The organism is Pseudomonas sp. MWU318 (assembly GCF_016756945.1).
GTDB lineage: Bacteria > Pseudomonadota > Gammaproteobacteria > Pseudomonadales > Pseudomonadaceae > Aquipseudomonas > Aquipseudomonas putida_A.
The window spans coordinates 864262-918926 of record NZ_JAESJL010000001.1 but is presented as its reverse complement, the minus strand read 5'-3'; the positions used below and the strand labels follow the sequence as shown (position 1 = coordinate 918926).

Annotated in this window: 59 protein-coding genes (2 of these 59 only partly in view); 22 read left to right on the top strand and 37 right to left on the bottom strand. The window is 61.2% G+C overall.

The features are described from left to right. Both JN524_RS03885 and JN524_RS03880 read right to left on the bottom strand, forming a co-directional pair. On the bottom strand, positions 1 to 1426 hold the 5' end (the start) of the coding sequence (locus JN524_RS03885; RefSeq protein ID WP_115985005.1) for a monovalent cation/H+ antiporter subunit A. The gene continues 1493 nt to the left of window position 1, outside the view; only the first 1426 of its 2919 coding nucleotides appear in the window; its start codon is at positions 1424 to 1426; its stop codon lies beyond the left edge, outside the window. A 212-nt stretch (positions 1427 to 1638) separates the two neighbouring features. Next, entirely contained in the window at positions 1639 to 2577 is a 939-nt protein-coding gene (locus JN524_RS03880) for a DMT family transporter (protein WP_202368539.1), read from the bottom strand. An 85-nt stretch (positions 2578 to 2662) separates the two neighbouring features. On the opposite strand from JN524_RS03880, the gene JN524_RS03875 reads away from it, so the two are divergent. The 3 genes from JN524_RS03875 (at position 2663) to JN524_RS03865 (ending at position 5333) form a co-directional block, all read left to right on the top strand. Further along, entirely contained in the window at positions 2663 to 3226 is a 564-nt protein-coding gene (locus JN524_RS03875; RefSeq protein ID WP_047598262.1) for a helix-turn-helix domain-containing protein, read from the top strand. Positions 3227 to 3402: 176 nt separating this feature from the next. Beyond that, entirely contained in the window at positions 3403 to 3732 is a 330-nt protein-coding gene (locus JN524_RS03870) for a hypothetical protein (RefSeq protein WP_202368538.1), read from the top strand. A 173-nt stretch (positions 3733 to 3905) separates the two neighbouring features. Beyond that, a complete protein-coding gene (locus JN524_RS03865; protein WP_202368537.1) occupies positions 3906 to 5333 on the top strand; it encodes an FAD/NAD(P)-binding protein in 1428 nt (475 codons plus the stop codon). 201 nt (positions 5334 to 5534) lie between these two features. Here the strand turns inward: JN524_RS03865 and JN524_RS03860 are convergent, their stop codons facing one another. Together JN524_RS03860 and ppnN are read right to left on the bottom strand one after the other, a co-directional pair. Next, a complete protein-coding gene (locus JN524_RS03860; RefSeq protein WP_202368536.1) occupies positions 5535 to 6269 on the bottom strand; it encodes a substrate-binding periplasmic protein in 735 nt (244 codons plus the stop codon). Positions 6270 to 6484: 215 nt separating this feature from the next. Then, a complete protein-coding gene (gene ppnN / locus JN524_RS03855) occupies positions 6485 to 7858 on the bottom strand; it encodes a nucleotide 5'-monophosphate nucleosidase PpnN (RefSeq protein WP_202368535.1) in 1374 nt (457 codons plus the stop codon). 223 nt (positions 7859 to 8081) lie between these two features. On the opposite strand from ppnN, the gene JN524_RS03850 reads away from it, so the two are divergent. Beyond that, complete coding sequence (locus tag JN524_RS03850) at positions 8082 to 8609, top strand: DUF3087 domain-containing protein (protein WP_202368534.1); 528 nt, start codon at positions 8082 to 8084, stop codon at positions 8607 to 8609. Here the strand turns inward: JN524_RS03850 and JN524_RS03845 are convergent. Then, the gene (locus JN524_RS03845) at positions 8606 to 8992 is read right to left on the bottom strand and encodes a DUF2784 domain-containing protein (RefSeq protein WP_027612976.1); all 387 of its coding nucleotides are present in this window, start codon (positions 8990 to 8992) and stop codon (positions 8606 to 8608) included. The two genes, JN524_RS03850 and JN524_RS03845, sit on opposite strands and share 4 nt — an antisense overlap. 153 nt (positions 8993 to 9145) lie before the next feature. On the opposite strand from JN524_RS03845, the gene JN524_RS03840 reads away from it, so the two are divergent. From JN524_RS03840 to JN524_RS03830, 3 genes are all read left to right on the top strand, one after another. Further along, complete coding sequence (locus tag JN524_RS03840; RefSeq protein ID WP_202368533.1) at positions 9146 to 9844, top strand: AzlC family ABC transporter permease; 699 nt, start codon at positions 9146 to 9148, stop codon at positions 9842 to 9844. Continuing rightward, positions 9844 to 10155, top strand: a complete 312-nt coding sequence (locus JN524_RS03835; protein ID WP_171061873.1) for an AzlD domain-containing protein — start codon at positions 9844 to 9846, stop codon at positions 10153 to 10155. Before JN524_RS03840 ends, JN524_RS03835 begins: the two co-directional genes overlap by 1 nt. A 62-nt stretch (positions 10156 to 10217) precedes the next feature. Next, positions 10218 to 10373: a hypothetical protein gene (locus tag JN524_RS03830; RefSeq protein WP_202368532.1), complete on the top strand. Its 156-nt coding sequence runs from the start codon at positions 10218 to 10220 to the stop codon at positions 10371 to 10373. A 44-nt stretch (positions 10374 to 10417) separates the two neighbouring features. Here the strand turns inward: JN524_RS03830 and JN524_RS03825 are convergent, their stop codons facing one another. The 4 genes from JN524_RS03825 to JN524_RS03810 all read right to left on the bottom strand — a co-directional run bounded on the left by JN524_RS03825 (position 10418) and on the right by JN524_RS03810 (position 13661). Beyond that, a complete protein-coding gene (locus JN524_RS03825; RefSeq protein ID WP_027612979.1) occupies positions 10418 to 10690 on the bottom strand; it encodes a hypothetical protein in 273 nt (90 codons plus the stop codon). 349 nt (positions 10691 to 11039) lie between these two features. After that, positions 11040 to 11720: an SOS response-associated peptidase gene (locus JN524_RS03820; protein WP_202368531.1), complete on the bottom strand. Its 681-nt coding sequence runs from the start codon at positions 11718 to 11720 to the stop codon at positions 11040 to 11042. A 48-nt stretch (positions 11721 to 11768) separates the two neighbouring features. Beyond that, positions 11769 to 12614 carry an ABC transporter permease gene (locus JN524_RS03815; RefSeq protein ID WP_202368530.1) on the bottom strand — a complete coding sequence of 282 codons (846 nt, stop codon included), beginning with the start codon at positions 12612 to 12614 and terminating at the stop codon, positions 11769 to 11771. 60 nt (positions 12615 to 12674) lie between these two features. Then, positions 12675 to 13661 carry an aliphatic sulfonate ABC transporter substrate-binding protein gene (locus tag JN524_RS03810; RefSeq protein ID WP_202368529.1) on the bottom strand — a complete coding sequence of 329 codons (987 nt, stop codon included), beginning with the start codon at positions 13659 to 13661 and terminating at the stop codon, positions 12675 to 12677. A 292-nt stretch (positions 13662 to 13953) separates the two neighbouring features. Between JN524_RS03810 and JN524_RS03805 the strand changes: the two genes are divergently transcribed. From JN524_RS03805 to JN524_RS03795, 3 genes are all read left to right on the top strand, one after another. After that, positions 13954 to 14901 carry an ABC transporter substrate-binding protein gene (locus JN524_RS03805; protein WP_202368528.1) on the top strand — a complete coding sequence of 316 codons (948 nt, stop codon included), beginning with the start codon at positions 13954 to 13956 and terminating at the stop codon, positions 14899 to 14901. 131 nt (positions 14902 to 15032) lie between these two features. Next, complete coding sequence (locus JN524_RS03800; protein WP_202368527.1) at positions 15033 to 15932, top strand: polysaccharide deacetylase family protein; 900 nt, start codon at positions 15033 to 15035, stop codon at positions 15930 to 15932. Between the two features lie 109 nt (positions 15933 to 16041). Next, a complete protein-coding gene (locus JN524_RS03795) occupies positions 16042 to 16284 on the top strand; it encodes a DUF1652 domain-containing protein (protein ID WP_003225919.1) in 243 nt (80 codons plus the stop codon). A 4-nt stretch (positions 16285 to 16288) separates the two neighbouring features. Here JN524_RS03795 and JN524_RS03790 read toward each other — a convergent pair whose 3' ends face one another. Further along, on the bottom strand, positions 16289 to 16651 hold the full coding sequence (locus JN524_RS03790; RefSeq protein WP_007966809.1) for an NUDIX hydrolase: 363 nt from the start codon (positions 16649 to 16651) through the stop codon (positions 16289 to 16291). Between the two features lie 222 nt (positions 16652 to 16873). Between JN524_RS03790 and JN524_RS03785 the strand changes: the two genes are divergently transcribed. After that, on the top strand, positions 16874 to 17071 hold the full coding sequence (locus JN524_RS03785; RefSeq protein ID WP_096796397.1) for a DUF2188 domain-containing protein: 198 nt from the start codon (positions 16874 to 16876) through the stop codon (positions 17069 to 17071). A 61-nt stretch (positions 17072 to 17132) separates the two neighbouring features. On the opposite strand, the gene JN524_RS03780 is transcribed toward JN524_RS03785, so the two are convergent. After that, the gene (locus JN524_RS03780) at positions 17133 to 17372 is read right to left on the bottom strand and encodes a hypothetical protein (protein ID WP_047598284.1); all 240 of its coding nucleotides are present in this window, start codon (positions 17370 to 17372) and stop codon (positions 17133 to 17135) included. Positions 17373 to 17555: 183 nt separating this feature from the next. Between JN524_RS03780 and JN524_RS03775 the strand changes: the two genes are divergently transcribed. Together JN524_RS03775 and JN524_RS03770 are read left to right on the top strand one after the other, a co-directional pair. Beyond that, positions 17556 to 17891 (top strand): hypothetical protein, encoded by a 336-nt coding sequence (locus tag JN524_RS03775; RefSeq protein WP_003225912.1) that lies wholly within the window; start codon positions 17556 to 17558, stop codon positions 17889 to 17891. Between the two features lie 183 nt (positions 17892 to 18074). Next, on the top strand, positions 18075 to 18680 hold the full coding sequence (locus JN524_RS03770; RefSeq protein WP_097090321.1) for a DUF6338 family protein: 606 nt from the start codon (positions 18075 to 18077) through the stop codon (positions 18678 to 18680). Positions 18681 to 18871: 191 nt separating this feature from the next. Here JN524_RS03770 and JN524_RS03765 read toward each other — a convergent pair whose 3' ends face one another. Then, positions 18872 to 19756, bottom strand: coding sequence for a LysR substrate-binding domain-containing protein (locus tag JN524_RS03765; protein WP_139054746.1), 885 nt, complete (start codon positions 19754 to 19756; stop codon positions 18872 to 18874). A gap of 159 nt (positions 19757 to 19915) precedes the next feature. Between JN524_RS03765 and ydiJ the strand changes: the two genes are divergently transcribed. Beyond that, positions 19916 to 22942, top strand: a complete 3027-nt coding sequence (gene ydiJ / locus JN524_RS03760; RefSeq protein WP_202368582.1) for a D-2-hydroxyglutarate dehydrogenase YdiJ — start codon at positions 19916 to 19918, stop codon at positions 22940 to 22942. Here the strand turns inward: ydiJ and JN524_RS03755 are convergent. Together JN524_RS03755 and JN524_RS03750 are read right to left on the bottom strand one after the other, a co-directional pair. Continuing rightward, a complete protein-coding gene (locus JN524_RS03755; RefSeq protein ID WP_202368526.1) occupies positions 22875 to 23564 on the bottom strand; it encodes a paraquat-inducible protein A in 690 nt (229 codons plus the stop codon). The two genes, ydiJ and JN524_RS03755, sit on opposite strands and share 68 nt — an antisense overlap. After that, the gene (locus tag JN524_RS03750; protein ID WP_003225887.1) at positions 23561 to 24157 is read right to left on the bottom strand and encodes a paraquat-inducible protein A; all 597 of its coding nucleotides are present in this window, start codon (positions 24155 to 24157) and stop codon (positions 23561 to 23563) included. Before JN524_RS03750 ends, JN524_RS03755 begins: the two co-directional genes overlap by 4 nt. Before the next feature lie 181 nt (positions 24158 to 24338). Here JN524_RS03750 and JN524_RS03745 point away from each other — a divergent pair, with 181 nt between their 5' ends. After that, the gene (locus tag JN524_RS03745; RefSeq protein ID WP_202368525.1) at positions 24339 to 25508 is read left to right on the top strand and encodes a DUF1624 domain-containing protein; all 1170 of its coding nucleotides are present in this window, start codon (positions 24339 to 24341) and stop codon (positions 25506 to 25508) included. Positions 25509 to 25658: 150 nt separating this feature from the next. Here the strand turns inward: JN524_RS03745 and JN524_RS03740 are convergent, their stop codons facing one another. After that, the gene (locus JN524_RS03740; protein WP_202368524.1) at positions 25659 to 27050 is read right to left on the bottom strand and encodes an aldehyde dehydrogenase family protein; all 1392 of its coding nucleotides are present in this window, start codon (positions 27048 to 27050) and stop codon (positions 25659 to 25661) included. A 103-nt stretch (positions 27051 to 27153) separates the two neighbouring features. Here JN524_RS03740 and ptrR point away from each other — a divergent pair, with 103 nt between their 5' ends. Next, positions 27154 to 28032, top strand: coding sequence for a putrescine utilization regulator PtrR (gene ptrR, locus JN524_RS03735; protein WP_202368581.1), 879 nt, complete (start codon positions 27154 to 27156; stop codon positions 28030 to 28032). Positions 28033 to 28079: 47 nt separating this feature from the next. Here the strand turns inward: ptrR and JN524_RS03730 are convergent, their stop codons facing one another. Then, on the bottom strand, positions 28080 to 28703 hold the full coding sequence (locus tag JN524_RS03730) for a glutathione S-transferase family protein (RefSeq protein ID WP_202368523.1): 624 nt from the start codon (positions 28701 to 28703) through the stop codon (positions 28080 to 28082). 104 nt (positions 28704 to 28807) lie between these two features. Continuing rightward, positions 28808 to 30223 carry a purine-cytosine permease family protein gene (locus JN524_RS03725; RefSeq protein WP_086790892.1) on the bottom strand — a complete coding sequence of 472 codons (1416 nt, stop codon included), beginning with the start codon at positions 30221 to 30223 and terminating at the stop codon, positions 28808 to 28810. Between the two features lie 396 nt (positions 30224 to 30619). Between JN524_RS03725 and JN524_RS03720 the strand changes: the two genes are divergently transcribed. Then, positions 30620 to 31531, top strand: a complete 912-nt coding sequence (locus JN524_RS03720) for a LysR family transcriptional regulator (RefSeq protein ID WP_202368522.1) — start codon at positions 30620 to 30622, stop codon at positions 31529 to 31531. Between the two features lie 24 nt (positions 31532 to 31555). Here JN524_RS03720 and argE read toward each other — a convergent pair whose 3' ends face one another. From argE to JN524_RS03675, 9 genes are all read right to left on the bottom strand, one after another. Continuing rightward, positions 31556 to 32704 (bottom strand): acetylornithine deacetylase, encoded by a 1149-nt coding sequence (argE, locus tag JN524_RS03715; protein ID WP_202368521.1) that lies wholly within the window; start codon positions 32702 to 32704, stop codon positions 31556 to 31558. After that, positions 32701 to 33378 carry a DUF1028 domain-containing protein gene (locus tag JN524_RS03710; RefSeq protein ID WP_202368520.1) on the bottom strand — a complete coding sequence of 226 codons (678 nt, stop codon included), beginning with the start codon at positions 33376 to 33378 and terminating at the stop codon, positions 32701 to 32703. The genes argE and JN524_RS03710 overlap by 4 nt, the downstream gene beginning before the upstream one ends. 118 nt (positions 33379 to 33496) lie before the next feature. Continuing rightward, positions 33497 to 33913: a RidA family protein gene (locus JN524_RS03705; protein WP_003225869.1), complete on the bottom strand. Its 417-nt coding sequence runs from the start codon at positions 33911 to 33913 to the stop codon at positions 33497 to 33499. A 58-nt stretch (positions 33914 to 33971) separates the two neighbouring features. Next, positions 33972 to 35291, bottom strand: a complete 1320-nt coding sequence (locus JN524_RS03700; RefSeq protein ID WP_202368519.1) for a flavin-containing monooxygenase — start codon at positions 35289 to 35291, stop codon at positions 33972 to 33974. A 247-nt stretch (positions 35292 to 35538) separates the two neighbouring features. Continuing rightward, the gene (locus tag JN524_RS03695; protein WP_202368518.1) at positions 35539 to 37002 is read right to left on the bottom strand and encodes a GDL motif peptide-associated radical SAM/SPASM maturase; all 1464 of its coding nucleotides are present in this window, start codon (positions 37000 to 37002) and stop codon (positions 35539 to 35541) included. A gap of 102 nt (positions 37003 to 37104) precedes the next feature. Then, positions 37105 to 37683 carry a DUF1842 domain-containing protein gene (locus JN524_RS03690; RefSeq protein WP_202368517.1) on the bottom strand — a complete coding sequence of 193 codons (579 nt, stop codon included), beginning with the start codon at positions 37681 to 37683 and terminating at the stop codon, positions 37105 to 37107. A 41-nt stretch (positions 37684 to 37724) separates the two neighbouring features. Continuing rightward, positions 37725 to 38342, bottom strand: coding sequence for a DUF1842 domain-containing protein (locus tag JN524_RS03685; RefSeq protein ID WP_202368516.1), 618 nt, complete (start codon positions 38340 to 38342; stop codon positions 37725 to 37727). Positions 38343 to 38376: 34 nt separating this feature from the next. Continuing rightward, entirely contained in the window at positions 38377 to 38562 is a 186-nt protein-coding gene (locus JN524_RS03680; protein ID WP_007969208.1) for a DUF1843 domain-containing protein, read from the bottom strand. Positions 38563 to 39255: 693 nt separating this feature from the next. Further along, positions 39256 to 39486 carry a hypothetical protein gene (locus JN524_RS03675; RefSeq protein WP_027613005.1) on the bottom strand — a complete coding sequence of 77 codons (231 nt, stop codon included), beginning with the start codon at positions 39484 to 39486 and terminating at the stop codon, positions 39256 to 39258. 40 nt (positions 39487 to 39526) lie between these two features. Between JN524_RS03675 and JN524_RS03670 the strand changes: the two genes are divergently transcribed. Together JN524_RS03670 and JN524_RS03665 are read left to right on the top strand one after the other, a co-directional pair. Then, positions 39527 to 39895: a lysozyme inhibitor LprI family protein gene (locus tag JN524_RS03670; protein ID WP_202368515.1), complete on the top strand. Its 369-nt coding sequence runs from the start codon at positions 39527 to 39529 to the stop codon at positions 39893 to 39895. A gap of 74 nt (positions 39896 to 39969) precedes the next feature. Beyond that, positions 39970 to 40266, top strand: coding sequence for a DUF7660 family protein (locus JN524_RS03665; RefSeq protein WP_202368514.1), 297 nt, complete (start codon positions 39970 to 39972; stop codon positions 40264 to 40266). 16 nt (positions 40267 to 40282) lie between these two features. Here the strand turns inward: JN524_RS03665 and JN524_RS03660 are convergent, their stop codons facing one another. The 6 genes from JN524_RS03660 to JN524_RS03635 all read right to left on the bottom strand — a co-directional run bounded on the left by JN524_RS03660 (position 40283) and on the right by JN524_RS03635 (position 46841). Continuing rightward, a complete protein-coding gene (locus JN524_RS03660) occupies positions 40283 to 40600 on the bottom strand; it encodes a DUF6966 domain-containing protein (protein ID WP_202368513.1) in 318 nt (105 codons plus the stop codon). A 60-nt stretch (positions 40601 to 40660) separates the two neighbouring features. After that, entirely contained in the window at positions 40661 to 42790 is a 2130-nt protein-coding gene (locus tag JN524_RS03655) for a TonB-dependent receptor family protein (RefSeq protein WP_202368512.1), read from the bottom strand. A 203-nt stretch (positions 42791 to 42993) separates the two neighbouring features. Further along, complete coding sequence (locus tag JN524_RS03650) at positions 42994 to 44538, bottom strand: class I SAM-dependent methyltransferase (protein WP_202368511.1); 1545 nt, start codon at positions 44536 to 44538, stop codon at positions 42994 to 42996. A gap of 290 nt (positions 44539 to 44828) precedes the next feature. Next, positions 44829 to 45323, bottom strand: coding sequence for a PaaI family thioesterase (locus JN524_RS03645; protein WP_202368510.1), 495 nt, complete (start codon positions 45321 to 45323; stop codon positions 44829 to 44831). Between the two features lie 8 nt (positions 45324 to 45331). Next, positions 45332 to 46489 (bottom strand): GGDEF domain-containing protein, encoded by a 1158-nt coding sequence (locus JN524_RS03640; protein WP_202368509.1) that lies wholly within the window; start codon positions 46487 to 46489, stop codon positions 45332 to 45334. A 103-nt stretch (positions 46490 to 46592) separates the two neighbouring features. Continuing rightward, positions 46593 to 46841 (bottom strand): hypothetical protein, encoded by a 249-nt coding sequence (locus JN524_RS03635; RefSeq protein ID WP_027613011.1) that lies wholly within the window; start codon positions 46839 to 46841, stop codon positions 46593 to 46595. Positions 46842 to 47011: 170 nt separating this feature from the next. Here JN524_RS03635 and JN524_RS03630 point away from each other — a divergent pair, with 170 nt between their 5' ends. The 3 genes from JN524_RS03630 to JN524_RS03620 all read left to right on the top strand — a co-directional run bounded on the left by JN524_RS03630 (position 47012) and on the right by JN524_RS03620 (position 49256). Beyond that, positions 47012 to 47656 carry an ATPase gene (locus tag JN524_RS03630; RefSeq protein ID WP_202368508.1) on the top strand — a complete coding sequence of 215 codons (645 nt, stop codon included), beginning with the start codon at positions 47012 to 47014 and terminating at the stop codon, positions 47654 to 47656. A gap of 86 nt (positions 47657 to 47742) precedes the next feature. Next, positions 47743 to 48084 carry a hypothetical protein gene (locus JN524_RS03625; RefSeq protein ID WP_202368507.1) on the top strand — a complete coding sequence of 114 codons (342 nt, stop codon included), beginning with the start codon at positions 47743 to 47745 and terminating at the stop codon, positions 48082 to 48084. A 218-nt stretch (positions 48085 to 48302) separates the two neighbouring features. Then, positions 48303 to 49256 (top strand): bifunctional helix-turn-helix transcriptional regulator/GNAT family N-acetyltransferase, encoded by a 954-nt coding sequence (locus JN524_RS03620; RefSeq protein WP_202368506.1) that lies wholly within the window; start codon positions 48303 to 48305, stop codon positions 49254 to 49256. Positions 49257 to 49301: 45 nt separating this feature from the next. Here JN524_RS03620 and JN524_RS03615 read toward each other — a convergent pair whose 3' ends face one another. From JN524_RS03615 to JN524_RS03595, 5 genes are all read right to left on the bottom strand, one after another. Continuing rightward, positions 49302 to 50306, bottom strand: a complete 1005-nt coding sequence (locus JN524_RS03615) for an XdhC family protein (RefSeq protein ID WP_202368505.1) — start codon at positions 50304 to 50306, stop codon at positions 49302 to 49304. Between the two features lie 11 nt (positions 50307 to 50317). Further along, positions 50318 to 51670 carry a c-type cytochrome gene (locus tag JN524_RS03610; protein WP_202368504.1) on the bottom strand — a complete coding sequence of 451 codons (1353 nt, stop codon included), beginning with the start codon at positions 51668 to 51670 and terminating at the stop codon, positions 50318 to 50320. Between the two features lie 17 nt (positions 51671 to 51687). Further along, positions 51688 to 53940, bottom strand: coding sequence for a xanthine dehydrogenase family protein molybdopterin-binding subunit (locus JN524_RS03605; RefSeq protein ID WP_202368503.1), 2253 nt, complete (start codon positions 53938 to 53940; stop codon positions 51688 to 51690). Next, positions 53940 to 54395, bottom strand: a complete 456-nt coding sequence (locus JN524_RS03600; protein ID WP_011333895.1) for a (2Fe-2S)-binding protein — start codon at positions 54393 to 54395, stop codon at positions 53940 to 53942. The genes JN524_RS03605 and JN524_RS03600 overlap by 1 nt, the downstream gene beginning before the upstream one ends. Positions 54396 to 54483: 88 nt before the next feature. Then, positions 54484 to 54665 carry the 3' portion of an AraC family transcriptional regulator gene (locus JN524_RS03595; protein ID WP_202368502.1) on the bottom strand. The gene runs 751 nt beyond the window's last position, so the window shows 182 of its 933 coding nt (coding positions 752-933); the start codon falls outside the window, past its right edge; the stop codon is at positions 54484 to 54486.

Below are 54665 nucleotides of genomic sequence, written 5' to 3'. Positions count from 1 at the left end.
CGACCACTTGGGCCGGGAAGATCCCGACGACCAGACAGGTGAACACCAGCAGCTCGACCGGTGCACGCATCCAGCGCGGTGGTTCGTGCGGGGTGTGCGGCAGATCGGTAGCGGTCGGGCCGAAGAACACGTCGACGGTGAAGCGCAGCGAGTAGGCGACGCTGAAGGTCCCGGCGATGGTCGCGACAATCGGCAGTGCTGCTTCGACCCACGCGGTGGCGTTGATGAACACGGTTTCGGCGAAGAACATTTCTTTCGACAGGAAGCCGTTGAGCAGCGGCACGCCAGCCATCGACGCACTGGCGACCATGGCCAATGTGGCGGTGAACGGAATCAGTTTGATCAGGCCGCTGAGTTTGCGGATGTCACGGGTACCGCTCTCGTGGTCGATGATCCCGGCGGCCATGAACAGCGAAGCCTTGAAGGTCGCGTGGTTGAGAATGTGGAACACCGCGGCAACCGCCGCCAGCGGACTGTTCAGACCCAGCAGCAGGGTGATCAGGCCCAGATGGCTGATGGTCGAGTAGGCCAGCAGGCCCTTGAGGTCGTTCTGGAACATTGCGCAGTAGGCGCCGAGCAACAACGTACACGCACCGGCGCCGCTGACGATGTAGAACCATTCTTCACTGCCGGACAGCGACGGCCACAGGCGCGCAAGCAGGAACACCCCGGCCTTGACCATGGTCGCCGAGTGCAGATAAGCCGAAACCGGAGTGGGCGCCGCCATCGCGTGCGGTAGCCAGAAATGAAAGGGGAACTGGGCGCTTTTACTGAGCGCGCCAATGAGGATGAGAGGAAGCAGAACAGGGTAGAGAGCATGTGCGCGAATCTGATCGCCGGCGGCCAGGACCTTGTCCAGGTCATAGCTGCCGACGACATGGCCGAGGATCATGACCCCCGCCAGCAGGCACAATCCTCCCGCACCAGTGACCATCAGCGCCATGTAGGCGCCACGCCGGGCATCGGAGCGGTGGTGCCAGTAGCCGATCAGCAGGAACGAGAAGAGGCTGGTCAGCTCCCAGAAGAACACGATCTGGATCAGGTTGCCGGAGATCACCAGCCCGAGCATGGCGCCCATGAACGCCAGGAAAAAGGCGAAGAAGCGCGGCACCGGGTCGTCCGGCGACATGTAATAACGCGCATATAAAGAGACCAGGGCGCCGATGCCCAGCACCAGCAGCGAGAACAGCCAGGCAAAGCCGTCCATGCGCAGGACGAAGTTCAAACCGAGGCTGGGCAGCCACATGAATTCTTCGCGGATCACCCCGCCGTGGGCGATTTGCGGGTACAACAGCGCGACCTGCACGGTGCCGATCAGAGCGACCAGACCTGCCAACAGGGATTCGGTATTGCGCGCGTTGTGTGGCAGCACCGCTGCCAGACAGCTGCCAATGAATGGCAGAAGCAGTAGAACTATCAGGGACATAGGCTTCTAATCTGCGGAAGTTTGTGAAGCATCATACGTGCCAGCTCCCTGATTACCAAACGCCAGGATGTCTCAGAATCCTACAAAGTAGTCTGAAAAAATTGGTTTGGCTTTGTTTCAAGGGGAAAAAGATCGCAGCCTGCGGCAGCTCCTACAGGGATATGCATTCCGTGTAGGAGCTGCCGCAGGCTGCGACCTTTTGATCTTCGCTTTCAATTACCGCTGTCGTTCTCCAAGGCACCTTCAACTGCTTCGACAACCTTACCCTTGGTCTTCAATTCACTGACAATTACCGCCGCGACAATCAACCCTGCACCCACCAAGGCAATTGCCGGCAGACGCTCCCCGGCGATCCGCCCGACGATCCCGGCCCACACCGGTTCACCGGCGTAGATCAAGGTTGCCCGGGTCGGCGAAACGCTTTTCTGCGCCCAGTTCATCGCCACCTGAATCGCCGCACTCGCCGCGCCGAGACCCAGCGCGGTCACCAGCAAGGTCCAGGAAAAATCCGGAAGCGCTTCGCCGGTCGGCACCACCAGCAGGAACGACAGCACCGACGTCATCGCCAATTGCACCACGGTCACCCGGCGCACATCGACTTGACCGGCATAGGTGCTGATCAAAATGATCTCGGCGGCTATCGCGATGGCGCTGATCAGCGTAGCGATTTCGCCGGGGCTGAAATTCAACGACGCCCCGGACGGTCCGGACAACAGCATCAAACCGGTAAACGCCAGCATGATGCCGATGCTTGGCATCAACCCCGGACGACGGCCCAGCACCAGCCATTGCAGCAACGGCACAAAGGGCACGTACAGCGCGGTGATGAATGCCGACTGGCTGCTCGGGATCGTTTGCAGGCCAACCGTCTGCAAGCCGTAACCAAGCATGATCGCCACGCCGATGAAGGCGCCGGCCTTGAGCTCGAACAGGGTCAGTTCACGCAAGTGGCGCCAGGAGAACAGCGCAACAATGGCGGCCGCAGCGGCAAAGCGCAGGCCGACAAAGAACATCGGGCCACTCACGGTCATGGCGTGCTGCACCAGCAGGAACGTGCCGCCCCAGACCATGGTGATCAGCACCAGCACGCACTCGGCCTTGCTGAAGCGGGAGAAGCGAAGAGGCGTGGGGGAGCTGTTCACTGACGTCATGACCTTGCGCACTATAAAAGGCAGGACGCACAATGCGTCCAACGTTGCGCAGTATACTGCCCAACCCTACCGAGTGAGCAATATAGTGCACAAAGATTCCAGTCAACGGGCGTCCGTCCTGCAACACGTCAGCCACAACGTCCGGCGCCTGCGCCACGCTGCCGACATGAGCCAGACTGCGCTGGCGGAAAAGTCCGGCGTCAGTCGGCGCATGCTGGTGGCGATCGAGGCCGGGGAAAAGAACGTCAGCCTGACTACCCTCGACCGGGTTGCCGAAGCGCTAGACGTGGCCTTCAGCGACCTGATCCAGGCCCCCGACGCACGCGATACCAGCCGCATCAACGAGGTGGCCTGGGCCGGAGTCATTCCGGGAAGTAAGGCGGTGCTGCTGTCCAAGGCCACCGCCACCCGTGAAGTCGAGCAGTGGGAATGGTGCCTGCAACCGGGTGAGGTCTATCCGTCGCAACCGGATGCCGATGGCTGGAGCGAACAGATCTACGTGTTCGAAGGTTGCCTGACGTTAACGGTGGGTGAGGTGACCAATACCATTGCGACCGGCGAGTTTTTCATGTTTGCCAGCAACCAGCCCCACGGCTATCGCAATGACGGGCCGGTAGCGGTGCGCTTTGTGCGTAATGTGGTGATTTGATTGTTTCCGGCCGTTCGTCGGGAATGCGTCTCGACCTGTAATTTCTGACAGTAGACCGATCCCGGTGGCTGAGTTGAGATGGCGCTTATCGGAGGGACTGATTGACAGCCTCTGGAAACGCTCGCATCTCATCGCGATGATGCGGCCTCATTGAAAGCTACCGAAGGTGAATTCAAATGACTGCGCTCGCTGCTTTGCAAATTGAACAGGCTGTAGGTGAGGTAATCAAGTTAACTGACGTTCCTCCGGATGGAGCGACAGCGCTCATTCCGAAACTCTTGAACTCTGATCCCGAAAATAAGATTTCCATTTTTATTGCGGATCATGAGGTCGTGGGTGGCGTGCATTTAGGTGATTTGGTTGAAGGATCCTATCGGCACAATATAAAGAAGGAGCACCTGCTGCATTACTTGGGGCCAGACAGAGTTTTCCGCTACATCATTTATGACTATGCGGGGAATGAAGACCATTCTCAGATCGTAAAGTACACCATTAAGCATTCATGAGCATTTAGCCGACCACAACAAATGCTCGCCTGGCTTTGCCGGTCGAGCAATTGTTGAATGAGCCGCTGAAAGAAACCGGATTGCCTCCCCTCCTCACGTTTTATGTCTACCTGTTCATTCGTCAAAACCGTAATCTGGTGTGATCGATCAGGCAGCAGCGAGCAGAGAGTGGCATGGGCGGAACTACTGACGCACCGGTGGATTGTGTACCCCTTCAAGCAGACATCCTGATCATCGGCGGTGGCCTTAGCGGCACGATGCTGGCCGTGCAGTTATTGCGACTGCCCGGCCAACGCCGGATCCTGATCATCGAACCACGTGCCGAACTCGGCCGTGGCGAAGCCTACAGCGCCGTCGAACTGGGCCACACGCTCAATGGCAATGCGGCGCGCATGAGTGTCGACCCGGACAACCCTGATGACCTGACTCAATGGCTGACCGCGCACGTCGCTGCCGGTGGCTGGCCGGAATCTGCCGAGCAGAATGTGCCGATCAGTGAGCTGTTCCCGCCGCGCGGGCTGTTTGGCGTTTATGTGCAGCAGCGCCTGACCGAGGCACGAGTCGTAGGTGCGCAGCACGGTTCGACCGTCGAGCATGTTTGCGCCGAAGTCGTCGATCTGCAAACCGATACCGATTCGGTGCAAGTGAGTTTGAACAATGGGCAGACTCTGCGTGGTGCCTATGCCGTGCTCGCCACGGGCATGTTCCCCGCCGCACGCACGCCGCAGAAAGAGTCCAGCGGCCTGAATGCCGCAGCGCTTGATCCGTGGGATGTCGCCGCCATGCGTCAGCTCGATCCGCAGTCAACCGTGCTGATCATCGGTTCCGGCCTGACCATGGTCGATGCAGTGGTTTCGCTGGAACAAGCCGGGCATCGCGGGCCGATCGAAGTGTTTTCCCGCCACGGACTGTTACCCCATGTGCGGCGCCAACCGCCGACGTGGGTGGATTTTCTTGCGCAAGATCCGAGCATCCGCACACCGCGACAGTTGTTGCGCGAATTGCGCAGGCATTGCCGCGAGGCGATCGCTCAGGGCATTGATTGGCAGGCGCCGCTGGACACGGTGCGGGCTCATATCGGACGGCTTTGGAGTCAGGCGACTGACGTGCAGCGTCGACAATTCGTACGCCATGTACGGCCGTGGTGGGAGAGTCATCATCACCGTTCGCCGCCGTTGAGTGCGACGTTGGTGGAGCGCTTGCACAAGGAGGGGCGGTTGCGGATTCAGGCGGCGTCGTTCAAGGGGCTTGAGCCGGCGGTGGGCGAGGGAGTGAGCATTCGTATTCGGCGTCGTGGCGAGGCAGAAACCTGCGTGGTGCATGGCGCAGCGCTGATCAATTCCAGTGGTATCGAGTACGACTGGCGCCGCGTCGCGCGACCGCTGCCGCAGCAGTTGCTGGCGCGCGGGCTGGTGCGTCCGGGGCCGTTGGCGTTGGGGATTGCGGCGGCGGTGGACGGAGCGGTGCTGGACGCTGAAGGGCAGGCCGGCAGCCGATTGTTCGCGATGGGGCCACCGTTGCGCGGGATGTGGTGGGAGAGCACGGCGGTGACGGATGTGGCGTTGCAGGCCAAGGCGTTGGCGGCGCGGCTGGTGGATTGATGTTGTTCTTGCTGGCCCCATCGCTGGCAAGCCAGCTCCCACAGGGTTTTGCATGGATCACAAAATCTGTGAACAACACAGAAAACTGGGGTAGCTGGCAAGCCAGCCCCAATAGGGTTTTGCATGGATCACAAAGTCTGTGAACAACACAAACCACTGTGGGAGCTGGCTTGCCAGCGATGGGGCCAGTTCAGCCAATGATTATCTCGGCAGTGCATTCATCAGCCAGCGCTGGCGAATCTGCTCCAGGCGCCCGTCGGCGCGCAAGGTTTCCAGCGCCTGTTGCCAGCGTTTGACCTGACCCGGATCGGTCTGCAGCGAAAAGGCGATGTAGGTGTCCTGTTTCATCAACGACATCTGATACTGCAAGCGTCCCGGTTCCATTCCTTGGGTGCGGGCCAATGCGGCGGTGGACAGGGTGTCGGAGACCACGAAGTCGGTTCGGCCCAGACTGAACAGGCGCATCATCTGTTCCGGCGTTTCGACACCGTCGAGGTTCTTCAGGTTTTGTCGTTGCAGGTAGCTGTAGACCAGCCATTTGCGCGGCACGCTGATGCGACCTGCCTGATCCGCCTGCTGCAGGGTTTTCACCGGCGGCTGGTTGTTGGCATGGGCGTAGAGCGCGGTTTCGACTTCGAGCAGCGGCCCGACCCATTGATAGCGGTCGTCGCGCTCATCAGTACGCAGTACGGTAAATACGCCGGTGTTGGCTGTTTCGCTGGCGGTGCGCAAGGCACGCAGCAACGGCACCTGCTGCAGGTCGATCCGGTCGCCGGTCTGTTCCGCCAGCGCGCGCACTACGTCCACGCCATAACCCACCAGATGATCGCCTTGCTGAAAATGCAGGGGCGGGTGGTTGTCGGTGAGCAGTTGCAGATCGGCCGCATCGGCCGCCAGGGCCAGGAGTGACAGCAGACACGCGGCAATCCGTTTCATAAAGCGTCCCTGAAAAATTGATCGCGAAGCTTAGTACGGGCCGAGGGTGGCTGTCGTGAGGAATGTACGGGGCTTTTGCGTCAGAAAACAGGACGGATCGGTTAGGTGGGATGGATACAAACTGTGGGAGTGAGCCTGCTCGCGATGGCGGCGTATCAGTCAACACTGATGGTGATTGATAGACCGCCATCGCGAGCAGGCTCACTCCTACGGGGTTATGCCACGACTTGGTAGCACGGCACATACGCCGCGCCGCCCGGCAGTTTCATTCGGTGCTGGGCGACGAAGGCTTTGAGCAGTGCGTCGAGCGGCTGCATGATCGCCGCGTCACCGCGGATCTGATACGGCCCGTGTTCTTCGATCAAGCGGATGCCCTTGTCCTTGACGTTGCCGGCGACGATCCCGGAGAACGCGCGGCGCAGGTTGGCGGCCAGTTCGTGGGGCGGCTGGTCGCGGTGCAGCTTGAGGTTGGCCATGTTTTCGTGGGTCGGATCGAACGGGCGCTGGAAGCTTTCGTCGATCTTCAGCAGCCAGTTGAAGTGGAACGCGTCGTTGCGCTCGCGGCGGAACTGTTTCACCGCTTTGAGGCCGGCGGTCATCTGCCGCGCGACTTCGGCCGGGTCGTCGATGATGATCTCGTAGTGCTGCTTCGCCGCATCGCCGAGGGTGGCGGTGACGAAGGCATCGAGCTGTTCCAGGTACGGCGCGGCGTGTTTCGGCCCGGTCAGGATCACCGGGAACGGCAGGCCGGCGTTATCCGGGTGCATCAGGATGCCCAGCAGGTACAGGAACTCTTCGGCGGTGCCAGCGCCGCCCGGGAAGATGATGATGCCGTGGCCGACACGCACGAACGCTTCCAGACGTTTTTCGATGTCCGGCAGGATCACCAGCTCATTGACGATCGGGTTCGGCGCTTCGGCGGCGATGATCCCCGGCTCGGTCAGGCCGAGGTAGCGCCCGCCATGGATGCGCTGCTTGGCGTGGGCGATGGTCGCGCCCTTCATCGGGCCTTTCATCACGCCGGGGCCGCAACCGGTGCAGATGTCGAGGCTGCGCAGGCCCAGTTCGTGGCCGACTTTCTTGGTGTATTTGTATTCTTCGGTGTTGATCGAGTGGCCGCCCCAGCACACGACGATTTTCGGCTCCACACCCGGACGCAGGGTGCGCGCGTTGCGCAGCAGGTGGAACACGTAGTCGCTGATGCCTTGCGAGGAGCTGAGGTCGATGCGTTGGCTGTCGAGTTCGTTTTCGGTGTAGACGATGTCACGCAGGGCGCTGAACAGCATCTCGCGGGTGCTGGCGATCATTTCGCCGTCGACGAACGCGTCGGCCGGGGCGTTCAGCAGTTCGAGGCGCACGCCGCGATCCTGCTGGTGAATGCGGATTTCGAAGTCCTTGTAGGCTTCGAGGATGGTCTTGGCGTTGTCGACATGCGCGCCGGTATTGAGGATGGCCAGGGCGCACTGGCGGAAGAGGGTGTAGGTGCTGCCGGATCCGGCTTCGCTCAGTTGCTGCACTTCACGTTGAGAAAGGGTTTCCAGGCTGCCTTTCGGGCTGACCGAGGCGTTGATTACGTGTCGTTGGGTCATGCAATGATCCTTAAAACGATGTCATTCCAATGGCAGGCAAATGGCATCCGAATAGTGTGTATCCATGAATGAAGATGGCACGATCTGCGCTGTACCGCCATGTCCCCGTTGGACGCTGAAAAGATGAAAAGGGCCCCCAGCATAGCTAAATCGTGCACAGAGGCGATAATGCGCAACGAGTTTTTTCCGTTGCCCTTTTTATCGCTCAAGGAAGTCATGCCTGATGTTCGAGATCCAGCCGATGGACCCAGCAACGTTTCGCCAGCAGACGCGCCGCAGCACGCTGATCATTGCCGTGCTGTTCCTGGTGCTGGCGATGGTGCTTTCGACGGCCGCGGTGGCACTGTTCGGCGAGCCTGGCGGCGATAACCTGCGGTTCAATGTCGGCGGGGTGTTCGTGGCTTTCCTGCTGACAGCGGCGCTGATGCGCGGGCAGTTCTGGCAGCAGGCGTGGATGGCCCCGGCAGTCTATAGCTGGCGGCTCAAGCGCAGCCTGATGAGCGTGACCAACGTGATGCATCAGGTGACCGCTGCGGTGGAACAGAACGATCCGACCGCGATGAAGGTGCTGCGTTTCTATCATCTGGGGCTGACCCAGATGCACGAACTGGACGGTAACTCCAGCGATCACGCGCAGTTGCAGCGGGAGGTCGCAGCGCACCAGGAGCGGATGCAGGCGCTGGGTCTGGAGGTCGACCAGAAGCGCCTGGATCCGGCCTGGCTGCAAGCCTTGAAACCCGCCGCGCGTTAAAACGGGATCCGGCTGGCGCGGCGCAGTTTCCACGCACGGGCCAGGCGCCCGTAGACCAGCAGGTTGATCACCAGCACCACGCTGCCCAGCGCCAACTGGATCTGCGGCGTCAGACCTGCGGGGTAGATGATCGGCCAGATGTAGTGCTCGATGAAGCCGCCGGCGTATTCCGTCTGCCCGGCGGCGTGGCGCATCAGGTTTTCCCAGTAGGTCAACGGACAGGTCAGGTGCAACACCTCGACCGCCACGCCCCATGCAGCCGCCGGCAGATGCAGCCACATCAGGCGTGGCCACTTGAGCACCAGCAGCCCGCCGAACAGTACGAACAGAATGAATGACAGATGGAACAGCACCAGCCCGTCGGCTGCGATTCGGTACAGCATGTCGTCTCCCTGACGCGGTTGTGAAGGCCTCCATGGTACGCCGACAGCGACGCCGGGGCGCTGCGATTTGGCGCAAAGTGCGCAAGATTGTTCAAGCCATGAAAGGCCAATTGCTGGCAGAGTCTGCGACCGTTTCCTCGGTTGAAGAGCGTTATGTCTGACTCACTTATGCCGCGCCGTGCGTTTCTTCGCGGCGCTGCGGCGATCATGCCGTTATCACTGGCGACGGCGCCGTGGGGGCTGCTGGCCGGCTCTATGGCTATCGAAGCCAACCTCACGCCGTTACAGGGGCAGGGCCTGTCCACCATCGTGTTTGCAGGAGCAGCGCAACTGGTGGCGATCGGCATGCTCAAGGGCGGTGCCGGGATTTTCTCGATCCTGTTGACCACGCTGCTGCTGACCTCGCAGCACCTGTTATATGGGATGAGCATGCGCTCTGTAATCTCGCCGCTGCCCGGGCGCTGGCGCATCGGCCTGGGCTTTTTGCTCACCGATGAACTGTTCGCCCTCACCAGCCAGCATGATCGCCAGCAGTTCAATCGCTGGTACGCCTTGGGCGTTGGTCTGACGTTCTATATCGCCTGGAACCTGTTCACCCTGGCCGGCATCGTCCTGGGCAGCAGCATTCCGGGGCTTGAGCACTTGGGGCTGGACTTCTCGATTGCCGCCACCTTCATCGCGTTGATCACCCCGGTGGTGCGTAACGTACCGACCGTGGTGTGCGTGGCGGTGTCGCTGTTCTGCTCGGTGCTGTTCAGTTATTGGCAGTGGGGCTGGGCACTGGTGTTGTCGGGCCTGGCGGGGATGACCGCAGGATTTGTCTGCAACAAGCTGTATCGGGGGCGCGCATGATGGTCTGGGCAGTGATTTTCGGCATGGGGATTCTGGTGTTCCTCAACCGTTACGTGTTTCTCGAACCGCGCCTGCCGGTGCGCTTGAGCAGCAACGCACGGCAGTTTCTCGGCTTTGCCGTGCCGGGCATGTTGACCGCGATCTGCGGGCCGATCGTGTTCATGCCGGACAAACAGTTGAATTTACAGTGGGATAATCCGTATTTGCTGAGTTCGCTCGTAGCGATCGGGCTGGTGCTGTACACCCGTAATACCTTGCTCAGCATGCTCTTGAGCATGGCGTTTTTCTTTTTGCTGCGCTGGTGGTTGTAAGTTGCCGGTAAAAAACTGTTCTAAGCTGGTTGGATGACTATTTTTGACAAGGCGAGGTGCACATGACGACCGAGCAAAAGCGTCCGGATGAAGACGAACAAGTAGACGATGAAGTAGACGAGCCCAGCGAAGAAGAAATCGAGCGTGAGAAACGCAAGGAACAGACGTGGAAGCACGACGATGGCAAGGAACTCACCGGGCCTGATATGAAGCTCTGAGAGCAATCTGCAAAAAGCCCCGCAACAGCGGGGCTTTTTGTTGTTCAGAGGTCTTCCAGAGACGGGAAGTCCGGATGTGACGCCCGATAGCCCAGGGTCTTGTCGATCCATGCATTGAGCTCGTTGACCATCACCGGTGGGTGGCCGGGATAGCCTTCGAGAGTAGTGCGCAGGATGCGTTCGATGTCCGGCACTGAACGCAGGTTTCGGGTCTTGATGTAGTGGCCGATAAAACAGTCGAGTTGAAAGCGTTCTGTCATGGACAGATAGATACACTCCAGGCCGTTGGCCTGTTTGATTGCAAAATCGTCGCGCAACTTAGTTCTCTGCAAGGCTTGTTAAAGTTGTAGGGGATTCCTGGTTTTGCTGACTCTTTGGTCAACTGGTATGCCAAATGGAAATGCGGCGCGCATGCTATCCGTAGTGCATGTAAATGTATGTATGACGGTTGAAATGTCAGACAGGCGGTTGGTTCGCTCAAACGACTGTTTTTTTCCGGGTGTTTCAACGATGAAACACCAGCTGTAAAGATCGAGTGTCACCTGTAATCACCTGTAGGAGCTGCCGCAGGCTGCGATCTTTTGATCTTGCTTTTAAAAAATTAAAAATCAAAAGATCGCAGCCTGCGGCAGCTCCTACAGGGTAAACGCGTGAGATCACGGATCTTTAAGCCACTTCGGCAATCAGTCCGGCACCCTGATTACGAGAATTGCCGACGGCTTTGCCGACTTTGTGCCAGGCAAATGCCTCGCTGGATTCACCTTCGAACAGCAGCATCTGTTCGGCACGTTCCGCCGGTGTTGCCGGGTCGAGCCACGCGGCGGCCAGCTCCGCGCGAAAGACCACGGGTCGGCGATCATGAATATCGAGCAGGCCGCCGACGGTTTCGGCGGTGATGATCACAAAACCGTCGTCGTCCCGACCATCACTGCCGGGTGTCGGAAACTGGCCGATGGCCGCACAGAAAACCGGCCCGTGATCGGCACGACGGATCAGCCACGGCTGTCGGGTTTTATCCGGGCCGTCGACCCATTCGAACCAGTTGTCGATGGGCACGATCAGCCGATGACGCCAGATCGCCCGGAAGAACGGCCCATGGGCGACTTTCTCCACGCGGGCGTTGATCGGCGCCGCGCGGTCTTTGGCCCAGTGCGGGCGCCAGCCCCAGCGCAGGTTGTCGGCATACAGGCGTTGATCATGTTGATGAAGCACCGCGAGTGACGTGGTCGGCGCGGCGTTGTATCGCGCCAGCGGCGCATCGCCGACATGATTGATCAGCGCATCGGGAATGCTCAGCACCGCGACAAAGTCGTGAATGCCGCGGTATTGCGAGAGTCTTCCGCACATGCGCCGAATCTCTGGGTGGACGCTTTCAGCATAGTTGGCTCTGGCCAATCAATCCTGCGCCTCCTGGCCGGTGAACGTGTCGCGCCAGGCCAGCCAGCGGCGTTCCAGCGCCGCGAGCAAACCGTCGCTGAGTTTGCCGAGCACGGCGAGCACGATAATCGCCGCCAGCACGATGTCCGGTCGCGAGGTTTCGCGGCCGTCGCTGAGGAGATAACCGAGGCCCTTGGTCGCGGCGATCAGCTCGGCGGCCACCAGAAACATCCACGCCAGACTCATGCCGCTGCGCAGTCCGGTGAACAGGCCGGGCAGGGCGGCGGGCAACAGAATCCGCCGCACCAGTTGCCAGCGGCTGAAGCCATAGATGTGTCCGACTTCGACCAGTTTGCGATCGATGTTGCGAATCGCCGCGACCACGTTGACGTACACCGGAAAAAACGCGCCGATGGCGATCAGCACGATCTTCGAGGTTTCATCGATGCCCAGCCACAGCAGCAACAGCGGCACCCAGGCCAGACTCGGAATCGAACGCAGCGCGGCGAATGTCGGTTCCAGATAAGCCTCGGCCTCACGGCTCAGGCCGACCCAAGCGGCGAACACCAGCGCCAGGCTGGCGCCAATTGCAAAACCGAGCAACACCCGCAACAGGCTGGCGCTGATGTGTTTCCACAGTGCGCCTTCGGCGAGGTCGGTGAGGGTCAGGGCGATCTCGCTCGGGGCCGGCATTTGATAGGACGGAAGCCAGCCGAGACGCACGATGAACTCCAGGGCGACCACGATCAGCAGCGGCAGGGCCAGGCCTTTCAGGCGCCGTCGCCATGCCGGATTGAGGGTTGGAGGACGCGGCCTCGACAAGCTCCGGGGAGGCGCGGGCAATTCATTACTGCGAATGGTCATGCGGGGGCTCCGCTCACCGCTCATCCGCGTCAAACAGGGATGAGCGGTGAGTCTAGTCGATTACTGGCGGGCGACGGCTTGCTGCACACCATTGTCGAGCAACTGATCGATGACTTGATCGACATTCACTCCACGCCGCACCAGTTCCTCGGAGACCAGAATCGGTGCTGCGGCTTTCGACGCTTGCACGTCGTTGGCGGTCAGTTGCGGACTGCTCAGGTCGGTGCGCGACAACTGCAGTTTGGCCACGTCCAGCGGCAGACCGGATTCCTTGGCCAGCAACGCGGCAAACTCCTCGGGATTTTTCAGCGCCCATTGCCGCGCCTGCTCGTAGGCTTTGATCACCGTGTCGATGGTTTGCGGATGTTCCTTGGCGTACTGCTCGGTGACGCTGACCACGCCGTAGCTGTTGAATGCCGGGTTGCGATACAGCAGACGTGAACCGGCCTGCACCTGGCTGGCGGCCATGTGCGGATCGAGTCCGGCCCAGGCGTCGACATCGCCTTTTTCCAGCGCGGTGCGGCCGTCCGGATGTTGCAGGTGCACCAGTTCCACGTCGTCTTTCTTCAACCCGGCCTGTTGCAGGCTGCGCAGGGTGAACAGGTACGGATCGGTGCCTTTGGTGGCGGCGATTTTCTTGCCCTTGAGGTCGGCGAGGCTCTGGTAGGGCGAATCCTTGCGCACCACCAATGCGGTCCATTCGGCGCGGCTGTAGACGTAGACCGACTTGATCGGGCTACCGTTGGCCCGGCTCAGCACAGCGGCAAGGCTGGCGCTGGAGGCGAAATCGACGCCGCCGCTGTTCAGATATTCCAGCGAACGGTTACTGCCCTGGCTCAGCACCCAGCTGACTTTGCTCTGTGGCAGAGCTTTTTCGAGAAAGCCGAAATGCTTGAGTACCAGACTCACGGGTGAGTAGTAAGCGTAATCCAGATGGACTTCCGCAGGCGGCGCTTCGGCGGCTTCGGCCAGCGGTTGCAGGCTCAATGCCAGGGCGCTGGCGACCAGCAGCGTTTTGAGGCGGATAAACGGTAAGAACGATGTCATGGGGCGCTCCGGCAAAGGCACTGGTTGTTATGTCCAAAAATATATTTTTATCGGCTGCGTCCTGCATGAATGGAATATTGCAGGCTCTGTGCCATGTGCTTCTCGACCCATGTTTACGGGGTTTTCCCCGGTTTTAGCGCCTTTCAACTGTTGCGTGGGAAACATTGTGGCAATGCACTGTTGCGCAACGGACAGTGAGCATTCCGAGCGCTGAGCTTATGCCTTAATCGAATTTAAAATCGGTTTATCAACAGCGTTATGTTCTATGCAAAATCCCATTGCAGGACCCGCCATGAAGCTCTCCCGTTTACTCCGCAGCACACTGATCACCGCGTTATTCACCGCACCGCTTGCCCACGCCGCCGAGCCGTTGGTCCTGCATGTTGGTGACCAGAACTACTACAACATCCGCGCCTCTGTCGAAGCCTCTGGCGTGCTGAAAGACGCGCCATACAGCGTCGACTGGAAACACTTCCAGGCCGCCGCGCCACTGGCCGAGGCGTTGCAGACCGGCTCGCTGGATCTGGGCTTTCTTGGCGATTCGGGTTTTCTGTTTCTCGCCGCCAAACAGGCGCCGGTGAAACTGATCGGTGTGTCCCGGCAGAACCCGGACACTATCGCCTTGCTGGTGCCGAAAGATTCGCCGGTGAAAACCATCGCTGATCTGAAGGGCAAGAAAGTCGCCTACTGGCCCGGCGCCTGGAGCCAGCAGCTGACCTTGCGCGCCCTGGAGCAGGGCGGCCTGCCGGAAAATTACGTCGACTTCGTCAAGTTGATGCCGATTGATGCGGCAGCGGCATTGCCACAGGGCAGCATCGACGCGTTCCCGGTGTGGGAACCGTATATCTCCCAGCAAATCGTGTTCTCCGGTGCGCGGCCGATTCTCACCGCGAGAAACCTGATGCCGGGCCTCAGCGCGATTGCCGCGTCGGCGCCGTCGATCGACAGCAAGCGTGCCGCGATTGCCGATTTTCTCGGGCGTTTGAAACAGGCGCGGGCCTGGGTCGACAGCCACACCGACGAATACGCGGACCTGTGGGCGAAGAAAGCCAATCTCGATCAGCAGGTCTCTCGACACTGGTTGCGTCAGGCGCACATGACTGTCGGGCCGGTGGATCAACGGGCGGCGGCCGACCTGCAGGGCACCGCGGACTTCCTGTTCAAGGTCAAGGCCTTGCCGGCACCGCTGGCCACCGCCGGAATCATCGATACTTCATTTCAACAGGCACTGGCTGACTAAGCGAGCGCCGGAACCAAAGCCTGTGTACCCTATCCAAACCTGGCTCGCGAAGCCGGGCGCAGGGATGGATCAGGGCGAGGGAGTTTTGCCAGTCGACAACAGGGCCGCAACGGTCAGGCGCAAGGCAAAACATGAAATACGCGTTCAATCTTCTCTGTGCAGCGGCCATCGCACTTGGGCTGGCCGGCTGCATTGCCGCGCCGATCGAAATGACCGCGCAAACCGAAACCCGGCTCAAGGCCCAGGCGCCGGTGCGCTTTTTGCTGACCTTCGATGATGGCCCCAGCGCCTCGAGTTTCTGGAATCCGTCGGCGACAGTGCTCGATAGCCTCAAGGTCAACCCGGTGCAACCGGACATCAAAGCGGTGTTCTTCGTCCAGACCCGTGCGCCGCGTGCGGGCAACAGTGACATTGGTCGCGGCATCATGCGGCGCGAGCACGCCGAAGGGCACATCCTCGGATTCCACACCGCCACCCATTGGCACACCAACCATCGCTCGCTCGATCCGCAAGAACTGGAGCAGTCGTTGAGCAACGGCACGGCGGATATCGCCGCGATCACCGGAGCAGCACCGATCCTGCTGCGTCCGCCATTCTGGAATTACGACAAGCGCACCTTTGCCGCCTATCAGCAGCATGGCTTGCACGTGCTGTTGACTGATCTGAGCGCCAATGACGGCAAGATCTGGGGCTTCAACGCCAGTCCCCGACGTCGGGCGAATATGCTGCGCCAGCTATCGGAAGTCCGCGAGCGCATTGCCCTCGGCGAATTTCCCACCGTGGACGGGGTGATTCCGATAGTGGTGACCTTTCATGACCTCAACCGTTACACCGCGCGGCACACCCGCGAATACCTGCAGATCCTGCTCGACAGCGCCGCCGCCACGGGCGTGAAACTGGCGGACAAACCGTTCTACGATGATCACGCGGCATTGTTGAAAGCGGCGCTGGCGCGCACGGTTCAGCAAAGTTCGCAGCCGGTGCAGTTGCCGGGGATGTGGAACTGGATCTGGGATCATGACGCCCACTAAGGCTGCGCGAAAAATGTGATCGGGTTGGCACTTCTCGGGGCGGCGGGTTGCTGAGGGCTCATCTATGCTCAACGGGTCGATCGACTCATCGCCTGCGAGGCGTACGCCCATGCTAGCCATTGCCGACATCTGCCGGATTGTCGAATCCGGCTTTCCGTCGCTTGAATGCGAATGCACACAAGTGGAGCAGGGACTGTTGCGGATCAAGGTGTATGAGCCTGACTCCGGGCGAGTCGAGTTGTTGCTCAATGGCGTATCACCGGAACATCTGGTGACGATCCGCGATATTTCCAACTTCATCGGCGAACTGCGTACGGAAATGAGCGCCGGGCGCCGGGCATTCGCCGGCTGATACCTTACAAGCGCCGCTGAAACGCCTGCACGATGCGTAATGTCGCGTCGCTGGTGGGCAGATTCTGCACCGCGTCCAGCGGATGCCAGATGCATTCGATGATCTCGTTTTGCGGGCGCAACTGCTCAAGGTCGAGCACCGAGGCCTCGTAGACATGATGCTGGGTGCTGCCGCTGTGCAGTTCCATCAGATACAACATCTGCTCGGCATCCAGTGCCGTTTCTTCCTGCAACTCGCGCGTCGCCGCCCCGGCTTTGGTTTCCCCAGGCTCGACCTTGCCGCCGGGCAATGTCCAGCGGCAGCGGGGTTTGCGTACCAGGAGCACATGTCGATCCTGCTCGCAAATAACGGTGGCGCGTACTTTCATCTGTTACCTGTTTACTGCGTGTCACATAAATGAAATAAAACTGCAATATTCGAGCCGACCCCGGATTCAAAGGTTCCCTCGGGGTTTTGAGTGTTTGGCCTGGCGGAAAGTGCCAGAGCCTTGGCGCATCGCGATGGCGACACCCGGTCGGCACAGCTGCGGCATCCGGGTGTAAGTTAAAAAGGCAGAGCTGAATCCACCGTCGGCAAAAAGGAGGTACCCATGAGCATTCCGGTCTTGAACAAAATGCACATGAACGGCTACGACGTACTCAGCGTGAACAACGGCCCGTGGCGGGTTTGTACTCAAGGCGATCGGCTTGCGTCGTTCGGTAGCAGAGAGGAAGCGCTGGCCTATGCCGCTGCGTTGCCGGGTTACAGAAAACGCTCGGTGCGAGCGCGAAGTCACACTGCAAGTTGAAGCAAATGTAACGAAAGTGCCCCGGTGCTTGCCGGGGCTCTTGTTGAGGGCAGGGTCGCTGTCAGTGAACCTTGCTTCGGCTGATGGAGCGCGTTTTCACTTCCTTGGCATAGGACTGCAATCGTTCTTCATCACTTTGCAGCACCTCGCAAGACCTCAGAACCGCTTGGGCATCCGCTTCATTGCCACTCTTGCGCAACTGTTCGGCGATGCGCTTGAGGTCGACTGCCGACCATCGCAGATCCGATGCAACGGCTTGCAGGTCACGCTGAAGTTCGTGTTCGTATTGATTGAGCCGCATGATCACCTCCGGTCATTCTCGGTAAAACAGAGTAGCCGCATTTTTCATCGCCGAAGCGCAGCTCGTCTGCCACCGGGTGAATGGATGTAAATATTTGTCCAAATGCTCTTGTAGCGGGGCGTCGGGATGGATGTACAACCGGTTACACGTTACATTCGCTTTTTTTCAGATCAGGGAAACACCATGCGGATATGGATCGGGAGTTTGGCGTTGGCATTGCTGGCAGGTTGCTCATTGCCAGCATCGCTGGTGCCGGGCGAGCCAAATCTCAGCAAAACCACCACCAAAGCGCCTAAAGACTATGCCGCGTGTTTGTTGCCGTTGTGGCAACAGGACATTCCGAAGACCACGCAGACGTCCATTTCCAACGGCTACCGGATCAAGGCGCCGAGCCTCGTCACCGCCGACGAGATTCTCGATATCATCAAATACAAGGACGGCAGTCGCGTTTCCCTGTATCAGGGACCGCCATGGGCCAAGTCCGGGTCGTTGCGCAAATCGGTGCGTGACTGCCTGTAAAGCCCAGCCTCCGCTGCAAAAGCCAGCCGCACAAAAAGCAGAAACCGGATCAATGGTTTCTGCTTTTTTTTGCTTTGCGAAATGCGCTGTGACAGATCGGCACGAGGCGTATTCCAGTGTGCGCTAGGCTTCTGAGTGCCGCCCGGTAACCGGAGGGGCATGCCTTTCAAGGAGCCACGGATCATGGATGATCTGGTCAAAGAAGTTATTCCGTTGTTGCAGTATCTGATTCCCGGGTTTGTCTCGACCTGGATTTTTTACACGCTCACTTCATTCAAGCGGCCTGATACGTTTGGGCAGATTGTGCAGGCGTTGATCTTTACGTTTGTGATTCATGGGGTGGTGTTGGGGATCGGCGCTATTGGTCTATGGGTAGGCTCGAAAGGCTTTTCTGTAGGAAAGTGGGATGGCAAATCCCAGGCCGTGTGGGCGTTCATGGTCTCGATGGCGCTCGGCTTGTTGTCGTGTGCTCTGGCCTCGAATGACAAATTGCACAAATGGTTACGAAGTAAAAATGTAACGAATAAAAACTCATACCCCAGCGAGTGGTACAGCACCTTTGCCCGCCACAATCGCCTGGTAACGCTGCATTTGACGGATGAAAGGCGATTGTTCGGCTGGCCCGTCGAGTGGCCTTCCGGCCCGCTGGAGGGGCAGTTCATCATGCTGAATCCAGGCTGGCTGGGGGAGGATGGCGTGGCGTTGCCTTTTGGCGCCGAACTATTGGTGATAGATTCCTCGAAAGTCCAGTGGGTCGAATTCAGTTCTGTCGAAGAGGTTTCATCATGAGCGCAAAAGAGCCTACTCCCATGCCGCCCAGCGTCAGGCGCCTGTTTTATGGCCCGGATGGCAAGCTGCTGGCCAAGCCCCTCGTCAGGGGGCCGAGTGCGCCGCCACCGCTAAAGCGCCAGTACCGGGATTGACTGAACGCCGCTCATCGAGCGGCGTTTCGTTATGTTTTGCATTTGTGGGGGCTGCGGTCAGAGCGTATGCACCAACCAGTCCCTGAACGCTTTCAGTGACGGCAACGCCTCATTACGCGGCGGATACACCAGGTAGTAGCTGCGGCGGCTGGTGATCGGCTCCCCCAGTTGCTGCAGCTCGCCGTTAAGCAATTCATCCTCCACCAGAATCCGTGGCACCAGCCCCACGCCAATATTCGCCCGGACCGCCTGAATCAGGTGCGAGGTCATTTCAAAGCTCGGCCCGATGCGCATGCTGCGGTGCGGCAAACCATGATGGGTGAACCACTCCGCCCAGGCCTGGGCATTGCTGCTGACATTGAGCAGTAACTGCCCGGCGATGTGCTGTTCCGCTTCATCGCGCTCGGCCAACGACAACTGCGCACTGGCAATCACCACCAGTTCTTCAGTGTGCAGGGGCAGGGCGCTCAGCCCCGGCCAGTCTCCCGCACCGACACAGATCGCCGCATCGATCTCGCTGGTGTCGAAGTCAATCGCTTCGATCCGTGAATGCAAGTGCACGGTCATGCCGGGGTGCGCGGTGTAGAAGTCCTTGAGTCGCGGCAGCAGCCATTTCGAGCCGAAGGTCGGCAGCGTCGCCAGACGCAAACTATGAATGCCGGAACCGAACGCCATGGCCTGCAGGGTTGCGCTGCGAATCTGCCCGAGGGCTTCAGCGAGTTCGCGCTGATACATGCGCCCGACATCGGTCAGCACCACTTGCCGGCCTTCGCGGCTGAACAGGCGCATGCCGAGCATCTTTTCCAGAATCTGCACCTGACGGCTGACCGCGCTTTGCGTCAGCGACAGTTCGTGGGCGGCGCGGGTGTAGCTTTCATGGCGTGCGGCAGCTTCGAAGGCCAGCAATAACGACATGGAAGGGGTGAGGGTTCGCGGATTCATTCGTTTTAGTCATGGATTGCGGGTCGATTTTACGTTTGTCCCGACGGCGCCAAGCAATGAACATAAGCACCACGAGATGGCGGGAGCGTGACGCAATCATTCATTGCGCACAACTGTTCACCGCCACACGGCCCGATTTTGACCGAGATTTCCCGACCGATGATTGCCCAGCTGTCGCCCGCCACTGCATTGACCGCCGATTACCAGAAGTTCCTCAAAACCCTGAAAGCCAGTGGTTTTCGTGGCGAGATCAGTGCCGATTACGCCAGCCGCGTAGTGCTGGCCACCGATAACTCGATCTACCAGCGTCTGCCGCAAGCGGCGGTGTTTCCGATGGATGCGGAGGATGTGGCGCGGGTCGCTCGGCTGATCGCCGAGCCGGCCTATCAGCAAGTGGTGATCACGCCGCGTGGCGGTGGCACCGGCACCAACGGTCAGTCGCTGACCGATGGCATCGTCGTTGATCTGTCGCGGCACATGAACCGCATTCTGGAAATCAACGTCGAGCAGCGCTGGGTGCGGGTGCAGGCCGGGGTGGTCAAGGATCAGCTCAACGCCGCACTGAAATCCGCCGGGCTGTTCTTCGCCCCGGAGCTGTCGACCTCCAACCGCGCCACCGTCGGCGGCATGATCAACACCGACGCCAGTGGCCAGGGCAGTTGCACCTACGGCAAGACCCGCGACCATGTGCTGGAACTCGACATGGTTCTGCGTGGCGGCGAACGCCTGCACGGCGCAGCGCTGGCGGAAGACGACCTGACAGCGCTGTGTGCCCGTGAAGATCGGGTGGGTGAAGTTTATCGCTGTGCGCGGCAGATCATTGATGAGCAGGGCGAACTGATCAAACAGCGCTTCCCCGATCTCAACCGCTGCCTGACCGGCTACGACCTGGCGCACCTGCGCGAGGCCGACAAGCGTTTCAACCTCAACAGCGTGCTGTGCGGCGCCGAGGGCTCACTCGGCTTTGTGGTCGAGGCGAAGCTCAACGTACTGCCGATCCCCAAACACACGATGCTGGTGAACATTCGCTACGCCGGGTTCATGGATGCGTTGCGCGATGCCCGGGCGCTGATGGCGCTCAAGCCGCTGTCGATTGAAACCGTGGATTCCAAGGTGTTGCTGCTGGCGATGCAGGACATCGTCTGGCACGGCGTCGCCGAATACTTCCCGGAAAGTGCCGAGCGCCCGACACTGGGGATCAACCTGGTGGAGTTCTGCGGTGATGATCCCGAGGACCTGCAACACCGGGTCGAAGCCTTCCTCGAACACTTGAGCAGCGACACCACGGTCGAACGCCTCGGCCATACCCTGGCGGTCGGTCAGGCGGCGGTGAACAAGGTCTATGGCATGCGCAAACGCGCAGTCGGCCTGCTCGGCAACGTTGCCGGCGAAGCGCGGCCGCAGCCGTTTGTCGAGGACACCGCAGTGCCGCCGCAGCACCTGGCCGAGTACATCGCCGAGTTGCGCGAACTGCTCGATAGCCACGGTTTGCAGTACGGCATGTTCGGCCACGTCGATGCCGGCGTGTTGCACGTACGGCCGATTCTCGACATGAAGGATCCGCAGCAAGCGGCGTTGGTGCGTCCGGTGTCTGACGGTGTCGCGGCGCTGACCCAGCGGTACGGCGGCCTGTTGTGGGGTGAACACGGCAAAGGCCTGCGCTCGGAATACGCGCCGGCGTTTTTCGGTGAGCTGTACCCGGCGTTGCAGGCACTCAAAGCCGCGTTCGACCCGTTCAACCAGTTCAACCCGGGCAAGATCGCCACCCCGGCCAATACCGGCGCGGCGTTGCTGAAAATCGACGAAGTGACCCTGCGCGGCGAACTCGACCGGCAAATCGACGAAAAGGTCTGGCAGAGCTACGGCGCAGCCATGCATTGCAACGGCAACGGCGCCTGCTACAACTTCGATCCCGACGACGCCATGTGCCCATCGTGGAAAGCCACCCGCGAGCGTGCGCAATCGCCCAAGGGTCGCGCATCGCTGATCCGAGAATGGCTGCGTTTGCAGGGCGAGGCGGGGGTTGATGTGCTGTCCGATGCGATCCGTCGTCCGGCCTTTTTCCGCAACCTTTGGACCCGATGGCGCAACAGCCGCGCGCAGGAGGCAGACTTTTCCCATGAGGTGTATGACGCCATGGCCGGTTGCCTGGCGTGCAAGTCCTGTGCGGGGCAGTGCCCGGTCAAGGTCAACGTGCCGGAATTCCGTTCGCGGTTTCTGGAGCTGTATCACAGCCGTTATCTGCGCCCGGCGCGGGATTATCTGATTGCTTCGCTGGAGTACAGCATTCCGTACATGGCGCGGATTCCGGCACTGTACAACGGTTTGATGGGCGCAACATTTGTGCGCAAACAGTTGGAGCGTCTCGGTGGCATGGTCGATGTGCCGTTGCTCAGCCGTTTCGATTTTCACGCCGCGCTGCGCCGCTGGAAGGTGCAGCCGGCGACGGTCACCAATCTGTCGGCGCTGACCCCGGCCCAGCGCGAGCGCAGTGTGGTGCTGGTGCAGGATGCCTTTACCCGTTACTTCGAGGCGCCGCTGCTGGCGGATCTGCTGGAGTTGATTTCACGACTTGGCTATCAGGTGTATCTGGCACCGTTCAGCGCCAACGGCAAGCCGCTGCATGTGCAGGGCTTCCTTTCGGCGTTCAACCGCGCGGCGTTGCGCAATGCCCGGCAACTGCGCGAGCTGGCTGACCTCGGGGTGCCGCTGCTGGGGCTGGATCCGGCGATGACGCTGGTCTATCGCCAGGAATACCTGAAAGTGCCCGGAATGGACCACTGCCCGGAAGTCGCGCTGGTGCAGGAATGGTTGCTCAAGGTGATGCCGGAGCAGGCCGCTGCCGATGCGGCCCGGTCATTCCGTCTGCTGGCACATTGCACCGAGAAAACCAACGCGCCGGCCGCCACCCGCCAGTGGGAGCAAGTGTTCGAACGGGTCGGGTTGAAACTGGCGACGCAGGCCACCGGTTGCTGCGGCATGTCCGGCACCTACGGCCATGAAGCACGCAATCGCGAAACCTCGGCGCTGATCTACGAGCAATCGTGGGCGCGGCGGGTCGAGGCTCCGGCGGAGCAGGGCGAAGCACTGGCCACCGGCTATTCGTGCCGCAGTCAGGTCAAGCGCCAGTCGGATCGGGCGCTGCGCCATCCGTTGCAGGTGCTGCTTGAGGTGGTACGTCGCTGAGCGGTTCGTCGTCCGGGGCGTTGTCCCAGATCAGCCGTGGGTCGAAACTCATCGCCGAGAGCATGGTGAACACCACCACCATGCCGAAAAACAGGATGCCCGGGCGTGGTTCGATATCGCCCAGCGCCTGGAACTTCACCAGCGCCGCGACCAGGGCGACCACCAGCACGTCGAGCATCGACCAGTAGCCGATCAACTCGACGAAACGGTACAGCTTCGAACGCTCACGTCGCGCCCAGTCGCTGCCCCGCTGCACAGTGATCAGCAGCAGCGACAGGGCGACGAATTTGATTCCCGGCACCGCGATGCTGGCGATGAAAATGATCAGCGCGATGTCCCACGCGCCGCCCTCCCAGAACTCCAGCACGCCGCTCATGATCGTACTGTCGGCGCCGTTGCCGAGCATCACCGTGTTCATCACCGGCAGCAGATTGGCCGGCACGTAAAATGCCAGCGCGGCGAACAGATAGGCCCAGGTGCGCGTCAGGGAGTTGGTCTTGCGCCGATGCAACGGCGCATCGCAGCGCGGGCACTGGTGCGGCTCGTCGGTCAGGTCACAGGCCAGCCCGCAGCTGTGGCACAGGCACAGATTCAGTTCGCTGGCGGTCGCGGGACGCTTCATAGAATGTCCCACAGATCACGAATGTCACGGCCGGCAATGCGGATCATCATCAGACTCAGCACCGCCAAGGCGAACAGACCGATACCCGGCAGCACATCGAGCAGCCCGGCCAGTTTGAACACCGCCACCATCGCCCCCAGCAGACACACTTCGAGCATGCTCCAAGGGCGCAGGGTTTCCAGCCAGCGCATGCACAGCTTGAAGCCCGGTGCCCGGCGCGATGACAAGGCGAAACTCAGCACCCAGATCAACAGCACCAGTTGAAACGCCGGGGCGATGATGATCGAGATCGCCGCGACCATCGCCATGAACGTGATCGGCCCCTGACTCAGCGCCAGCACCGAATCCCACAGCGTCGCGCTGTTCTTCAGGCCCTTCATGCTGATGCTCATCACCGGATAGAAATTGGCGAACAGCCACAGCATCGCCGCAGTGAAACTCAGGGCCAGCCGCTGCTCGACGGTCAAGCCGTTGTAGCGCTGCAGCACGCCGCCGCACCGCACGCAGAGGGTTTTCTGGTGTTTGCCGAGCACGACTTTTTCGTACACGCAGTCGCAATGCTCGCAGATGATCAGGTGTTCGGTTGAGGTCATGGGCAACGCTCGACAGCAGGCGCAAAGGGCACAGGGCGCCTGATCACTATAGAAGCCTGACGTGATTGGGCAAATGGCGTTTGGCTTGGGAATCGACTTTTAATGTTATAGAGTAACGCAAATTTTTGGCGGGACGTGTAGTTATGCGCCCCCGATTCATTGACTCGATGGCGAAATGTCCATGACGATTGCGTGTGCCCGTTCCAACCCGCCGCCGACCGGCCGCTTGCTGTCCATTGATGCGTTACGCGGTCTGGTCATCCTGTTCATGCTGCTGGATCACGTGCGTGAAACGTTTCTGTTGCACCGCCAGGTGACCGACCCGATGGACATCGCCAGCACCGAGCCGGCGTTGTTTTTCAGTCGCACGTTGGCGCATCTGTGCGCACCGGTGTTCGTGTTGCTGACTGGATTGTCTGCGTGGCTGTTCGGCGAGAAGTACGCGGGCAAGGCCGATGTCAGTGCCTTCCTGTTCAAGCGTGGGCTGTTTCTGGTGGTGCTGGAATTCACCTTGGTGAATTTTGCATGGACGTTTCAGTTGCCGCCGAGCGTGATCTATCTGCAGGTGATCTGGGCGATTGGCTTGAGCATGATCGCCTTGTCGCTGCTGGTCTGGTTGCCGCGCTGGCTGTTGCTGACGCTAAGTCTGGCGATCATTGCCGGGCATAACCTGCTGGATGGGCTGCATTTCGCGCCGGAGTCGGCACTGCATGTGCCATGGGCGATTCTGCATGATCGGGGCTGGATCGAGGTCGGTGACAGTCTGCGCTTGCGCACTTCGTATCCGCTGTTGCCGTGGATCGGCGTAATCGGTCTGGGTTATGCGCTGGGCCCGTGGTTCGCCCGCGGGGCTGATGCCTTGAGCCGCCAGCAAGGCCTGTTGCTGGGCGGTATCGCCGGTTTGCTGGGCTTTGTGGGACTGCGGCTGATCAACGCTTATGGCGAAAAGCCTTGGGCGGTTGAAGACACGACTGTGCAAACGCTGATGGCGTTTTTCAACATCACCAAGTACCCGCCATCGCTGCTGTTCATCACCCTGACGGTGAGCACCGGATTGCTGTTGTTACTGGTGTTCGAACGGCTGCAGACGCGCCGCTGGATTCGCTGGCTGACGGTCTTCGGTTCGGCGCCGATGTTCTTTTATCTGTTGCACCTGTACGTGCTGAAGGTGCTGTATCTGATTGCCGTGGCGCTGTTCGGCCTTAACCACGGTAGCTATTTCGGCTTCGATTCAGTAGCGGCGATCTGGCTGGTGTCACTGCTGTTGGCGCTGGCACTGTACCCGGCGGTACGCTGGTTCTCTGCGCTGAAATCGCGGCGTCGCGACATCGCCTGGCTGAAATATCTGTAAGCCCTGGGGTCATTGCGCTCGCGCAATCAACGCACGACGTAAAACCCTGTAGGAGCTGTCGAGTGAAACGAGGCTGCGATCTTTTGATCTTGATCTGGAAAATCAAAATCAAGAGATCGCAGCGTGCCGCAGCTCCTACAGGGGGAGGTGTTATTTGCGATCCAGCCACACGGTCTGCGCGTTGCAGAACTCACGTACGCCGAAGTGCGACAGTTCGCGACCGAAGCCGCTTTTCTTCACGCCGCCGAAGGTCACGCGCGGGTCGCTGGCGGAGTAGCCGTTGATGAACACGCCGCCAGTGTCCAGTTCGCTGGTCAGTTGCTGGGCCAGTGCGACGTTGGCGGTGTAGATCGTCGCGGTCAGGCCGAAGTCGCTGTCGTTGGCCAGGGCGATGGCGTGGGCGCAATCGCGGGCAGTGATGATCGATGCCACCGGGCCGAACAGTTCCTGTTTGAACGAGGTCATGCGGTCGGTGACGTCGGCCAGCACGGTCGGCTCGTAGTAGTTGCCCGGGCCTTGGGCCTTAGCGCCGCCGAGCAGCAGGGTGGCGCCTTCTTCGAGGGTGTCACGCACTTGCTGGTCGAGTTCGTCACGCAGATCGAAACGCGCCATCGGGCCGATGTAGGTGTCGGCGGACAGCGGATCGCCGACTTTCAATTGACGCGTGGCCTCGACGAATTTGCGGGTGAACTCTTCGACCACGCCTTCTTCGATGATCAGGCGCTTGGCCGCGGCGCAGACCTGGCCGGAGTTCTGGTAGCGACCGATGACGGCAGCCTGCACGGCCTCATCCAGATCCGCATCATTGAGCACGATGAACGGGTCTGAACCACCCAGTTCCAGCACGCATTTCTTCAGCGCGGCACCGGCCTGGGCACCGATGGCCATGCCGGCGCGCACGCTGCCGGTCAGGGTGACAGCGGCGATGCGCGAGTCGGCGATGGCGGTCGAAACACCTTCGGGGGTGACGTTGATCACTTCAAACACGCCGTCAGCGAAACCGGCGTTCTTGAAGGCGTCGCGCAGCAGGTAGGCGCTGCCCATCACGTTCGGCGCATGCTTGAGCACGTAGGTGTTGCCGGCGATCAGCGCCGGAACGGCACCGCGCAGCACCTGCCAGATCGGGAAGTTCCACGGCATCACGGCGAGGATCGGCCCGAGTGGTCGGTACTCGATGCGCGCCTTGCCGCCTGCAACCTGAGTCGGTTCGGCGTCGAGCATCGCCGGACCGTTTTCGGCATACCACTCGCAGAGCTTGGCGCATTTTTCGATTTCGCCACGGGCCTGGGCGATCGGCTTGCCCATTTCCAGGGTGATCATGGTCGCCATGGCTTCGGCGCTGTCACGCAGGGCGCCGGCGAGGGCGGTCAGGACGCGGGAACGATCCTGCAGCGGCTTGCGTTTCCATTTCGAGAAACCGAACGCGGCGCGGGTCAGCGCAGCGTCGAGGGCTTCGGCGGATTCAAAGGCGTAGTGACCGATCTGCTCGCCGGTGGCGGGGTTGATCGAGATGGCATGGGTCTGGCTGGAAATCTGGCTCATGGCTGGCTCCTGCGAGTTCAGTGGATGGGCCTAGAGTAGGGTGGCGTTTGTTTTCTGGAAACTGAATAATAAAGATCGTTTCTTTCACGATTGGAGAATGACTGTGGATCTGGTGCAGCTGGAAATCTTCAAAGCCGTCGCCGAGCACGGCAGCATCAGCGCTGCGGCAGCGCAGATTCATCGCGTGCCATCGAACCTGACCACGCGGATCAAACAGCTGGAGCAGGATCTGGGCGTCGATTTGTTCATTCGCGAGAAAAGCCGTTTGCGTCTGTCACCGGCTGGCTGGAGTTTTCTCGAGTACGCCCGGCGCATTCTCGATCTGGTGCAGGAGGCGCGGGCCACCGTCGCCGGTGAGGAGCCGCAGGGCGCATTTCCCCTCGGTTCGCTGGAAAGTACCGCCGCCGTGCGCATCCCCGAACTGCTCGCGGCGTACAACCAATTGCATCCCAAGGTCGATCTGGACCTGTCGACCGGGCCATCCGGAACGATGATCGACGGTGTACTTTCAGGACGCTTGGCGGCGGCATTCGTCGATGGCCCGGTGCTGCACCCGGCGCTGGAAGGCGTGCCGGCGTTCGAGGAAGAGATGGTCATCATCGCGCCACTCAATCACCCCCCGGTGCAGCGCGCGGCGGATGTGAACGGCGAGAATATCTATGCGTTCCGCTCCAACTGTTCTTATCGGCATCACTTCGAAAAATGGTTCAGCACCGACGCTGCCGTGCCGGGCAAGATTTTCGAGATGGAGTCCTACCACGGCATGCTCGCTTGCGTCAGCGCCGGTGCCGGGCTGGCGCTGATGCCGCGCAAGATGCTGCAGAGCATGCCCGGCAGCGCAACCGTAAGCGTGTGGCCACTGGCGGCGGATTTTCGTTATCTGACCACGTGGCTGGTGTGGCGCCGGGGCACGGTGTCGCGCAGCTTGTGCATGTTCGTGCGTTTGCTGGAGGAGCGCGGGGTGGTGCGTGCAGAAGAGTAGCTGCGTCGACGACGTCACTCATGCCTCGACGCCGCAACGGTCATGCTTCACGGCGTACCGTTTCTGCCGTACAGGCGAAAGCCTTCGCGTTGGCTCAGACGCTGGTAATACGCCCTGACGGCGACATAATCCGGATGCGCGAGCGGCGTTTCGAACCAGCGATTGACCGACAGCCCGATAGGAATATCTGCCAGCGAAAACTGCTCGCCACTGACGTACGCGCCAGTCTTCTGCAACTGCTGATCAAGGATGCCCATGGTCTTCGACCATTGATCGACGCCGTTGAGCAACGCGGCGCTGTCCTGATGATCCGGTGACTGACGCACCAGAGACATGAACGCATACGACCACGAGCGGTTCAGCTCCGACGCCTGCCAGTCGATCCACTGATCGACCCGCGCGCGGGTTCGCGGCTCGGTGGGGTAAAGGTCTGCGCCGCCATGGTTGCCCGCCAGATAACGAATGATCGTGTTCGATTCCCACAGGGTGAAATCGCCGTCCTGAATCACCGGCACCATGGCGCAGGGGTTGAGGGCGAGAAACTCCGGGGTGTCGGTGGGTTTGAAGCCCGAGCCCCAATCCTCACGCTCGAACGGGATCTGCAGTTCAGCGCAGGTCCACAGCACTTTGCGCACGTTGATCGATGACGCCTTGCCCAGAATTCGCAGCATGAGTTTTCCCTGTCTCGTGGGTGCCTGTCGGGGCATCAAGAAATACCACACCACAACGCAGAAGGCCCGCGCATGGCGGGCCTTCTTTTTACACTGAATCAATCTCAGAGACTGCCCACCAGTTTCCCGCCCATCATCCGCCGCCGATAAGCGCTGTCACGATTGGCCAGCCAGAAATACAGCGGCGAGGTCACCAGCAGTCCCACCAGCCACGACAGGTCCGCGCCGTTGATGTGCGCCGAGACTGGCCCGACATACAGCGGGGTGTTCATGAACGGGATCTGCACCGCAATGCCGATCGCGTAGGCCAGCAGCGCCTGCGGGTTGTAGCGTCCATAGATACCGCCGTCGACCTGGAAGATCGACTGGATGTCGTACTGACCTTTGTGGATGGCGTAGAAGTCGATCAGGTTGATCGCGGTCCACGGCACCAATACCACCAGCAGCACCAGCACCATGTCGACGAAGTGACCGATGAAGTCCTTCGACGCGCCGACGGCGGCAAAGCAGCAGGCCAGCAGCACGATGATCGAGATCACCGCACGGCTCTTGGCGGTGGGGATCCAGCGGTAGGCGAAGGTCTGCACCAACGTGATCAGTGACAGCACCGCGCCGTACAGGTTGAGGGCGTTGTGGCTGATTACACTGAGCAGGAACAGCACCAGCATCAGCGGGCCAATCGAGCCGGTGGCGAGTTTGACCGCATCCATGGTGTCCATGCCCACGGGGGTCGCGAGCACGGCGACGGCACCGAAGATGAACGCCAGACTCGAGCCCAGTGCCGAACCCAGATACGTGGTCCAGAACGTCGACGAGACTTTCACGTCCGCCGGCAGGTAACGCGAATAATCGGACACGTACGGCGCAAACGCGATCTGCCACAGCGCGGCGAGCGACACGGTGGCGAGCCAGCCGGAGAGGTTGAAGCTGCCGCGGGTGAGGAAGTCGTCGGTTTGAATGTGGGTGAAGATGTAACCGAAACCGACAACGATGCCGATCCCCAGTACCCAGGTGCCGATGCGGTTGAGCACGTGAATGAATCGGTAGCCGATGATGCCGATGATCCCCGACCCGAGAGCGCCGATGACGATGCCGACCGGCACCGGCACGCTGTCGACCACGCCGTGCAGCGACTTGCCGGCCAGCACAATGTTGGAGGCGAAGAAGCCGATGTACATGACCCCGGCAATCAGCACCACCAGCAGCGCGCCGAGCGAGCCGAACTGCGCGCGGCTCTGGATCATCTGCGGAATGCCCATCTGCGGGCCTTGCGCCGAGTGCAGCGCCATCAGCACGCCGCCGACCAGATGACCGACCAGAATCGCGACGATGCCCCAGACCAGATTCAAGTGGAACAACTGCACGCCCAGCGCGCCGGTGACGATGGGCAACGGCGCGATGTTGCCGCCGAACCACAGCGTGAACAGATCCCTGACCTTTCCGTGGCGATCTTCGGGGGGCACGTATCCTATCGTGTGTTTTTCAATGAGCGGGGCGGACGTTGTTGCAGAGGTGGACATGACGAACTCCAAGGCAAGGATGAGTACGTGGACGTACTTCGGTAAGCGCCGACACGGACGGCGCATTTCTTGTTGAAGCGATCATGTGCAATGGGCCGGGATAGATAAATTAGTAAGTTTGTTGCTTCAGACCTTAAAAAATATATGCCGTGGGTCTGGGGGCTGTCCGGTATGTTCAACCTTCACTCTTTTCTGGATATACGCTGTCTGTGGTGAGGGGATTTATCCCCGATGGGCTGCGAAGCGGCCCCTCTTTTGACTTAAGAAACAGGGGCCGCTTCGCGCCCCATCGGGGATAAATCCCCTCACCACAGAACCCCCTGACTACAGACAAATGCCCTGACCACAGATAAATCTCCTCAACACAAAAGCGTCGTCTCACTTGCAGAGGTTCATATGGCCGCCTACAACCTGCGCCAGCTCAAATACTTCGTCACCACCGCCGACTGCGGCAGCGTCGCCGAAGCCTCGCGCAAGCTCTATATCGCCCAGCCGTCCGTCTCTACCGCGATCAAGCATCTGGAAGAAAGCTTCGGTGTGCAGCTGTTCATCCGCCATCACGCCCAAGGCGTGTCGCTGACGCCCAGTGGATCGCGGTTTTATCGCAAGGCGCTGGAATTGCTGCGAGTGGCGCATGAGTTCGAGCAGAACGCGCTGGCGGACAATGACGTGGTCTCCGGGCAGATCGATATCGGCTGTTTCGAAACGGTGGCGCCGTTGTACCTGCCGCGCCTGATCGCCGGATTCAAGCAGCGCTGGCCGGGGGTGGAAATCCGTATTCGCGACGGCGAACAGCAGGAACTGGTGCAGGCGCTGACCGCCGGCAGCATCGATATGGCGATGCTGTTCGAACATGACCTCGACAGCACCATCGATACCACGCCGCTGATGCCACCGCAGCAGCCTTACGCCTTGCTGCCGGCCGACCACCGCTTTGCGCAACAGGCGAAAGTCTCGCTGCACGATCTGGTGCTGGAGCCGATGATCCTGCTCGACGTGGTGCCCAGCCGCACCTACTTCGTGAGCATTTTCGAGGAGCGCGGACTGGCCCCGCACATCGTCTTCAGTTCACCGTCGATCGAGATGGTGCGCGGCATGGTCGGGCGTGGATTCGGCTTTTCGATTCTGGTGACCCGGCCGTTCGGCGAATACACCTACGACGGGCAGAAAGTGGTGTGCGTGCCGCTGGCGGAAACCGTGACCGGCTCGGGCTTGTCGGCAGCCTGGCTGCGTCGGGTGCAACTGACCAAACCGGTGCAGTTGTTCGTTGATCATTGCCGTGAGGAATTGGCCCGACTGCACGCCTGAAGGCAGGCAGTCAGGCCGAAAGGATCAGGCGCGAATCGAGGCCAACATCCGTTGCAGCATCGCATCGCAGGCATCGAGTTGTGCGCGGCTGACAAACTCGTCCGGTTTGTGCCCCTGATCCATGCTGCCGGGGCCGCAGACCACCGTGGGAATACCCGCCGCATCGAACAGCCCGCCCTCGGTGCCGAACGCCACGGTGCCGAACTCCTGCGAATCGCAGAACGCCGCGATCAACTCCGCCGCCTGACTCTGCGCATCGGTAGCCAGGCCGGGATAAGCCGACAGCTCACTGAAACGAATCGCACTGTGCTCGCTCACTGCCCGCATGCGCGGCAGCACTTGCTGCTCGGCGTAGGTTTGCAGCTGCTGCGCTACCAGGGTTGGATCTTGCGAGGGCAGGGCACGGATCTCAAAGTCGAAGCGGCAATCGGCGGGCACGATGTTCAGCGCTTTGCCGCCGCTGATCACCCCGGTCTGCACCGTGCTGTAGGGCGGATCGAAACGTGCGTCGTGATGCTCGGGCGCCTTCAGTTGCTGGCCAATGCGCCCTAGTTCGCCGATCAGCTCGGCGGCGTACTCGATGGCGTTGACCCCCAGCGGTGCGTAGGCCGAATGGCACGGATGACCCTGCACGTCGCAGCGCATCGCCAGTTTGCCTTTGTGGCCGAGCACCGGTTTGAGTTCGGTGGGTTCACCGATGATGCACAGCAGCGGTTTGACCGGACGCTGCTCCAGTTCTGCGAGCAACGAGCGCACCCCGAGGCAGCCGACTTCTTCGTCGTATGACAGGGCGATGTGCACGGGCATGCGCAGCTCTGCAGCGACCAGCGCCGGCACCAGGGCCAGCACGCAGGCGATGTAGCCCTTCATGTCCGCCGTGCCACGTCCGAACAGCTTGCCGTCGTGTTCGCAGAGTTCGAACGGCGCTACTGTCCATGGTTGACCATCGACCGGCACCACATCGGTGTGCCCCGAGAGCACGATGCCCGGTTGCTCGGCCGGGCCAATGGTCGCGAACAGATTGGCCTTGCTGCGCTCGGCGTTGTAGATCAGCTCGCACGGCACATCGAAGCCAGCGAGGTAGTCGCGCACGAACTCGATCAGCTGCAGGTTGGATTCGCGGCTGGTGGTGTCGAAGCCCACCAGCGTCCTGAGCAACGCGACGCTGTTCATCGATCATCACCGGCAACGCCATAGCCCGGCGCCTTGGCCGGGTCGAGGGCGCGGTCGATGTAGTCCTGCAACTGCGGCTGATAGGCGTCCCAGAGCTTTTGCAGTTGGCCGATCGGGTCTTCGTCGGCCCAGTCGACCCGCAAGTTGACGATCGGCCAGGTCTGTTCGCCGACCACCACCACGGCTGCCGAATGCACGGGGCCTGCTTCGCCACCAAGGGCTTGGCCGGCGTGCAAGGCCTTGAGCAGGCGATCGGCCAATTGGCCTTCGCCGTCTTCAAAGGCGCGGACCATCGCCTCGATTACCGCACGCCCGGCGAGCATGTTGCCAGCGGCCACGCATTGTTCGCCGGACACGGCGTTGTGCACGCCGAGGGTCTGCGCGCCGCTGAAATGCGCGGTCTGGCCGAGGTGGTTGATCGCGGTGATCTGCCGGTACTGGCTGTAGCCGTTGCGAGTCAGCACCTGGTCCAGCGCCGCATCGGGCGCGTGGCCTTGTTCCATCAGCGCGAGGACTTCCGGGCCGAGGGACGGCAGGGTGATGTTCTGGCTCGACACCGCGCCAACCCCCGGCAGCAGCCACGGGCAGCGTGCGCCGACGGCGATGCTGGAGGAACTGATGGCGACGCCGAACTGGCCGGTTTCGGGGCAACGGGCTGCGATTGAAAAGGTCATCTGTTTACTCCTTGTGTGTCTTGACTGGCCTCATCGCGAGCAGGCTCACTCCTACCTTGAAATGCGTTCCCTTGTAGGAGTGAGCCTGCTCGCGATAGCCGCGACTCGGTCTGCCGACTTACTCGGGAATCACCGCCACCACATCAATCTCCATCAGCCACTGCGGCTGCCCCAGTGCCGACACCACCAGCCCGGTGGAAATCGGGAACACGCCTTTGAGCCACTTGCCGACTTCCTGATACACCGGCTCGCGGTAGCGCGGGTCAATCAGGTAGGTGGTGGTCTTGACGATGTGGCTCATGTCGCTGCCGGCTTCCTCCAGCAACTGTTTGACGTTGCGCATCGCCTGTTCGGCCTGTGCGCGCGGATCACCGAGGCCCACCAGATTGCCGTCGAAATCGGTGCCGACCTGACCCCGCACATACACGGTGTTGCCGGCGCGCACGGCCTGGCACAAATCGTTGTCCAGGGTCTGGTTCGGGTAGGTGTCCTTGGTGTTGAACATACGGATGCGGGTGTGGGTTGGCTTGCTCATGTACAGCTCCAGACTGAGTGTTCAGCGGCGCACCGGGCACCGCCGCGAAAGAGGGCAATCAAGCGTCGACGGTATCGGCGGCCTTGGTGCTGGCGGTCGAATGCAGGGCGGCTTCACGCTGCTCGGCATCCTTGTAATCGAGGTATTTACGCTGGGTGGCGATGTGGTCGGCCACGTGTTTGGCGTCATGCCACACGCCCCAGATGAACGACGAACCGCGCCGCGACTGCCATGGCAGCCCGAGGAAATACACCCCCGGCTCACTGGACACGCCACGCTGGTGCAGCGGTTTGCCCTTGTCGTCAAACGCTGCAACCTGCAGCCAGGAATAATCCACGGCGAACCCGGTGGCCCAGATGATCGAAGTGATACCGGCTTCGGCCAGATCCAGATCGACCAGCGGATTTTTCACGCAGTCGGGATCCGGGTAGGTTTCGCGTGCCTCGGGCTCTTCGGGCAGATCCAAACCGTTGCGCTCGATGTAGGCATCGGCGGCATCCAGCAGGGCGAGGTAGTTGTCATCGCCACGCTTGAGGTTGTCCACCAGGTCCTGCTTGAAGGTCACCACGCCGTTGTTGAACGACTCGGTCACGCCAACCAGGGTCATGCCGCGATGGGCCAGACCACGAAAATCGATGGTGCGCCCGCCATGCGCGCCGCTGACCGCGATGGTCACGTGCTCACGACCGGGTTTCATCGCTGCCTGATCCCACTCGCCGAGCACCCCCAGCCACCAGCAGAAATCACGGTTGCGATAGGCACGCGGCGGACGGTCATGCGCACCGACCGACAGATAAACCTGCTTGCCGGAACGCTGCAGTTCATCGGCGATCTGCACGCCCGACGATCCGGCACCCACCACCAGCACCGCGCCTGCGGGCAGTTGCTGCGGATTGCGATAGTCAGCGGAGTGGATCTGCAACAGACGCGGGTCTTGCGGGGCGATCGGCGGGATCACCGGGCGCTGGAACGGGCCGGTTGCCGCGACCACGCGGCTGGCCTCGATCACGCCTTCGGAGGTCTCGACGGTGAAGCCCGGACGCCCGACATTGCGCACCACGCTTTTGACCTCGACCCCGGTACGGATCGGCGCGTTGAATTTCTTCGCGTAGGCTTCGAAGTAGTCCGCCACACGCTCCTTATGGGCGAAACCGTCGGGATCGACATCATCGAATTCCAGCCCCGGGAAGCGGTCGTGCCACGCCGGACCGTTGGCTACCAACGAGTCCCAGCGCCCGGTGCGCCAGCGTTCGGCGATGCGGCTGCGCTCCAGCACCAGGTGCGGCACGCCGAGTTTGCTCAGGTGCTCGCTCATCGCCACACCGGCCTGTCCGGCCCCCACGACAAGCGTGTCTGTTTTTATTATTTCAGTGGTCATTTCTACATCCTTCCTGGCAAGGCAAGTGGATTCGGATCGCTTCAGGCTTGTCCGTTTTGCTTGCGGTCAGACTAGGCAGGAGGGGGGTATCGGTAAAATATTATTAAGCTGGGATGTGAATACAAATTGCTGAAGCAGAAGGGATGAAGCCAGTAAAACCGCGGCTTGCAGGGTAGGGGGAGAGTTGCCCCGGGCAGGAAAACCCGGGACAGAGTTGGAAAATATCGACTGCAGGGGCAGCAAGTGCTCAGTTCAGGTGACTGGGCGCGACGCCCAACAGCCCGGTCAGCGTGTTCATGATCGCCTGCTGCCGCGCGCGATTGGTCTGGTGTTCGGCTTCGGCGGCGGCGACATCGGCGTCGCAATGCGGACAGATCACCTCGTGCGGATAGATGTACTGCAAGCAACTGCGGCACAGGCTCAGTTGCGGGGCGATCCGGCCTTGTTCCGGCGATTGCTGGCCCTGATTGATCCACGCCAGTTTGATTACCTGACCGCTGTCACTGACGCTGCTGACTTTTTCGCCGGTGTCGATGCGTTCGGTGATCAGATCGAAACGGCCGACCGCAAATGATTTCTGCGCCGCGTCCTCGACCTTGACGATGCGCTCGCGCAGCCCGCGCTTGTGCAGCTCCAGGGTGCGGTAATGGCAGTAAGGGTTGTTGCCGGGTTTGCCGAGCAGCGAGTGCGAAGTCCAAGTGCAACCGCCGCGACAGACATCGTTGTAATAACAGCCACGGCAGTAACCCCACATGTCATCCACCGAGCGCAGGCGGCCAAAATGCATGCCTTCGCTGTAGTGCCAGATGTCATGCAGGCTCATGTTGCGCACGTTGCCGCCGGAGAAGCCGACGGTCGCCAGGGACGGGCAGCCCTTGACCGTGCCGTCGGCCTCCAGCGCCAGAACAGTCTGGCCGGCGGCGCAACCGGTCCAGTGCACGCGCTCGTCGCCGAAGCCGCGCCATAAATGCTCAAAAGGGCCGTAATAGCCGATGTTGTTACCGACGTTCATCAGCAGGCCACGGTCGACGCCTTCGCGATACAGCCGCGCAAGCAGCGGCATCACGTCCAGCAGTTGATAGGGTTGCAGCAGCAGTTCCGGATGGTCCACCGCGTTGCCCATGGCGACGGTGATCTGGATCTGCCAGTGGGTGGCGCCGAGTTCGATGATGGTGTCCATCAGCGCCGGCAAGTCCGGCAGGGTGGCCGCGCCGATCTGGGTGTTGACGCTCACCGCCAGCCCCGCAGCCTTGGCCCGGCGCAAGGTGTCCACGGCCTTGTCGAACGAGCCGGGGACGTTGCGTACCGCGTCATGCAGCGGCGCGAGACCGTCGAGGGAAATGCCCACGCCATCGAGCCCGGCATCGACCGCCGCCTGCATCTTCGCCGGCGTCAGGTTACGCCCGCCGGTCTGGATCGCGCAGTACATGCCGTGGTCGTGAATGGCCTTGATCAGTTGTGTCCAGTCCTTGCGCAGATAGGCTTCGCCGCCGATCAGGGTGATCTCGCGGGTGCCAAGCGCGGCCAGTGAATCGATGACGTCCAGGCATTCACGGGTGTTGAGTTCGTCAGGCCGTCGATGCCCCGCGCGGGAGCCGCAATGCAGGCATTTCAAGTCGCAGGCCAGGGTGATCTCCCAGACCACATGCACCGGCACGTAGCGTTTGAGATCGGTGTCGCTGAGATAACGGGCAGGGCGCACGTCTGACATGGGAAATCCTTGCGCACAATCCGGTGCGCGCGACGAAGGGATTGACCGCAGTTGAACAAGCCCCGGGCGAGATCCTTTGCAATCGCGCCCGGGGTCTGTCGGTTAGCGCGTTTCCAGACGCGCAATTTCCGCTTTCAGATGCTCAAGGGCACTGCGCAAGGCGCTCTCGTGCGCCACCTGTTGCTCGGCCTGTTGCACCACGGTTTTGAGTTGCGCCAGATCGCCGCCGGTCTGCGCCTGCTGCACGGCCACGGCGTACAGTGGCTGCGGATGCGGCGTGGGGTGTGGTTGCTCGCTGGGCGCCTGATGCACCGCGACGTGCTTCACCTCGTGCCACTGGCCCTTTTCTTCATAGCGATAATCGACAAAACCGCTGGCCCAGTCGCCGCCCAGAATGCCTCTGAGGTGGAAGGTCTGCGCGATCTGGCTGAGCGGGCCGCTCGGACCACCGTCAAGGGTGAGAATGATGTGGTTCTCGACGTTTGCAGTCAGTTTGGTTTCGGAAAAACTGCCCCAGACCTGAGTCCGGAAATTGACCGTCGGCCAGGTGGCCTGAAACACGCTGGCAATCCCGCTGACACGTTTGTTCACGGTATCGACCAGCAGATCAAGGTTCAGAACCGGGGCGCCGGGCAATGCATTGCTGATGCTGAGACGGGTGTGAAAAAGTCCAATCGACATGGTGCTACTCCCTAAGTGAATGGCGGATCAAGTGGCCTGACTCAGTGGCTCTGCAGCCGACTGACCTCTTTCTTCGCGGCGTCCAGTGCGTCGCGCAATTTCGGCAGTTGCTCCAGTTGCTGTTCGGCGAGCCTGGCCAGGTTCTTCATCTGTGCCAGGTCACCGCTGGCGATGGCGCTCTGAATCGGCGCGGCATACAGCGGCAGGATCGGTGGGTGCGGGTTGATTACCGGGCCGGGATTGAACGGTGAGGGTATCGATTCCACCAGATGCGCCGGGGCGTTGTTGACCTCATGCCAGCGTTGACCATCGAAGTAGCGATAGTTGGCGACACCTTCACGCCAGTCGGTGCCCACCACCAGACGCACATCGAAATTGATGATGGAGTTGGCGCCTGGGCCGCCGTGATTGCCTTGGGCGGTCACGAGGATTTTGCTGACGCCGGGGGACATCACGGTGAGGTAGGTATACTCGCCCCAGACGTCGGAATGCACGCCGAGTGGCGGATTGGTCGCCTGGGTGATCGCGGCGGTGCCGCTGACTTTCGTATCGGGTGTCGAGACTAGCAGATGCAGGGCCAGCGACTGCGCACCGGACGCGCCGGTGCCGATGCGATAGCTCACCGGGAACAGGCCGACATTTTCAGTAGAACCGGACATGTTGTTTGCCTCCATTGCAATGTGATTGATGGCTTCAGGACTTTTCGTGCCTGGAAACTTCCCTGGCCAGTTTTTCGTACGCGTCTTTCAGGTCTTGCGCTTCAGGCTTGCTGGTGTCGCGTTGCTGCAACAGCGTTTTCATGTGCTGCACATCGCCTTGCTTGATCGCACTTTGAATGGCGACCCCGTAAGGCGGGATGCTGGCCGTTGAACGGGACATAGCGAGGTTTCCTCATCGGTGCTGCAAAACCGCCCCTGACGAAAAAGGGGCGCCGTACCTGACAGCCAGGCAGCCGCGACCTGCAAGAACAGCGGCAGGCGCTGTTCTCCACGAGCGGGTTACCTGGTCCGTCGGGATCTGATCGAGTGCGGGTTTCAGTGCGCGCAGCGCAGACGTCATTACGCCCGGGCCGGCGCCGGCGTTCTCAGCCGAATCCGCCGGGCGGGATTTCGGGAGCGCCGGGTGTGGCCTGCCTGAGTGGCAGATGCAGAGAATTGACCGGTACGTTGTTCATCTTTCTGTCCTTGATAGAACACAACGAAACGCAGGGATCAGTGACGCGCTCGGCAAGAGCGCAGGAGAACTGCAAGCACAAAAACCATCCCTGATTGCTTTTCCAGTGCCGCTACGGGCGAGTGCCGATTCGACATTCGCTGGGTGGCTGGCATATCGCCAGCGATGCAACCCTAGATGCGAATTTGCGGCCTTGCCAGAGAAAGCGCCGAACGGTCGTGGGCGGGAGATTGACGGCTCGCGGGACGTATCCGCTCAAGGGCTGCAAACCGTTGAGCGGACGAAGGTATTTCCAAGGGCAGAAAGGGCCAAGGCCAGCGCAGAGCGGGATGGATTGATTGGCAATAAGCAATCCTTCCGCCCGGCATATCTCGTCAGCGCTGCCCTGTGGCTGGCGAGTCAATTGCCGTCGGCGACCTTGCGTTCGATCGCATCGGTCTTGCGCTTGAGTTCCTCGGCCTCCTGTTCTTTGGTGCGGATCGAGGTCGGCGTCAGCACCTCGTCCACAGCTTTGGTATCGTCGTCGCTGTCCTGCAGATCCCGGCGAACCACATCCACCGGTTTGCCGGCAGCGTCGAGCGGAGGCGCGTTATGAGGGGTTGCGGGCTTGCGGTCGTCAGTGTTTTTCATTTTCATACCTCCATTGGCTTACAACGTTGGATACGACGACATGACACGAGTTCGAGAAATTTCACGGTTAACCGCTGCCGCCCTCGGCTGGGCACTACTGATTGCTGCACAGACGGTTCAGGCGGCCAGTTTTGACTGCGCCAAGGCCCGGGCGGCGGACGAAAAGGCCGTCTGCGCCAACCGCACGCTGAACGATCTGGACGTCACCATGGGCGAGCTGTTCAGCCTCGATAAACGCCTGCTGCCGATGGGCGGGCGCGATGCTCTGATCGGCGAACAACAGGCCTTTTTGAAAAGCCGCAAGGCCTGTGGTGCGAAGGTCGGGTGTCTGACTGATCTGTATCAGAAGCGGGTCGTTGCGCTGCGCAGCATCATCGAGACGCGAGTGATGACGCAGGGGCCGTTTTGACGGACGGGTTGACCCTCTGGTCGATGCATAGCAGCATCCCGGGCAAACCCATTCACCAACAGGAATTTGCCACGATGTCTGCGCCTGATGATCTTGATGAGTTGCTGGAACGCGTGAACGACGAGCAATCGTTCATTACGTTTATTCAGGCACTGGGTGCCGATTTCGCCCGTGAGCAGACGATGAACGAACCGCTGTCCCCCTATGGGCGGGGCGCCTTGGGTTGGGAAAATGGATCTGTGGATGCGTTTCTCGAAGCCGCAGGTGCCTGGGCGATTGACAGTTCCAGGCAGGTGGCGGCGGAAGTCGCTTCAGCCAACGTATGGCAGCGCTGTGCGAGCATTTTGCTGGCCGGCAAGTTTTATGAGTGAGAGGGGCGAGGGAATGTCAGTTTTGCGAGTCCCTGATTGCCTTGGCCAGTTGTGCTGCCTCGGCACGCAACGTGTCGAATTGTTCGTTCAACTCGATGTAGCCGGGTTTCCAGGCAAATACCCCATCGACGCGACTTTGCCCTAAAACCACATCATTGAACGAGCCCATACCACCGTAGGCCGATAACAAGTAGGTGATCCCGGAATAATCAGAGGCAAGAAGACGCGCTCTTGTGTTGCGCATCCACTGGCTCCAGTGCATGTCTCCATCGTATTCAATTACCTCGATCAATTGATCAAGAACAATGAGCAGCTTTTGCGTCTTCGGTCCCATTTCCTGATACCTCCTGTTTGATCGCGCTGGCTTTCAACGGATGACCGAATCGGTAAACCCTTAAAGCAGACTCCACGACACCCCGACATAAACCCCGAACCCTTCACCCGGCGTAGAACGCGCCGCATCCAGACCCTTGTCGTCATACCCCGGCGTGACCGTCGCGGCGTAGCGCTTGTTGGTCAGGTTGCGCAGGTCGAGCCAGGTTTGCCAGTCGTTTTTCGGCGCGTTGTAGCCGACGGTGGCGCCGAACAGTGCGTAGGGATCGGCGTAGTAGCTGTTGGCGTAATCCACCGCGACCTTGGACACCAGTTGCGTGTTGACCGCCGCGAAGAAGCCTTGTGGCCAGTCGTGGCGCAGTTCGCCCTGGTAGTAGTGCATTGGCAGGCCGGGCAGGCGGTTGTCGCCGAAACGCTGGTCGTCGCGGTAGTGGAAATCGCTGAAGGTGTAGGCCTGGCGCAGGCTCAATTTACGTCCGTCGGCGGCCGACCACAGCGTGCTTTGCAGACTGGCTTCCACGCCTTGGTGCACGGTGGGGCTGGCGTTGAGTTCGTACGGGGTGACGGCGTTGGCGTCCGGCAGTACCGACAGCAATTCGTGGCGCACCTGGGCGTAGTACCACGCCAGGCTCCACTGGCCGAGCGCGCTGTCGCCGCGACCGCCGAGTTCGAGGGTGGTCGCGGTCTGGTTCTGCAGTTTGATCGGGTCGCTCTGAGTGCCGGTCGCTGCACCGTTGCCGGCCGGGAAGCGGATGTTCGAGCTGTAGATCAGCGACCACGGGTGCGGTGCCTCGACTGAACGGCTGAGGTTGCCGAACAGTTGCAGGTCCGGCGTGACCTGATAGCGCAGGCCCAGACGCGGCGCGTAATCCCAGTCGTTCAGGCTGGTCTTGCCGCCGCTTTGCGGATAGGTGACGGCGCTTTCGCGGCGGGTGTAGATGGCGGCGAGACCGGTGGTCAGCCACAGGTCGTCGGCGATTTCCAGGTCGTTGCCCACGTGCAGAACGGTGTCCGAACCCTGATAGGTGAAGTTGCGCATGCGGGTGCCCGGCGCATACGCGGCGGTGTTGCCGGACGGGATGCGCACGAATTCACTGGCGCCGTCGTTGGGCAAATGTTTGGTGGTGCGCAGGCCGATGGTGCTGCGGCTTTCCATGCCGAACACGGTGTCGCGGCGCTTGTAGTCGAAGGTGCCGCTGACGTCGGTGTAGGCCACTTTCAGACGGTTCGGGCCTTCGCGCAGGTCCATCGGGTAGTCGTGATAGACCAGGCCGGTCTGGATGCTCGAATCGTCGTCGATGTAGTAGGTGGTCTTGTTGCCGATGAAGGTGCTGCCCGGTTGTTTGCGGCTGTCATCGCGCGCCACGTAGGCAGGGTTGGCCGCCCGTGGAGTGTGCTCGATCGAGTGCTTGGTCACGCGGCCGGCGAGGTCGTTGTCGGTCTCGCGATAGCGGATATAGAAGCGGGTTTCCAGGTTCGGATTGAAGCGATAGCCGAAGTTGGCGATCACGCCTTTGCTCTCGCTGGCGGTGTGATCCTGATAGCCGTCGGCGTTCGAGTCGGTCAGCGACACGTAGTAATCGAAGTCGCCCAGCACTTGTCCGGAGCTGACTTGCCGCTGCTGATAACCATGGCTGCCGGTGGCATAGCGCACCTGCAGTTTCGGCGCGTCGTAACCGGTATGGCTGACGTAATCGACGGCGCCGCCCAGCGCCAGGGCGCCGCGATCAAAGCCGTTGGCGCCGCGCAGCACCTCCACATGGTCAAGCCACAGCGGTTCGAGCAATTCGTAGGGCGTGCCGCCGGGGCCGGTCAGCGGCAGGCCGTCGAGCATCGTGTACAACCCCGAGGCATGCGCGCCCGGTGCGCGGTTGATTCCCGAACCACGGATCGAGATTTTCACCCCTTCATTACCCGCCGATTGCGCGTAGACCCCCGGCTGATAGGCCAGGACGTCCTGATTGCTCGCCACTCGGCCCTGCAACGGCTGGCGCATGTCGACCACGTTGCTGCCGCCGGGCACTTGCGCCAGACGCGCTTCGGCCTCGGCGACGGAGGCATCGGCGCCGCTTTGTTCTTCAGCCGAAATCAGCACCTGTCCCAACTCCATGCTTTTGGGTTCCTCGGCCATGACCGGGCAGGCGAGGGCCAGGCCCAGCAGGGCAGAGGGCAGGGATTTAGGCGACGGCATCGAAGAAACTCCAGGCAGACAGGAACGGGCAATGAACAGTGCGACGCAAGAAAGAACGACGGAAACACATGGCAATTTTGCTTTTTTAACGGGGCGCTGCGTGGCAGGTGGGGGCAGGATGGCTCAGGAGGCGGCAGTCAGGGCCATACACGCAGACGACTGGCCGCGCTCTATCGCGGCCAGTCGTCCGGCGTATATCAGGATCAAGCAATCTTCAGCGCCATAAGGATGTCCAGCGGTGTCTGGGCAAATGCCAGGGCCCGTTCGATCATCTCGGCAAGGTTTTCTTCAGCCGTGAGCAGCGGCTGGTCACCCTTGTGCAGCACTTCGCCCTGCTCACCGATGACGGCCCACGCCAACTGCGCCCAGTCTTGCGGGTCGGTCATGCCTTGCTTGATCGAAATCAGGAACAGCTGCTGCACGCGGCTGATCGGCACGCCACCGCCGGTGACCGGGCTGGCCAGCACCTGAATGTTGCTGTTGAACAGGGCGCGCTTGCACAGTTGCAGGTTGAGGGTGTCGCAACGTTCCTGCACCTGCCTTTCGGCGGATTCACTCTGGCACGGGGCGGCGACGCCCATACCGATCAGCACGGTGACAGCCTGCACCAGGTCGTCATAAGACACGGCGCCGACGGCTATCGACAACTGCTGCAAGGTTTTCGCTTCGTAGGCGTTGGCGGCGAGCGCTGCGAGCACCGGGCGGTAAATGTCCGCCTGTAAAGACGCCTCGCCCGCAGGGCCTGTGACCGTGCCGGGAATGCTTTCGATCGCTTGCAGCAGGACAAAACGGCTTCTCAGCAGGCCATCGCGTTGCTCGGCGGCAGACAGCCGATTGGCGCCGCGTACGTACAGATCCCGGCGGAAGTTCTGATTGATGAAGTAGTCGCGCGCCTGTTCGCGCATGATCGGGTGCTCGATACCTTCCAGAAAGTCCATGCCTTCTGCACTCAGATTCAGCGCAGCCACGGTGTCCAGCGGTACGGCCGTGGTGGCGTAGTCGAGTTTGGCTGCGGTCATGGCATCGACCACGTCGATGAAATACATGCAGTCCCAGTTGCGATTGAAATACTCATGGGCCACGTACTGACGGTTCTGGCCCTTGATGCTCTGCAACTGGGCACCGAGGGCCGGCGCCGCTCTGGCGTACTTCGGATTGGCCGCCAGCAGCGTTTCGGAAAACTCCATCGCGGCATCGATGCGTTTGGCCGGGCTGGTCGAGGCCTGGCTGGCAAAGCGATTGTGCAGGCTGAACAGATTGCGCAGTGGCGCCGAAGGCGACCAGCCCGGGAAGCAGTTGTAGCTCACGTACAACATGCCGCCGGGCTTGAGGTGGCGGCGGGCGAACTCGACGATCAATTGCTGATTGTCGCGGCTGACCCAGGACCAGATGCCATGCAGGCTGATGCTGTCGAACGCTGGCAGATCATCGCGGGCCAGTAGTTGCTCGAAGCTGTCGTCATACAGAAGGGCCTGGCTGTTCCAGTCGTTCGCCAGCGCCATGGCATGCGCGGCCTGGGACGGTGTGAAGTCGGTGCCAACGTAGTTGCCCGGGTTGGCGGCGGCGTGGATGTTGATCGAGACACCCTGGCCAAAGCCCAGCTCGCAGTGGTAGCCGCCGCTGCCTTCCAGGGTGGCAAAACCGCGCAACAACAAACAAAAACGCTGGAACACCGGGTTGATTTCCCGGCTGTACGAATAGGTGTAACCCTCGTCGGTGAAATACCCTTCGTTCCAGGCATTGCTCATGGGTGCATCCTTCAATTCGCGAGTGAGAGCCGCTCTTATAAGGGGTTGGCAATGTGCACCACAAGCGGAAAAACATGTAAGTGAATCTTACGATTGCCGAGGCGTTTAGACGTCTGTCTGCCATCGCTGCTGTGGGTCGCAAATCGGTCATGCAGTCTTTCGGGCCAGCGCCCGGGTTAATTCGAGCACCATGCCCTGTAGGAGCTGCCGCAGGCTGCGATCTTTTGACTTTAAAGATCAACATCAAAGGATCGCAGCCTGCGGCAGCTCCTACAGGGGCGCGTGTGGATTCAGCGACCGTGCGCCGCGTCCGCCAGTTGCCCGGTATCGACACGCACGAACACCGAATCGCCCACCGCCGTCAGCACTTCTCCGGCGTACACCTCGCAGATCACCCGCGTCTTGCGTCCGACGTCGCCTTCGACCCTGGCGCGCAAGGTCAGGGTGACGCCCATCGGTGTGGGTTTGATGAACTTGAGGCCGAGGTTGCCAGTGACGCAGTCGATACGCGGCAGGCTGCCTGGCTCGCGTTGTTCGGCGCGGTAGTGGTAAGCCATCGCGGTCCAGTTGGAGTGGCAGTCGACCAGCATCGCCAGCAACCCGCCGTACACCAGGTCCGGCCAGCCGCAGTATTTGGCGTCCGGCAGGTGTTCGGCCATGACGTGCACGCCGTCCTCGTGCCAGTAGCTTTTGACGTGCAGGCCATGGGGGTTGCGGCTGCCGCAGCCGTAGCAGACGCCTTCGGGGGCCGCGAGGTCTTGCAGAGGCGTTTCGGAACGGGTCATGGGTCTGGTCATCCTGAAGTGGTGAGTCCGGTCAGGCGCAGGCGGTTGCGGCCGCCGCGCTTGGATTCATACAGCGCGGCGTCGCCTTGTTCGATCAATGCCGCGAGGCTGGCCGGCGGCTGGTTGAACAGGGTGGCGCCGATGCTCAGCGTCACCGGCTCGGCGGTGGGAAATGTCTGGATCGCAATGCGCTGAAACTGATCGCGCAGGGCATCGCCCAGTCTGACGATGTGATCACTCGGCGCGTTGCTCAGCAAAATCACGAACTCGTCGCCGCCCAAACGGGCGGCCAGCGCCTCATCGGTGGTCTCGGCGCGGATCATTTCGCTCAACGCCACCAGCAAACGGTCGCCGGCGCTGTGGCCGTACTGATCGTTGACCGATTTGAAGTTGTCGATATCGATCAATAGCAAGGCGCCGGGATGCGCCGCAGACACGCCCCGCAGCAGGCCCGGCGCGCGCATGTCGAGGGCGCGGCGGTTGTAGAGCGCGGTCAGTGGATCGCGGGCGGCCAGTCGGGCGATCTGCTCCTCGCGCCGGTAGCGTTCGGTGCCGGTCATCGACAGTGCAATGAGCATGATCGCCATCGCGCCCTCGACCAGCGAGATCTGGATGATTACGCCACGGAACGCAGCCAGGTCGATCAGCGTGCCGGGGATCACCACGGTCAGCGCCTTGGCCACATAGAAGATGCCGTGACCGAGCAGCACATAGCGCAATTGCACCGCACCGACGCTTAGCGACTTGCCATGCGGGCGCAGCAGCAGGCTGGCCTTGAGCGTCGAGGCAGCGACCAGCAGCGAGTTAGCGGCGAGCATGACTTTCGACCATAGCGGCCCGTCCGGCAGCAACAGCATCACCAGCCAGCAGACGAAGACCAGGTACCAGGCGCGTGACAGGCGGATCTGCGTGAAGCGCGCCACCCCCAGCAGAAACAGAAAGTGCGCGGTCACCAGCAAGCCGTTGGCGAACCAGATGCCGATCAGCAAAAAGCCGTTGCTGCGCAGCAGAGCCAGAGTGGAACCGACGGTGATGGTGGCGAAACCGGCGCTCCAGAACAGCAGCGAAGGCTCACGAATGCTGCGCCACTCGACCGCCAGATACAGCGCGGCAGCGGCTGCGAGAGCGATCGAGATGGTCAGCATCGTTGGTGGGTCGAGCGGCATTTCCGGGGGAGCCTGTCAGAAGGTCGGTAAGGCCGCCGATTGTAAGCGTTCGGGGCCGTTTTGGCAGGCGCCGCATACGATCATCACCGACCGGCGTCCACGCTCATTCGTGAGGCGTGAGCCAGGTGTCGACGACCCGTCGATCCAGTTCTTCCCAGTACGCCATGCCCAGCACCCGGGTGGTGTTCAACCCGCGCAAATAGCCACGCAACTGATTGGCGGTATCGCGCTTGAGCTGCGCATCGGTGATGTCCTTGTCCAGCAACACGTTTTCGTACTGCACCAGGTATTCCGCCACCCGCTCGCGAAAGTCGGGCAGAACCGCGTCGCGGATCAGGTCAAAGGTTCTCAAATCGGCTTCCTCACTGTTGTTTTAGTCATTGGGGATGAGTGTGTACCCGTCTTTATCGTGCGCAACTATCGCTAGAAGTAATAGTGACCATCACGAAACGCAAGTTCAGCTTTGCATTCAATAGGCGGAAAATTGCCTTCATTGAAAACGCAGCTCAAGGAAATTGCGCGATGAAGACACTGACCCGACTGGCGCTGACCGCTCTGCTGATGAGCGGCATGGTAGCCACGGCACCGTCTTACGCCGACGACGCCTGTGCGTGTCATCTTCAGCCAATCGCCGGCAGCAGCGCGACTTTGCAGCATTCACAGACCGTGGGTGTGTTGTACAGCGAAAACACCCGGGAAAACCTGCAATACCTGACGCGTTACCACGACATGGCGCTGCACGGTGCCAAGGATGCACTGGATTCGCGAATCCGCGCAGCCTTTGTCAGCAGCTCCGACCCGGAACTGGCGATCGATTGGTTGCTCAGCTCGCTGCAACGCCAGTTCATGTCGGTGACCGTTTACGACAACCTCGATGCACTGATTCTGGCGCATCCGGACATCGTGGTGAAACTCGACACCTTCAACCGCTTGCTGACTCAGCAGAACAGCCTGTACGAGGCGCATTTCATCGCGCGTTTCTACGATGCCGACCTGCAGTACATCGGCAAAGCCGAGGGCTCGGTGGAGAAACAGATTTCGTCGGTCTGGGTACACGACAAAGCGGCGCACGAGATTGCCGCACAGATCGAGCAGCAACGTGACCTGCAACTCAATGCCTTGAAGCAGTTCGATGCCTCGCTCAAGGCGCTGGTGGCTTCCAGCTGAACACTCAAAACCAAAAGGGCAGCGGCGGCGCCGTGACGCTGAACCGCTGCCGGTTGAACCGGACTTTTATTTTCAGGATTACTCCGATGCGTACTTTTTTTGCCCCGACACTGGCTGTTGTCTCCCTGCTGCTCGCCGGTTGCGCCTCCGCACCGAACGACCCGACGCTGACCTTGCAGACCAACAAGACTCCGGCGCAATACGCCGATTGCGTGGTGCCGAAGCTGCAGGGCAGTGCGCTGAACCCGACCGTCTCGCAGACCCAGCGCAGCTACCGGATCGTGGTGCCGAGCAAGGTGTCGGCAGACAACGTGCTGGAAGCCTACAAGGCCGGCAGCGGCGGCAAAGTGTTCATCTACGAGCGTCACTTGCTGGCTTCGAACTTCCTGCCTTCCAGTTTTGAACGCGCCGCCCAGGACTGCATCTGACCCGGCCGCGCAAACCGTTCTGACCGAGCTCCTTTGGTTGGCCGCAACCAGCCAATACTTTGCCCCGCACCTCATTCGGTTGCGGGGCTTTTTTTTGCCTGACATTTGCTGCTGTGGCGACGTCGGCAATCGAACGCCTGCCCGGCGTCGTCGGCTTCTTGCACCGTCATATTGAAATATGGTTGTATGGTACAACTAGATTTCAGCGGTGATGTGTCATGAGTATCCCTACAGCCTTGATCGAAGAAATCCGTACAGCGTCGCGCACGATGGTGCGTGAGTTCGGTTTCCTGCGCGCCACACTGGCGGCGACCGACTATTCCGCCTCCGGCGTGCACGCATTGCTGGAAATCGAAGCCGGGGACGGCGTCAGCGCTGCGCAACTGGCGCAAAGCCTTGGCCTGGAAAAATCCAGTGTCAGCCGCATGGTCGGCAAACTGATCAAGGCCGGGGAGATCGAGGAGCGTGCTGCCGAGGACGCCCGGGTCAAGCATCTGCACCTGACATCGCAGGGCCGGCAGACCGTCGCCGACATTCATGCCTATGGCCAGGCCCAAGTCAGCAAGGCACTGGACACGCTCAATCCGTCGCAACAACAGAGCGTGGCGCAGGGCCTGTCAACCTACGCGCATGCGCTCAAGACCATCCGTCTGGGCGCCGACCGGCCACTCACGCCGAACCTGCACATCAGCGCCGGCTATCGCCCCGGTCTGATCGGCCGCGTGGTGCAAATGCATGCGGATTATTATTCGCGGCATTCCGGTTTCGGCGCGATCTTTGAAAGCCGCGTCGCCCGTGAAACGGCGGAGTTTGTCGGGCGCCTCGATCAACCCTGCAACCAGATCTGGGTAGCCACGCTTGATGAGCGCATCGTCGGCTCGATCGCAATCGACGGCCAGGATCTGGGCAACAATCAGGCGCATTTGCGCTGGTTCATCCTCGACGACGGCTGCCGCGGCAGTGGCGTCGGCCGGCAACTGCTGAGCGCGGCAGTGGAGTTCTGCGATCAGCAGGGTTTTGATGCGATTCAGCTCTGGACCTTCAAAGGCCTCGACGCCGCGCGCCGACTGTACGAAGCGGCCGGGTTCGAATTGACGATGGAAGAGCAGGGCAGTCAGTGGGGTAGCGTGGTGACGGAACAGCAGTTCACCCGTGCAGCCGCCTCACGTTGAAGGTTGATTCAGCGTCATCACGTAGGCGCTGAACATGTCCGCCAGTCAGGCTTCCTGCGCCTTGGCTCTGGCAATCGAAAACGCCTTCGGCAAATTGGCGCCATTCTTCGCGGCCAGGATCTCGGCCATCACGCTGACAGCGATTTCCGCCGGTGTCTTGCTGCCAATGTAGATGCCGATCGGCCCGTGCAGCCGTTCGAGTGATGCCTCGGTCTCACCGAAATGCTCGATCAGACGTTCGCGGCGCAGTTGGCTGTTGCGTCGCGAACCGATGGCGCCGATGTAAAACGCCGGGCTGTGAAGGGCTTCGAGCAGCGCCAGATCGTCGAGTCGCGGATCATGGCTCAAGGCGACGATGCAGGTGCGCAGATCGACCGCGAAGTCGCGCACCACGTCATCGGGCATGCCGATGATCCGCTCCACACCGTTCACCGCCCAGGTTTCGATGTATTCGGCACGTGGGTCGCACACCGCGACCTTGAAGCCGTTGAACAGGGCCATGGTCGCCAGATACTCGGCCAGCGCGCCGGCGCCGATCATCAGCAGCCGATACCCCGGCCCGAGGGTATTGAGCATCCGGTGGCCGTCGAAACTGAATTGCTCAGGAGTTGCCGTGGTTTCCAGCGTGACGCGACCGCTATCCAGTGCCAGGCAGCGGCGCACCAGTTGCCCGGCATCCAGTTGCACCAGCAGTTCGTCCAGCACCTGCCATGAGGGATTGAACTCAAGAATCAGCTCAAGCGTGCCGCCACAGGGCAAACCGAAACGATGCGCTTCGTCGGCACTGACGCCGTAGCGCACCACCTCGGGCGCACTGTCCTTGAGGCCGCTGCCGCCATGCGCGGTGGTGTAGCGCTGGATCAGGTCGTCCTCGATGCAACCGCCGGACACGCTGCCCACCACGCGACCGTCGTTACGCAAGGCCATCATCGACCCTGTCGGGCGCGGCGAAGAGCCCCATGTGCGCGCCACCGTGGCGAGCAACACTTGCTCGCCGGCGGCGAGCCAGTCCCGCGCGGTGCGCAGGACCAGCAAGTCGATGCTTTCCATCAAACGTTCCTCTAACGCATTTGCAGGATGATCGGGCTGCTGCTGGCCGGATCCGTACGTTCACGCAGCTTGTTGACGGCCTGCGGTTCAATGGCACCGCCCTGATTGCCCCAGGTGCTGCGCATGAAGGTCAGCACTTCAGCGATCTGCTGATCCGACAACTGCTCGCGGAAGGCTGGCATGCGATAGGCGTCCGGTACTCCGGCGGCCACCACCCGTTGCGAACCGTTGAGGGTGATGTTGATCGCCGAGGCGCTTTCCTTGGCCAGTGCCGACGTGGCGCCGGCCAGCGGCGGCATCCATTCGGATTGGCCCTTGCCGTCCAAACCATGGCACGAAGCACAGCGCGTGACGTAGGTATGAGCACCGGGCGCGTCCAGACGTTCCGTCGCCGAAACCGCTTGGTACTGCCATGGCTGGCCGTCGCGCTGAGGATCCCCGGGCAATGACTTGAGATAACGGGCGATCGCGGTCAGATCGTCATCGCTCATGAACTGCGTCGAGTTGTTGAACGCCTCGGTCATTGAGCCGTAAACCACTGCATGTTTGTTACGCCCGGTCTTGAGGAACTGCACGATCTCCGGTTCGCTCCAGCGGCCCAGGCCGGTGTTGTGATCATCACGCAGACTTGGCGCGTACCAGCCATCGAGCAAGGCGCCGGCGAGGTACGGCGTGGCGGATTCATCCAGTGCCTTCTCGTTGAACGCCAGACCGCGCGGCGTGTGGCAACTGCCGCAGTGTCCTGCGCCTTGAACGAGATAAGCACCGCGATTCCACACTTCATCCTGCGACGGTTTGGCCACGTAAGGCTCGGTGTCGGCAAACACACCATTCCACAACGCAATCGGCCAGCGCAGGTTCAACGGGAAAGGAATCGCACTCGGGATATTCGCTTGCTTGACCGGTGCCACGCCTTTCATGAAGAACGCGTACAGCGCTCGCACATCGTCGTCACTGAGCTTGGCGTAGGACGGGTAGGGCATCGCCGGGTACAGACGACGGCTGTCGGGTGCCACGCCATGGCGCACCGCACGGTCGAAGTCCGCGAGGCTGTAATGGCCGATACCGGTTTCCGGCTCCGGGGTGATGTTGGTCGCGTGGATCGCGCCCAGTGGTGTGGCCATTTCCAGACCGCCAGCGAACGGCGCACCGCCCGGCACGCTGTGGCACGCCACGCAATCGCCGAGTCGGGCGACGTATTCGCCACGAGCGACCAGCGCCGGGTCGATATCGGCCACGGCGGTGTGGTTGTTTTCAAGGCGCGAGACAGGCTCGCGGGTGACATACCAGGCCAGCAGGCCTGCCGCGACCAGGCACGGCACTGCCAGCCAGCCAGCGGTTCTTGTGAATCGGCGGTTATTCATGGACGCTCCGGCGCTGATCAAGTGAAGGTGTGGCGGCTCATGGGCAGGCTGCGCACCCGTTGCCCGGTCAGCGTTGCCACCGCATTGGCGACGGCGGGCGCGACAGCGGGCAACGGTGGTTCGCCGATGCCGCCCATTTTTTCCCCGCTCTCGACAACACGCACGTGGACCCGGGCCATCCGCGCAGGCGGCAGGATCGGATACAGGTCGTAGTTGCGCGCGCGCGGTTTGCCATCAATCCACACGGCTTCCTCCACCAGGGTCTGCGACAGGCCCAGCGCCACCGCGCCATTGACCTGCGCCTCGACAATCGCCGGATTGACGATGCTGCCGGGGTCGATCGCCTGCCAGATGTCGTGCACCTTGACCTGACCGTTCTCGATGGAGACCTCGGCGATCACGGCGGTCTGGGTACCGAACGGCGACGCCATCGCCACGCCTCGCGCACGTTTGCTGCCGTCCGCCGCGGTGAACGGCCCACGCTTCCAGCCACCCGACAGCTCGCCCACTGCTTGCAGCAGCGTGGTCAGTCGTGGGTTGTCGCGCAGCAGATGCAGGCGCAATTCGAACGGGTCCTTGCCGCCCTTGTCAGCCAGTTCGTCAAGGAACGATTCGTAGAAGAAGTCGTTGAGCGAATTGCCCACCGAACGCCAGTAACCCAGCATCGCCGGGCCTTTGGCGTAGATCTGCGCGATGCGTTTGTTGGGGATTGCATAGGATTTACCCGACAACCCTTCAAGTGCCGTCGGGTCGAGTTTTTCACCCTGTTTGCCGGCCAGCGCCTCGGTCGGGCCTTCGGTGGCGCTGATCGCTTCAATTGCCAGCGGCCAGCCGTCATTGTCCAGCGCGGCGCGGAAATTCACCGCTGCCACCGGACGCAGCACGTCGCGAAGGAACTCTTCCTCGCGGCTCCAGATCAGTTTGACCGGGCGACCAACCGCTTTCGATAACTCGATCGCCTGCGGGTAGGGGCTGGCGGCGTCGTAAAGGAAATGCCGACCGAAGAAGCCCCCGAGCAATGGCGAATGCAAGGTGATGCGCGACGGATCCAGCCCGGTGCGTTTGGCGATGTCCGCTCGGAACATGTCTGGCGCCTGATTCGGCAGCCAGACTTCCAGCGAACCGTCGGGATTGAATCGGGCCAGCGCCGACGGCGGCTCCAACTGGCCGTGGTTCAGGTACTGGTTGTGGTAAGTGGCGTCAATCCGGGTCTTGGCGCTGGCCAGAACGGCAGCCACGTCGCCCTCATTTTCATCATCCCTGGCCGGGCCTTTGTCTTCAGCCAGGCGCTTGAGCCAGGCGTCGCTGGAAAAGTCCGCAGGCATCGAGCGTACTTTGCTGTCGGCCGTGGGTTCCTGCCAGTCGACCTGAATCGCTTCCACTGCACGTTTGGCGTGCCACCAGCGCTCGGCGACCACCGCTACGGCCCCCGGCAGGCGATGCACGGAATGCACGCCTTTCATTGCCTTGACCTGCTCTTCGTTGCGCAGGTTGCCCACGGTCATGCCCAAACGCGGGGCATGTTGAACGGCGGCGTGGAGCATGTCGTCGACCTTCAGGTCGATGCTGTAAAGCGCCTTGCCCGTGGACTTGTCGTAGGCATCGACGCGCTTCACCGGTTTGCCGATCCAGCGGAACTGGCTCGGATCACGCAGTTGCACCGAGGCCGGATCGGGAACCGGCAGATCCATGGCGTGCTCGGCCAGTTCGCCGTAGGCCAGCGAGCGGCCCGACCTGGCGTGCACAACTTTGCCGGGTTCGGTACTCAGTTCGCTCACCGGCACCCCCAGTTGCTGCGCACCGGCCTGCAGCAGCATGGCGCGGGCGAGGGCGCCGAGGCGGCGCATCACCGGGTAACTCATGCGCACCGACATGCTGCCGCCGGTGATGCGCATACCGTTTTCCATCACCACATAGGCTTCGCCGGGCGGCGCGGCTTCGACCAGGAACGTCGACGGGTCGGCATCCAGTTCTTCACCGACGATCTGCGCCATCGCGGTGAACGTACCTTGTCCGCCTTCCATGAACGGGCACAGCAGGCGCACGCGGTTGTCCGGGCGAATTTCCAGAAACGCCGGCACCTGCGTGCCGCGCTCGGCAGTCGCGGCCGCCACTGCCGCTTGCACGCGAGTCGCACCCAGCGGCAGGCCGAAACCGAGCACCAGTGCGCCGACGGCGGTGCCGGCCAGGAAACGTCTGCGCGACACGTTGATCGGCTCGTGCAGAGCCAGTGCTGATACTTCCTGAGCAGGATCGATACGCACGTTCATCAGGCATCTCCCTTGCCGGCCAGCTCATGCACGGCGGCATGAATGGCGTTGTACGTGCCGCAGCGGCACAGGTTGACCATCGCCGCCTCGATCTGCGCGTCACTCGGTTTGGGGTTTTGCTTGAGCAGCGCCGTGGCGGCCATCACCTGTCCGGACTGGCAGTAACCACACTGGGCGACCTGCAGATCGACCCAGGTCGAGACCACCCGTTTGCCCACTTCATCGGCCTCGATCGCCTCAATGGTGGTGACCTCGCGGCCGACCACGCCGGCCACCGGCGTGACGCACGAGCGCACCACGTTGCCGTCCACCAGCACGGAACAGGCGCCGCACTGCGCCAGTCCACAGCCGTACTTGGTGCCGGTCATGCCCAGATCATCGCGGATCACCCACAGCAGGGGCGTATCGGCGTCGGCATCGACCTGATAGGTTTTCTGGTTGATTCGTAGTTCCATGGTTCACCCGCTCGATCATCGGTTGACGTGCATTTTTATAAGCGGTGAAACGCTGCGTGGCGCCTCACCGGTAAAGCGTGTTCTTTGCTCAACTGGCCGCGTTGCCCAGTGCTTCTGCGGCGAAGGGTTCGCCACGCAGCAGCGCGATGTCACGACTGGGTGCGGTGCCGTACAGGCGTGCGTATTCACGGCTGAACTGCGAGGGACTTTCATAGCCGACCGCAAACGCCGCTCGCGAAACGTCCAGACGCTCCATCAACATCAGCCGGC

What these genes read in the sequence shown, in the direction of transcription:
- JN524_RS03680 (WP_007969208.1), bottom strand. Translation starts at nt 38,562, where the DNA reads ATGTCCCGTTCAACGGCCAGCATCCCGCCTTACGGGGTCGCCATTCAA.
- JN524_RS03630 (WP_202368508.1), top strand. Translation starts at nt 47,012, where the DNA reads ATGAAGACACTGACCCGACTGGCGCTGACCGCTCTGCTGATGAGCGGC.
- JN524_RS03840 (WP_202368533.1), top strand. Translation starts at nt 9,146, where the DNA reads ATGTCTGACTCACTTATGCCGCGCCGTGCGTTTCTTCGCGGCGCTGCG.
- JN524_RS03675 (WP_027613005.1), bottom strand. Translation starts at nt 39,486, where the DNA reads ATGAAAAACACTGACGACCGCAAGCCCGCAACCCCTCATAACGCGCCT.
- JN524_RS03650 (WP_202368511.1), bottom strand. Translation starts at nt 44,538, where the DNA reads ATGAGCAATGCCTGGAACGAAGGGTATTTCACCGACGAGGGTTACACC.
- JN524_RS03830 (WP_202368532.1), top strand. Translation starts at nt 10,218, where the DNA reads ATGACGACCGAGCAAAAGCGTCCGGATGAAGACGAACAAGTAGACGAT.
- JN524_RS03730 (WP_202368523.1), bottom strand. Translation starts at nt 28,703, where the DNA reads ATGCTGCGAATTCTGGGCAAGGCGTCATCGATCAACGTGCGCAAAGTG.
- JN524_RS03835 (WP_171061873.1), top strand. Translation starts at nt 9,844, where the DNA reads ATGGTCTGGGCAGTGATTTTCGGCATGGGGATTCTGGTGTTCCTCAAC.
- JN524_RS03620 (WP_202368506.1), top strand. Translation starts at nt 48,303, where the DNA reads ATGAGTATCCCTACAGCCTTGATCGAAGAAATCCGTACAGCGTCGCGC.
- JN524_RS03820 (WP_202368531.1), bottom strand. Translation starts at nt 11,720, where the DNA reads ATGTGCGGAAGACTCTCGCAATACCGCGGCATTCACGACTTTGTCGCG.
- JN524_RS03655 (WP_202368512.1), bottom strand. Translation starts at nt 42,790, where the DNA reads ATGCCGTCGCCTAAATCCCTGCCCTCTGCCCTGCTGGGCCTGGCCCTC.
- JN524_RS03700 (WP_202368519.1), bottom strand. Translation starts at nt 35,291, where the DNA reads ATGACCACTGAAATAATAAAAACAGACACGCTTGTCGTGGGGGCCGGA.
- JN524_RS03870 (WP_202368538.1), top strand. Translation starts at nt 3,403, where the DNA reads ATGACTGCGCTCGCTGCTTTGCAAATTGAACAGGCTGTAGGTGAGGTA.
- JN524_RS03660 (WP_202368513.1), bottom strand. Translation starts at nt 40,600, where the DNA reads ATGGGACCGAAGACGCAAAAGCTGCTCATTGTTCTTGATCAATTGATC.
- JN524_RS03685 (WP_202368516.1), bottom strand. Translation starts at nt 38,342, where the DNA reads ATGTCCGGTTCTACTGAAAATGTCGGCCTGTTCCCGGTGAGCTATCGC.
- JN524_RS03725 (WP_086790892.1), bottom strand. Translation starts at nt 30,223, where the DNA reads ATGTCCACCTCTGCAACAACGTCCGCCCCGCTCATTGAAAAACACACG.
- JN524_RS03880 (WP_202368539.1), bottom strand. Translation starts at nt 2,577, where the DNA reads ATGACGTCAGTGAACAGCTCCCCCACGCCTCTTCGCTTCTCCCGCTTC.
- JN524_RS03670 (WP_202368515.1), top strand. Translation starts at nt 39,527, where the DNA reads ATGACACGAGTTCGAGAAATTTCACGGTTAACCGCTGCCGCCCTCGGC.
- JN524_RS03850 (WP_202368534.1), top strand. Translation starts at nt 8,082, where the DNA reads ATGTTCGAGATCCAGCCGATGGACCCAGCAACGTTTCGCCAGCAGACG.
- JN524_RS03600 (WP_011333895.1), bottom strand. Translation starts at nt 54,395, where the DNA reads ATGGAACTACGAATCAACCAGAAAACCTATCAGGTCGATGCCGACGCC.
- JN524_RS03695 (WP_202368518.1), bottom strand. Translation starts at nt 37,002, where the DNA reads ATGTCAGACGTGCGCCCTGCCCGTTATCTCAGCGACACCGATCTCAAA.
- JN524_RS03690 (WP_202368517.1), bottom strand. Translation starts at nt 37,683, where the DNA reads ATGTCGATTGGACTTTTTCACACCCGTCTCAGCATCAGCAATGCATTG.
- JN524_RS03640 (WP_202368509.1), bottom strand. Translation starts at nt 46,489, where the DNA reads ATGCCGCTCGACCCACCAACGATGCTGACCATCTCGATCGCTCTCGCA.
- ydiJ (WP_202368582.1), top strand. Translation starts at nt 19,916, where the DNA reads ATGATTGCCCAGCTGTCGCCCGCCACTGCATTGACCGCCGATTACCAG.
- JN524_RS03745 (WP_202368525.1), top strand. Translation starts at nt 24,339, where the DNA reads ATGACGATTGCGTGTGCCCGTTCCAACCCGCCGCCGACCGGCCGCTTG.
- JN524_RS03645 (WP_202368510.1), bottom strand. Translation starts at nt 45,323, where the DNA reads ATGACCCGTTCCGAAACGCCTCTGCAAGACCTCGCGGCCCCCGAAGGC.
- JN524_RS03710 (WP_202368520.1), bottom strand. Translation starts at nt 33,378, where the DNA reads ATGACCTTTTCAATCGCAGCCCGTTGCCCCGAAACCGGCCAGTTCGGC.
- JN524_RS03750 (WP_003225887.1), bottom strand. Translation starts at nt 24,157, where the DNA reads ATGACCTCAACCGAACACCTGATCATCTGCGAGCATTGCGACTGCGTG.
- JN524_RS03770 (WP_097090321.1), top strand. Translation starts at nt 18,075, where the DNA reads ATGGATGATCTGGTCAAAGAAGTTATTCCGTTGTTGCAGTATCTGATT.
- JN524_RS03720 (WP_202368522.1), top strand. Translation starts at nt 30,620, where the DNA reads ATGGCCGCCTACAACCTGCGCCAGCTCAAATACTTCGTCACCACCGCC.
- JN524_RS03775 (WP_003225912.1), top strand. Translation starts at nt 17,556, where the DNA reads ATGCGGATATGGATCGGGAGTTTGGCGTTGGCATTGCTGGCAGGTTGC.
- JN524_RS03610 (WP_202368504.1), bottom strand. Translation starts at nt 51,670, where the DNA reads ATGAATAACCGCCGATTCACAAGAACCGCTGGCTGGCTGGCAGTGCCG.
- JN524_RS03785 (WP_096796397.1), top strand. Translation starts at nt 16,874, where the DNA reads ATGAGCATTCCGGTCTTGAACAAAATGCACATGAACGGCTACGACGTA.
- JN524_RS03765 (WP_139054746.1), bottom strand. Translation starts at nt 19,756, where the DNA reads ATGAATCCGCGAACCCTCACCCCTTCCATGTCGTTATTGCTGGCCTTC.
- ppnN (WP_202368535.1), bottom strand. Translation starts at nt 7,858, where the DNA reads ATGACCCAACGACACGTAATCAACGCCTCGGTCAGCCCGAAAGGCAGC.
- argE (WP_202368521.1), bottom strand. Translation starts at nt 32,704, where the DNA reads ATGAACAGCGTCGCGTTGCTCAGGACGCTGGTGGGCTTCGACACCACC.
- JN524_RS03805 (WP_202368528.1), top strand. Translation starts at nt 13,954, where the DNA reads ATGAAGCTCTCCCGTTTACTCCGCAGCACACTGATCACCGCGTTATTC.
- JN524_RS03740 (WP_202368524.1), bottom strand. Translation starts at nt 27,050, where the DNA reads ATGAGCCAGATTTCCAGCCAGACCCATGCCATCTCGATCAACCCCGCC.
- JN524_RS03705 (WP_003225869.1), bottom strand. Translation starts at nt 33,913, where the DNA reads ATGAGCAAGCCAACCCACACCCGCATCCGTATGTTCAACACCAAGGAC.
- JN524_RS03815 (WP_202368530.1), bottom strand. Translation starts at nt 12,614, where the DNA reads ATGACCATTCGCAGTAATGAATTGCCCGCGCCTCCCCGGAGCTTGTCG.
- JN524_RS03795 (WP_003225919.1), top strand. Translation starts at nt 16,042, where the DNA reads ATGCTAGCCATTGCCGACATCTGCCGGATTGTCGAATCCGGCTTTCCG.
- JN524_RS03865 (WP_202368537.1), top strand. Translation starts at nt 3,906, where the DNA reads ATGGGCGGAACTACTGACGCACCGGTGGATTGTGTACCCCTTCAAGCA.
- JN524_RS03790 (WP_007966809.1), bottom strand. Translation starts at nt 16,651, where the DNA reads ATGAAAGTACGCGCCACCGTTATTTGCGAGCAGGATCGACATGTGCTC.
- JN524_RS03810 (WP_202368529.1), bottom strand. Translation starts at nt 13,661, where the DNA reads ATGACATCGTTCTTACCGTTTATCCGCCTCAAAACGCTGCTGGTCGCC.
- JN524_RS03755 (WP_202368526.1), bottom strand. Translation starts at nt 23,564, where the DNA reads ATGAAGCGTCCCGCGACCGCCAGCGAACTGAATCTGTGCCTGTGCCAC.
- JN524_RS03615 (WP_202368505.1), bottom strand. Translation starts at nt 50,306, where the DNA reads ATGGAAAGCATCGACTTGCTGGTCCTGCGCACCGCGCGGGACTGGCTC.
- JN524_RS03780 (WP_047598284.1), bottom strand. Translation starts at nt 17,372, where the DNA reads ATGCGGCTCAATCAATACGAACACGAACTTCAGCGTGACCTGCAAGCC.
- JN524_RS03845 (WP_027612976.1), bottom strand. Translation starts at nt 8,992, where the DNA reads ATGCTGTACCGAATCGCAGCCGACGGGCTGGTGCTGTTCCATCTGTCA.
- JN524_RS03605 (WP_202368503.1), bottom strand. Translation starts at nt 53,940, where the DNA reads ATGAACGTGCGTATCGATCCTGCTCAGGAAGTATCAGCACTGGCTCTG.
- JN524_RS03860 (WP_202368536.1), bottom strand. Translation starts at nt 6,269, where the DNA reads ATGAAACGGATTGCCGCGTGTCTGCTGTCACTCCTGGCCCTGGCGGCC.
- JN524_RS03625 (WP_202368507.1), top strand. Translation starts at nt 47,743, where the DNA reads ATGCGTACTTTTTTTGCCCCGACACTGGCTGTTGTCTCCCTGCTGCTC.
- JN524_RS03665 (WP_202368514.1), top strand. Translation starts at nt 39,970, where the DNA reads ATGTCTGCGCCTGATGATCTTGATGAGTTGCTGGAACGCGTGAACGAC.
- JN524_RS03800 (WP_202368527.1), top strand. Translation starts at nt 15,033, where the DNA reads ATGAAATACGCGTTCAATCTTCTCTGTGCAGCGGCCATCGCACTTGGG.